Raw genomic sequence first — 57,671 nt, forward strand, 5'->3', positions numbered from 1 at the left:
TTTTCTATGCTATCAAGAAGTTGATGTTTTTCCAGAGCATCTTTTCCCATTAACTGATCTTTTTTCATAAAAAATGTCAAATAATTATTTGAATGTATTTTTTTAGTTGGATCAATCGGCTTATTCATTGCAATCAACGTTGAATAATAATCCCTCATTGCAAACCATGCATATTCTTTATCCGCTAGATGCCCGTCCTTGCTGTTATAGACCTTGACTATCTGTATATTTCCCTCATCATCCAATCGTACATATGCTCCGCTTTTCAAAACATAATTATCCGTAATTAAACGAACACCTTTTTGTTCATATGCCTGGCTAAACTGCTGAACTAATTGGTCAATCATGATCGCTTCCCCTCCTTATAATAATTAGCCACTACGTACCCCATACCAAGTGACGTCTTCTCCCCAATTCCCGTAGCAAGTGCCAAATTGGCAAGCTTTTGTGCTTCTGGATTATCTGCAATCTGTATCTTCACCTTATGTGCCAGAAAATGTATGGATTTATAGGGAATCTTAATTGGAATACGATTGGTCTTGATTAAACCCTTGCAAAATTGAGACACTTGAATCTTTTCCTCATAATAGTTATGGTATTTTTTCTCTAGCAGCCCTACGATACGTTTTTCAATAAATTCCAAAGGATTGTGTTCAGGAAGAACATAGCCTTCATCCGATGTTAAGACAATCGGAGTGATGGATACCAACTCTCGTATATGACCTTCGTCTTTCTTTTTCAAATCCGTTGCTATCAAATCCATCACTTCAAAGCTTGACGCTTTCATGCATTGTATTATCTGGTGGGCAAATGATTCTTCCAAACATCGGACACGAAAAACATAGATTCTACCTTTTTGATACGCCCTATTTTTCTCTACAGGATATAAGCCTGAGAAATTATAGTACTTAGGCATTAAATCTTTATGTGCTTTTTTAAGTTCTCTACTATTTAACATGGAATAATTAAGCGCTTCACTTAGAACTGTAAAGCTATTAAGATAAGGTATGTCCTTTTTAAGAACAACCGTAAACACAACCTCATAAATCAACATATCTTTCCCCTTCTATAGATAGTCTTATATCTATGCAATTATTTATTAACTCTTTATACAAATGCCTTTTTATTATATCTTCTATAATATAGCTAATCATATAAGCATTTTTTTGTCAATATCATTATGGTTTTTTCTGTTTTTTCTGTTTTTTACATTATTTTTATTCTGAAAACTAGCGCATATATTTGGGCAAAGGTACATTTGATGTTACGGTTCAACTAGATGGACCATCCTGTATATTTGTTATATACTGCCTATTTCAATACATCGTATGTTACTGTTCAACTCTAAAGCATTTTCTTGTCAAAATACCATTAACAAATTTCAATACAACGTTGTGGGTAAATTAGCCATATTTCAATACATCGTATGTTACTGTTCAACTAATGTAAGCGTCGAAAGTGGACCTTCCTTTGCATCATTTCAATACATCGTATGTTACTGTTCAACTAATGGTAACAGTATCAATCCAGCCTTTCTAACCGAATTTCAATACATCGTATGTTACTGTTCAACAGTCTTTACAGAATCAACCGTTTGAACAACATCATTATTTCAATACATCGTATGTTACTGTTCAACCAAGTTGAATCCGAAGGGAGAAAAAATGGATAGAATATTTCAATACATCGTATGTTACTGTTCAACCGGCACTATGTTTGACGGAATGTTTATTGTAGGCATATTTCAATACATCGTATGTTATTCAATACATCGTATGTTACTGTTCAACTGAAGAACCCCCTCAAATATCTTCACGATGAACAACATTTCAATACATCGTATGTTACTGTTCAACAGGCAATATGGAATTGGCTGAATATATTTTTGGTATATTTCAATACATCGTATGTTACTGTTCAACCAAGGATATGCCAATGGGTCATGGGAAAGAGATATAATTTCAATACATCGTATGTTACTGTTCAACTGCCCCAGTTATTAATAATTAGCATCGGAATTCCGAATTTCAATACATCGTATGTTACTGTTCAACAAAACATTGGTCGGAAAATGTTCTGTTAACTGTTATTTCAATACATCGTATGTTACTGTTCAACTGTTCTTGACCATGGCGATGTCCAAGATGTTCCTATATTTCAATACATCGTATGTTACTGTTCAACCAATGGAAAAAGGGCATCTCAAAAACAGAAAATTTCTTTCTGCCCCCAATTTTCAGGTTATCACACGTTTTTTTCCAAGTGTTTTCTCTTTTTAGTTAATCACAAGACTAATCACTTGTCAAGCCATGCTAGACTATGCTTTCCATAATTGTCAGAATTTTCATGCTTGGAACTTTTAATCACTCTCCATAGCTTCAGCCGTATTTTTTAACCAAATCGAATATTCTAATATTTCTTTCAGCACAAGCCTTTGATGCGTATGTGATGCATTAATTAACTCTACTATACATTCATTTTCATCAGTCGCCTGTATAAAAGGCAATCCTATAATGAATTCAATATACCAATTGTAAAGTGATGTTTCTTCTATATCCCCCTTACCTTTTTGCTGTTTTAAGTAGCACAACGTCGATATTATTCCATGTTCTTTAAATAGTATTGGAAGGCGCCGACATAAAGATTTCAACTCTGATTTTGACTCTTTATTGCATTTTTCTTCGATATGATAATATGCCCATAAAGCCCGTTTTCGATTCATCTGAATAGGTAAGCTATCAATATTCATGATTTACCTCCTCAATAACCTTAAGTCTACCTTTTCCAAGTGTCGTCCAACCTCCAACAAACATCTGAAAATTTTTGCTCGTCTGTTGATGCCACTTTTTCAAGAGGATTTGCTCACTAATCTCATTCTTATTATCTTTCTTCGAACTATTTTTATAAAACACCTCTTGTGAAAAACCATGAATATGTCCATAAAAAATCGTTCCTTCTGGCAATAACTCTACACTAAACAACCCTGAATCCTTAGCCGTACCTGTTGACTCGCTAACTCGAATTTGCGTTTTTTGCTCTGTAAAAAAGTTGGTAAAAACCTCCAAATTGTTGTGTGCCAAAATAACCAATCGTTCTTGAATATGTTTAAAAAAAGCTGATTTAAACGTGAGATCTTTTAGCAAGACACACTCAAAAGGATAATCCGCCAAATACATTCTATCTGGATATGTCGAGAAAACGAGGGCTTTATCTATACTATCTCTACTTTCACTTTCTGTAATCAGCATCTTTAGATCGTCCATAAGTTCAGTGTGAGTATCCTTGTCTATCAAATGCATATCTTGATATATTTGTTCCAATATAGGGCGCGAAGTTATAAAAGCATGAATTTTTTCAGAACATTCTACAGGAAAAGCCACCATGTTCAAATCGCTAAAAGCTAAAACACCTGGTTGTCTATCTCCTCCATAAAGTCGCTTCTGGGTATCTCCTATGCTTCCAAGGGTTTTATGGCGGTATGCACCTTTGATTGTTGTACTATCAATTTTAGGCATCCCATCTCTATGATTTCTTTGAATCGGCATATCTATCTGACTATTGCCCGAACTGGCTCCAACATGAATCGGTGTCAGTGCTTGATAGAATCGTGTTATTGTCATCGTCTATCCCTCCAATCCATATCTTCATAAAGTTCTAGAAGTTTTTCCTGAATCTCATCTATACCCCAAATCTGAATATTTGAACGATATGCTGCACGAACTGTGGTCATAATATATTCTATATCGTCTTCTTTTTTTGCCATATTACCGATTTCCTCATATCCTTTTTTTGACAAAGGCGTTATCAACACAGGTTTTCCATAGACTCCACCAGTCTCATACGCTGTATACATCCTAGCTTTTAATGTATCTGATGGCGCAATTCCTGCTTTGCATTCAATAATCACCAATTGCCCACTAACCGTCGTTATCACAATATCAAACTCACAAAGATCCGACCTATATTTTGACTTATCACCTCTTTTTTTGATGTTTACACTATGATATAAACCTGTAAAAAACTTCTCTTTCCCCCTATGAATGGATTGAATTGCATCTTTTGTCGCAACCAAAGCCATTTTTTCAAGCAAATATCCCCCCATATTTTTCTTATATTTTTTTATATCATCGTTAATGCTAGCAATGTATTCATCTTCCATACCCCTCTTTACTAACATATCATCCAGTACTTTTGGCTTTTTATTCAATTGTAATATATCTTCAACAAACTCAGTACCTTGTTTTTCAGTATCCTTCTGATGTACCTTTTGATTCAACTGTCGATAAGCCTTTTCCATGATACCCTTTTCATCCTCTGCCGATATAGGACTTTCTAAATAATTCACTGTTGAAGTTTGACTGGTCGTATACCCTGCAAGTTCAAGGATGCCATCCAGCATTATATCACTTCTTGAATAATCTATCGAAAACGCTTCAAATTCCCAACCTTTATTAGAATTTGTATAATATATCTGTTGTGTGTTCCCTTCCATATACATAATAACATCTTGACCATGGCGCTTCTGTTGCTTTTGCACCCAAGTCATAATATCTAAAAGCAGATTACGCTGACCTCCCGTTACATTCCATAACGTTTTCCTAGGCAATAATTTTTTAGGATTTTTTAAATCGGCTGTTAGCGTATCTTGTTGATAAAAGGTGTCATCCAATTCTTTTGTTAGATTACTTAGATTATTTTCCAATTCCACATTTTTTATTGTACACTTCATATTATTACTTTTTTTCTGAATATATTTGCTAAAGTTTTCGTCCCATTTGGGATTATCAAACCGCTTCATCTTGCTACTTGCTTCGCTTTTCATCTTTTTGGTCAAATTAATGATAGATAATTGACTGGAAGGATTTCTCCAATTATCTATCATCGTCAATGGCAAGTAGTTAACCACTTGATTTAAGGTAGAACAGATAACATAATTCTCCACATCTTTAAATACCTCATCATGTTTATTCATACGCATTCTTCTCCTCCCTCAAAAGGTGCTATCAAAAATTGATTATAGCCCTTATATGTTCCTTCGAGTTGATTGACAATAGCCGTAAGCTTTTCAGTCCATTCTTTTGTGTTATTTTTATTGCCTCCTGTATTTTTAAGAATAAGGATACTTCCTGGGGCCAAAATCTTTTGCAAATTATTTGCCTTGTTTTCAGCCATACTATAGCTACCCATATGCTTGGGGCGTTCTGATGCCCCGCCACACACTTCTATGTTATCTTTACACAGCTTTTCTCTAAGCGCTTCATGTACGGCATAGGTCATGGGTGTTGTAAGAATAAGCTTTACATAACTTCTTTTAGTTTCAAACATTGGCTGTTCAAATACAGGATGTGCCTGTTTTTGCCAATATATATAAGCCATTTTTCTTTCTCCACCTAATTGAAGTACTCGATTGTTTTTTTGAGGTAAGTACTCCATTCGTCCACTCATAACATATCTTGCCTGACTATCTCTAAAAGCAACTTGTTCGATTCGATAAAGGTGGTTATCCTTTGCCTGTCGATTATTTTGCTCTATTTCAATACCTATTTTTTCTTCTATACAAAAAAGCCTCTCCCATGAGACCAGATTTTCACTATCAATCTTTTCATTATTACAATACTGTTTAAACCCTTGTTGGGAAAGATACATTTGAGATGCTCGTGTATATGTATCATAGATATCATCTTTGGGTGTCAATGGTCGATATATCCATTTCTCCGCACTGATTTCAATTTTTTTATACTCAGCTTTTTTAATCGCTTTTGAATTATAAAATAAATCTATAGGTGCCGGAATCCAAAATGTACGATGACTAAAAAGTCCACTTTTTTCAATTTGAAGGTATGTGTCCATCGGTGGTGTCTTTTTATTGCGTATTGAATCTAAGGCTGTCTCAAAAAGTCCCTCTCTTAAAAAGCACGAAAATAAGCTTCCATACAGTGTCGATGGATAGGGTGTAATCATAGTAGGCACTTCATTGCTACGCTTTTTCTCGAATCGCGTCATATCTCGAAAAAACAGAACATCCATAGGAATGATCATACCGCTAAACGCTTCCAACTTTTTATTCTTCATTACTCTTGACCTCCTCTCTATGAATGCATTCTATCACTTTAAATAGGGAGAAAAAACCATCCCAATCAATGTATAAATGTGAGTACTCATATTCTTTAAAAAAATCTAACATTGTCTTTAGATTCGTATATGATATAACAGATATTGAACTTGTTCTCTCTTGTGATATACGTTTTATCTCATTATTAATAATGTTCTTAAAAGCAACTTCTTGTGTATGGATTTCAAATGTATTCCCCAACAATCGTAATTGATATTCTAGTTGTGGTATTTTACTAAGAGAAATTGCTTCTTTATCTTTTCTTGCACTCAAAGCATCAAGTGTGCTTAATGCTGCCAATGTATAAGGTAAATACGAAGTATATAGGGCACCTGAACGCTGTTTTAAGGTTAAACTCAAGCCATTTTTTCCTTTGTACCTATATTTGTGTTTGGTTGCTTCCAACTGATGACGCGAGAGTTTAATTGCACTTCTAAAGTCAGTCTCATGATGTGTCATAACTACAGCGACAGATAGCGTCACTAGTTTTTTATACCCTTCTTTTTGTAATAAATTATTGAGTTTATCCTGTTCTTCTCTTATCTCTGTTAAGACTTTTTCAATATACTGAACCGGACAAAAGAATAAGGCATCATCGCCTCCAATATATATGCGCAACTTGTTACATAAGCTTATCGCATCAAATCTTTTTTTAACTTCCTCTTCCCGTTTTTTTACTATGGATTCTATACTCTTATTCATTTCTTGAACTTGCTTTGTTAGCATGATTTGATGCTGCTTCAAGTCCGAGCCCTCTTCTAAATATGCTCCTGCCATATGTTTTCCAAAATCATCCACATCAAGCTGTATAATTCCATAGTAAGGCGTCGTAATAATTCCCTTTTTATACAGCTCGTTAGTAATGCGTTCTTGTGATTTTTCTTTTGATGCACTAACTTCTTGGAAATTAGCTTCGCTCATATTCCGCAGTGTGTTCCACGCAGCTATATCTGTTGTCGAAGGGAAGGGATGATTGTCATTTGACGCATGTTCACAATAAGAACATAGGGTCTCTTGTCCATCTACTGGTCGTTTTTTGCATTTCATACAAATCTTTTTGCCTGTAACTATAGTTATATTAGCTTCTTGATGTGCATCGTGCATTAGTGAATAGGCTCGATCAGCCTTTAACAACTCTAAGCGTTCATAGACTGCTTCATACGCCCGGTCATAGGTTACCTCTATATCTGTCCAGGGATAGATACTAATATATGTTTCTAAGTCCACATTATCATTTTTGGGTTTTTTTTCAAAAAAAAGCGCTAGTTCAAATTGATTCTTGTCAGAATAATATTCAAAAAGACAATAATTAGGTATCTGTGTACCTTTATTTTGAGGAATAATAATCGACTTTGTATTTGACTGGGCTTCTATAAAATCAATATAGCTCTTCATCTGTCTAGTAACCGCCTGACTATTCTTGAATAAATCAGCTGTTTTTATAGACTGCATAATATATTCTTGTATACCAGACACGGATATAAGAATCAAATACTTATTCATGTTAATCCCTCCCTTGTTCAAAAGTATTCACCATTGAAAACACACCATAGCCAACACTTTTCTTCGCCCCTAAAGAAATGTCACTGATGCACTGTGAAAAGTATTCTATAACAGTCTTGTTGTCAATCAAATCATTTGCTTTTTCAGTCGCTGACTTATCAATGCTAATATGAACTTTAAATTTAGCACCTTTTTTTACACTAATCATCTTGATTGGATTGGCTTTACTTTGTACGTCCTCTTCCTCTTCACTCATTGGTGTAAATCCATCAAGAGTAAGTTCAAGGGAATTGTTATGCTCTAAGCTTGGATATGCATCCCAAAAAATAAGTCTGCCTTGTTGTCCCCCCTCTGCTTCCACCTTTCCAAAGAGTTCATTAATTACATCCAAAGTTATGCCTTCAACTTCATGAGTCAGATAGGCTCTAAACGCTCCTTTTAAAGTGCTTGCAGGTATAAAAGGTATTCCTAAAATATGATCTAATTTCATCGAACTTTCTCGAACACTCGGTTCACCTAAACCTATGATAAGGTTTGTCAATAAAGTCATCGTTTGAGAACATATCTCTATATCATATGTAGCGGCATATGTTTTTATCATATTTTCCTTATCTTTGATTGCATTAGCCACTTGCTCCAACGTTTCTTCTTTTGAGTCCTTCCATACATGTTCCAGATCAATCGTAATCTTATGAGCATCTTTGCTGTTATTTGTTTGATAACGAAAACCTTTGTCAAATTTCAATTTATAATTTTTACTATAACAAAGACTTTTATGTCTATTTTTTATTTTCTCATACTGTTGGCTTGATTTAGCCTTTTCTTCATCCCTCACATCTTTATCTAGCAAAGTCAATGCTTCTATCACTTTAATCATATAATCATAGGCTAATTTAGTTGTAATTGGAGACATTAACTCCTTATCATCTAAGTATTGTACGAGTAAACTAGAAAAAAAAGGACTTGGTGATTTTTTATATGCCAAAAACTCCAATGTTGGATATAAGCCATTGGTTCGAATAAGGGTTGGAATATCCCGCGCTACAGATATAAGTTCTTGATTGTTAAGCTTATATTCTTGGCTCTTTTTATCATCAATAAACTTCAGTTGTTGTAAAATGTCCTTATGCATTTTTAGGTCCCCCTTCAATGACACGAATCAAACCTTTGCCTAAAGTTTTATTGCCGCCCATTTGAATAATTTTAATTTTTTGAACGATATTTTGCAATAATACATCTGGATCAATGTTTTGATTCTTGACTCGTTCTATCTCCTGGACATCCATAAATGTATAGAAAATAGTTTCACTTGGTACATATTCTTCTGTAAAAAGATGCCCTTCTTTAGCTATTCCACATTCATCATCAATTTCTATTCGTGTGTTCACTTCAGTGCACATTTCCACAAAATACTTAAAATCATTATCACTAATAATCACCGGATCCTTCATATGAGCTTCCAATGTTCCTAGCTGCTTTTTTATTTCCCGAAAAGTTTTATCCATTCCTGCTTTCATTTTTTCCATACAAAATTCATGCTCTTCTAAAAAAATGTTTTTATCAGAGTCCGTCTCATAAAAAGGGATATATTGCCCCTCTTTTAATAGATTGGTCATTTCTTCCAAGTGGTTGATATTCATTTTCTCTTGCATCAGGTTTTCTATATCTGTTATAAAACGTTGTAAGACATAGGGACATGTTATCCATCGAAATATACCTTCTCTTGTCTTTACAGGAAAAAAGAGAATTCTTGCATCAAAAAAAAGTAAGCTCCCTGCATGAGCCTCGTTACTATTTTCATCTTCACCAAATATGGCTTTATCATTATTTTGAGAAGCACCTTTTTCACTTCGAGCATAATGACTTCTATAAGCTCCTTTGATACCGGAGGCTTCGATAATTGGAAAACTTGTATGCCTCTCTCGTTGTATAGGCATCTTAATGTAGCCAAGGTCTTGACCACTACCAATATGTAAAGGTGTTGCACATTTATAGAATAATATGTTCATACTCTTCCTCCTGTTTTTTTAATTTTTGTAATAATTTTTGAGCATTATCGTTATTTCCTATAAAGCTACTGATTGTAAGAAACAACTCAGTTTTATATTTATACCCTTCTTTCACCCCTCTAAAACTTCCAATATATATATTTTCTTCCTTTGCTTCTTCATATGAAAAAATTGACGCATTCATGACTTCACACTCTTTATATATTGAATCATTTTCTTTTTTAAAACGAAACACATAAGTCAACTTCTCTTCCCCTAATATATTTTTCAATAGACTTTTATAACGGTCTCCTGACAAAAAAACAACTTCCTCTGCATATCTTTTATCAACCTCTCCTTTGACTTCAATAATCCTATAAACACCATTCAATTTTCTTTTTCCTTTTCCAAGTCCTCCTAACATAGATGCTCTTTGTAATGCATCTACATACTTCATAAGATATTGTGCATCGGAATTCTTTGCACGAAAAATAAGACTAAATTTCCCGCCTTTTTCTTGAGAGGTGTTCTCTTCGTCAAACATTAAAATATCTACTTTTGCCTTATGGGATTGTTCATCATTAGCTACTGCACTTCCGAAAAGTTCATTCGCTTCTTCTTTTCCAAAAAGCTGTGTATGCCAAAATCGCATTGCTCCTTTGATTGTGGTTGCAGTAATTCTGAGATTATTGTTCCCATCATGCACTTCTCCTTTTGTAATAAATTCACAGGTTACATTGACTTTTTTCATTGCCCCTCCTTATTGTCATCTCTGAATATATATACATAATAATCATGGTTATAAAATATTTAGTTTTCATTTTTTGGAAATTTTTTTGTTTTAATTTTCCCTTTCCCCTCAATGTAATATATTACTTTTTATTGTAACAAAGTAAACATTTAAATACAAGAAGAAAGCCTATCTCCATAAATAAAAGAAATAGACTTTTGTATTAATTTTAGATTCTTCAAAGTCACATAAAAAACAATACATTTTTTATGTATTTTTACTATTCAACAGAGTTGATGGCGGTGCATGGACAACGATTTTCACGATTTCAATACATCCTATGTTACTGTTCAACTTGCTTTAGCCAAACATAAAAAAGACAGATAAGGAATTTCAATACATCGTATGTTACTGTTCAACTCTTTGATTTTTTCAAAGGTTTCTTGCAAGAACGCTATTTCAATACATCCTATGTTACTGTTCAACTTAGACGATTACCTAAGGCTATAGAGACATAAGGGGATTTCAATACCTCCTATGTTACTGTTCAACATTTCTGTCTAACAGATTCTCAGTAGCCAACACTTATTTCAATACATCCTATGTTACTGTTCAACACTAGTAATGGAAGATGGTAAGCTTGCATCTGTCCAATTTCAATACATCCTATGTTACTGTTCAACAGAGTTGTAAAACTAGGAAAAGCAAAAGATTATCAAATTTCAATACATCCTATGTTACTGTTCAACTTCTCAAATGCAGATTGAATCTCATTATTTTCATCAATTTCAATACATCCTATGTTACTGTTCAACCAAAATACATAAATGAAGATTATCCAGATTGGTGGATTTCAATACATCCTATGTTACTGTTCAACACTACATTCTAATATTCAAATAGACGTTAAACTTGAATTTCAATACATCCTATGTTACTGTTCAACCAAGAGAAAAACAGGCTTTTGAAAAACGAAATTCTTTCCTAGCCCTTTTATTCTAAGGTTCTTCATGTTTTTTTCCAAGTAATTTACTCTTATATTGAAGCACATATAAAAACTCCTGTCAAGGCATACTGGTGGAGCTTTAGTGAAGTTGTCTGAAAATTCATACTTGGAACTTTTCGTAAAAAACCCGACCTCTAATCCACTATGATTTGGAGGTCGGGTTGAAGGTATCTTATTGTTGTTTTATCGTTCTAAATCATTGAATAGTACAATTATGGACAAATTCTATCGGCATCATTGTTTTTTCTGATACTTCTTGTTCCGTCATTCCTTGATGTAAAAATTTTAAAACAACTTCTTCCATCGGCTCTGCTACTTCAATGACGTGATTGTCAGGGTCAAGAAATCGCACTGTCCTTTGTCCCCAAGGGGCTTGGGTAAGGGGTTGAAAACTTTTTATGGATTCGTGCTGATTCAACAAATTGATAAACGTATCAAACTGACTTTCTTCAAAATACAGTTCAAAACCGTGTCCACATTGTTCATCATACACTAATGTATCCTGGGTATCACTTTTCCAGGCTTCACGTGTCATCATAGAAAACCCTTCCAAGATAACATATGTTCCCAAGTCCACACTGATGGTTTGATGTAAAATATCCGTATAGAATTTTTTGCTTTTTTCAATGTCTGATACAATAATCATAGGGCTATGAAATTTCATGCAATCACTCCTTTTTTTAATCATAAACTTCATGTTGATGCCTTTATTATATCAAAGTCGCTTCGTTGTCTCACTGTAAAAATCGGACATATTCTCCCGATACATTGTCGGTGTTTTATTCATGATCTTTGTAAAGTCGTGAATAAAATGTGCACTGTCATAATACCCTAGCTCAAAAGCCACTTCTTCAATCGAACATTGCCTTTGTTTAAGCATCTGTACCGCAAGATTGATACGCTTTACTCTCAGATAATTTTTACTGGATACGCCAACAACTGTATTCAAATATCTATTCATCTGTCGCTGAGAATAATGCACTTCTTTTTCTATAGCTGTAATCGTATCTTCTTTGCTCACACATTGCAGTATCTTTAAGATATGGCGTCCACGAATAAGTGTATCTGTTCTTACGACTAAAAGGTCTAAAAAATACATATCGAACTGACTAATAAGTTGATTCTGGCAAAGGGCATGTTGCTCTACTAATGCGATCAGCGAATGCTTTATAGCTATATTCACATCCTCCATATATAACTTCTGATTTAAAAGTTCTTGGCTATTGTTATATATCAATCGTGATAATCCACCTGGGTGAAATTCAATAAAGTACTTTTTTTGTGCTACCGGCGCCCCTGGCTCGATGTGCGATATTCGATTAAACGGTCCCCATATACGTACGTCAAATCGGTCATGATATTGGCTTATAATAATTGCCCCACCTAAATCCGGGATAAACACAGGTGATATATGTGCAATATCTGCTGAAGATGTTGTTATTGAGTAATAAGCAATATAAGGTCGTAGTGCTACGTGTGGTTGAAAATACATAAAATTATTATCATTTTTAGGCAGTATGTTACTCATGCGCATGCACTTCCTTCGACTTTTTTCTGTACTACTTTCTATATATAGTATACTTGATAACATCAAAAAAGGCTACTTACGCTATATGTAAGCAACCTTCATTATCAATCGTTTGTAACTAATTTTCTTCCCTGTTTTATATGCTTAATCTCACCAACCGCTTGCATCTGCATCAAAATATTACCCATCACCGAAGCCTCAACAGGACCTTTTACCACGTTAATCCCTAGTGTATTTGTTACATGTTCACATAAAAATGCGTCTTGGATACCACCACCAACCATGCATAATGTATGCACTTTCTTGTCTGTAATGGTTTCCAGTTCGTCCAATGTCCGCTGATATTCCTTCACAAGACCGTTGTAAGCAACGCGAGCGATGTCTCCTATGGATGTAAGTTCGACACCATAGTTTTGCATGACACTTTTTTTAATCTCTTTTTTCATACTTAACGGATTCATAAAGCGTTGGTCACGAACATCTATCATGTATTGATGCTTGGATTGGCTGGCAAGTCGACTGATTTTGGGATATCCAATTTGTGGATCTGTTTGTTCAAAATCTTTTTTTAACTTCTGAATAAAAAATAAGCCATTAATATTTTTTAAAAAGCGAACCGTACCATTGACTCCGCCTTCATTGGTAAACCCAGCAAGACGCGCATGTTCTGTTGTAATACTCTCTGTTAGTTCCATACCCATCAGAGACCACGTACCACAAATCAAAAATGCAGTATTGTCATCTCTTATCGGTGCTGCTGCGACGGCACACGCGGTATCATGACCTGCTACAGCAATTACAGGAATCGCACCAAGCCCCGTCTCTTCTTGAATCTCTTGTGTCAATTCTCCAACAATTGTCCCGGGAAGCACGATTTTGGGAAGACAGTGTTGATGCATGTTTAGTTGCTCAAAAAAACCTTGTTCATATGTTTTTGTGTGTGCATTTAATAGTCCACTGGTTGAGGCAATCGTGTACTCATTATACTTTTTACCACACAGATAATAGCCAAATAGATCAGGCATATAAAGCATCGAATCTGCATATTCTTGAATACATGGTTTTTTATGCAGGTCATAATAGAGTTGATAGATTGTATTAAAAGGCATCTTCCCTATGCCGGTTATCTTGTACATACTTTCTTCTGATATTTTTTCTTCAACTTCATCGATAATCTTTGTTGTTCGCTGGTCTCGATAGTGAATTGGATTTCCAATGAGTTGCCCTTGTTTATCAATCCATCCAATATCAACGCCCCAAGTATCTATAGCAATTCCTTTTATGGTTATGGCTTTTGTTGCAGCTATTTTTAAGCCTTGCTTCATCTCGTGAAACAGCTTTAAAAAGTCCCAATACAAGGTTTTCCCCAAAAGCACAGGTACATTTTCAAACCGATGCAATTCTTCGAGATGGATTTTATTATCTTGCATCCAGCCAAACATCATCCGTCCACTTGACGCACCAAAATCAAAAGCTATATATCCTTCTCTATACATAAACTAACCTCTTCCTATAATTCCAATTCAAGGGGATAATCTCCTAGACGCTCTACCTCAAACCCATTGGCTTTGAACTTTTCATAATCAAAAGCTTCCAACTCATCATAAGCAAGTTTATGAAATTCATAAAAGTTTTTCCAATATTCCCATCCACTACCTAAGTCATTCTCCAAAAATGCACGGGCGCAGTCAATTCCCATTTGCGGTGCCACATAAAATGCACCCATGGCAAGAATATTGACATTATTGCCAGTAATTGCCCGTTTTGCCGCTGCAACGCTTTCAACTACCGTTGCATGTACATGTGGGCATTTGCTTGCAGCAATATGTATTCCTGTACCTGTTCCGCAAAAAAGTAGTGCGCGTTCAAACTCACGTTCCGAAATTTTGGCTCCGACTTTTAAGCCTATACGATGAAACATCTCCGGGTCAGACTCGTCAGCTGATTTTACGCCTATATCTGTCACCTTCCATCCCCGTTCTTTTAAATCTGCAACAACGGCTTCTTTTAAAGGAAATCCTGCAAAATCTGCTCCTACTAATACATGTTTTTCTTTTACTGTTTTCATGACGTTTTCTTCCTCCATTTTCTTTTGTACATTCCAAGTCATTGATTGTATTTTACTTAATCACGCCTTTTCGAATAAGAACACAAGCATAAGTTGCTTCTTCACCTGTTTGAACAACGACTGAAGCCTTTTTCGTGCTTTCATAAAAATCAAATCGATTCATATATCCAATGGCTTGTTCTCCACGTGAATCATGCTCTTTCACAAGGTCTTTAATCTCACGCCATATTGGAATATCTAGAGTTTCATCACAGAGTTCTTTTTCCATAAGTACTACAGGCGTTTTTACATAGCTGTCTAAAGGAATCATCTCTAATATGGCTTTCATAATCTCTAGGGTTCCTGTTGCATCATACCTTACTAAGTTCCCATTATTCGCTTTTGCAAGAGATACTCCCGGAAAGTTACCATCACCAATGACTAGCACATCATTATGTCCCATTTCATCAAGATACTTTAATAAGTCTGGTGTAAGTATTTTAGGTACATTCTTTAGCATCCTATCTCCTCCTTACTCTACTGTTTTCTGTAAAATAGTTCATAACCATTACTGCAATCAATACACCACCCCAGATCAGCGGAATATAAAAGCTACTGATCTGCGGAAAACGATTTAACCCGGATGCTAGCATCTGAAGTACCAAAATAGCAAGAACAATGCCACTGATTTTTCCTTTTCCACCGTCTGGATTAACCCCACCTAACACGACAATAAGCACACATTGAAGTGTATATACTTTTCCATAGTCTGCTCGGGCAGAGTTGTAGTTTGCCATCATTATAAGCCCCGATAACGCCGCTGAAATTCCTGAGATCATATAAGTTTTGATAAGTACACGTGTTGTTTTAATTCCAGAAAATTTTGCTGCCGTTATATTAGTTCCCGTCAGATACAGTTTTTTTCCATACGTTGTGTTGTTTACTAAAAAAGCTACGAGAATGACCATTACAACAAAAATGATAAGCTGATTGGGAATAATGCCAAAAAGCTTATTGGTAATCAACTCAGAAAACTCCAAGGGAATGCCGCTAATAGCCTTGCCTTTTGTCAAAATAATTGCAATACCGCTAAACAGTTCAAAGGAGCCTAACGTAGCTAAAATCGGCGGTATACGAATAACTGAAACCAAAAACCCATTAAATGCTCCTGCTAATGCACCCAATAAAATTGCAAGCATAAAAATCAATGGAATAGCTACTGACATTAAACTACCGTCTGAATTAACGAGTTGCTTTAACACGATTGCAGAAAAAATAGCCGTGAAGTTGGCTACCCCAACAACAGACAAATCAATTCCTCCAAGAATCATACATAGCATAACGCCCAAGGCCATAAGACCAAATTCAGGAAATTGTGATGCCATGGTTTGAAAATTTATTAATGAATAAAATTTGTCAAACTTAAATATAGCCATAAACAACATCCAAACGATCATCAATGTCACAAGACGTGTGATGTAGACATCATTCTTATAGATAGATCTTAGATAATTTTTATACTGTTTCATTGCCTATCCTCCGTCCATTTTTGCTTTGTTTTTTTATCTTTCTTTTCTTTTGTATCTTTAGAGCACTGATTCCCGTTCCTACAATAATTAATACACCTAAGAATAACCCTTGCCAAAATGTTGGAATGCCTAATAAAATCAAGGAGTTTTGTACGAGAACGATTAACATGGTCCCTAAAATACATCCTAATAGCGTACCGGCTCCGCCTGTAATAGCAACGCCACCTAGGACAACGCCAGCAATAATCATCATCTCCATGCCAAGCATGTTCGTCGGATGCAATTGTCCCATCATACAGACACGAATAAGTCCTGCAAGACTTGAAATCATTCCAACCGCAATATATAAGGTGAGCTTAATTCTTTTTACATTAAATCCTGCACGTTCTGCGCTGATTTCATTGCCTCCGATTGCATAAATTCCTCGCCCATACATTGTATGATTTAATATGAAATATACAATAATCAAGACTACCACTAGGACAAGAATTGCACTTGGCATTCTTGAAGTCAATCCAGACTCGGGATTTTTTGCAACAAAAAGAGACGCTTCGCCAAATGCTTCCATACCTTTTGGTAAGACAGAAATCTGTACACTTTCAAGAACCCCTTGCATAATCCCTTTAAATAAACTTGCTGCACCTAATGTTACAATTAAAGGCTGTAGTTTAAACCGAGATATCAATATGCCATTTACCGCACCAAAGGCTCCACCAAAAATCAAGCAAAGAATTACAGGCAAAGCCATCCCACCTTGATAATCCATATTGATTAATATCTGTGTCGTTGCATATACACTTAATGACGCCAATGCAGGAAAAGACACATCAATCCCGCCTGAGAGTAAAATCATAAATGCCCCAATTGCAAATAATCCCGGAACAATGAGTGCTGAAGTTAAGTCCACCAAGTTGTTCGGTGTAAAAAATTGACCTGATTGTATTTGTATTAATATACTTATTAAAAGAATAACCAGAAAAATATAAAATTCATTATGCTGTACTATTTTTTTTATTTTATTCTGCATCTCCTTTCTCCTTTCACATCATCTTTGCTGTCAGTTCTTCTACATTCGTTTCTGAAGTTTTCATTGTTGCCATAATCTGACCGTCTCTCATGATTAATACATCTGAGGACAATGAAAGAACTTCCGGAATATCATCCGAAATAATAATGATAGCTAGTCCTTGATTGGCAAGTTTTTTAAGCACTTGATGAATATCATACTTTGACCCAATATCTACACCCACTGAAGGTCCATTCAAAATTAATATATCCAAATCTCTTGCTAACCATTTTGCTAAAACAATACGCTGCTGATTCCCCCCTGACAATGTATTGCATGCGTTATCAGGATTTGGCGTTGCAATCGATAATTCTTCGACCCACTTTGCAATCTCATCATCGACCTTCTTTTTATCCAAAATCTTAAATTGGTTAACCATATTATCGATTTCTGATATAACGATATTATCACCAATACTTCGTTGGAGAAATAGCCCTTCTGTAAGTCGATCTTCGGGTACATATCCAATCTTATTGGCCATGGCTACAGACGGGCTGTCAAGTACTACTTTTTTTCCATTTATGATAACCGTCCCTGAATCCGCTTTTTTCATTCCAAATAAAGATAAGGCAAGCTCTGTTCTTCCTGAGCCTAAAATCCCTGTTATACCCAAGATTTGCCCTTTTGCAAGTGCAAACGAGACATCCTCATAACATTCGCTTAATGTAAGATTTTTCACTTCAAGTATGGGCTTGTCTTCGATTTTTTTAGGGACAAATGCTTTTTCTACAAAATTTCTACCTGTCATATAATACGAGAATTTTTCATTATCTAATTCTTTTGTTTTTCCGGTAAAAACCAACTCTCCATTGCGAAGAATTGAAAATTTTTCACATATTTCAAACATCTCATCTAATTTATGACTTACAAATAAAATTGCAATGCCTTGTTTTTTTAAATCAAAAATTATTTTGAATAAGGCATTGACTTCTTTTCTTGTCAACGCTGTTGTCGGCTCATCCATGATGATTAACTTCGCATTAAACATAAGGGCTCGACATATAGCAATCAATTGCTTACTTGCAACAGGTAAGTCGCCTACTTTTGCATCAAGGTCAACACTAAAGTTGATTTTTGCTATCGCTTCTTGTGCAATCTTTCGCATGTTCTTTTTATTTGCTATTTTACGATTATTCGCAAGTTCAGTGTTAAAGGCTAGATTTTCCATAACTGACAGGTTAGGGAAGATTGAAAAATCTTGATATATGACCTGTACCCCATTGCGAATCGCATCAATCGGCGTGATTTTCTTAAATGTTTTTCCGCTAAATTCTATCTGACCACCATCGGCTGTATGTACACCGGCTATCACTTTAATTAAGGTCGATTTTCCGCTCCCATTTTCACCTGCTAAACAATGTATTTCACCTGGCGCAATTTCTAGTGAAACCCCTTTAAGTGCTTGAACCCCGGTAAAAGATTTCTCTATTTCTGAAACTTTTAATACACTCTTTGTCATCGTTTCATTTCCTTCCAAAATCAACTGTTTATGATCACATTATTAGTTATTGGCATTCTATGCTATGTCTGCTAAACAATCAGACATAGCATAGACCCTATATCATGTTGAATTTAAAATCCAAAGCTATCTACATTATCTTTATTGATTACAATCCAGCCTTGACCTTCAAGAACCTTATCGCTACCTTCTTTAAATACAACATCTTCATATCCTTCAACCCCTAGGTCCATATGATTTGTTATCTCTTCTCCTCGCAACATTTTTACCGCGATAGAAGCCATTGCTTTTCCTGCTAGCGCCGGGTCCCAAAGAGTTAAGGCATCTACTGAACCTCCCTTTAGGATTTGTGCATTTGCTGCCGGTAATCCTGTTCCTGCAGTAAAGACTTTTCCAGTAAGCCCTAACTCTTCTATTGCTCTGGCTATACCTGGCGAATCAAAAGATGAGGTTCCCATAATCCCTTTTAAATCCGGATATTTTTTTAGAAGTTCTTTTGCTTTTTGGTATGCTACATCTCCATTATCTTCTGATTCAACACGCGGTTCAGCTTCAAGTAATGTCATATTCGGATAAGCTTCTTGTTGATGCAATACGCCTCCATCTGCCCATTCATTGTGAGACGCATTAGTAACATGTCCCACCATAGTTGTGTATATTCCCTCTTCTCCCATTGCTTTTGCAAGGTTATCCATAATAAACGCTCCGTATTTGTCATTTGAAAATGCTTCAATGTTATAATCGGTATTTTCGATTGAAGCCCCTTCATGGGATACCACAATTATTCCAGCTTCTCTTGCTTGCTTTAATACAGGTTCTAAACTTTGTGGATCAACCGGAACAACACAAATTGCATCAACATCAGCGGCAATCAAGTCAGCGATAAGTTGTGACTGAAGTGTTGCATCAATTTCAGGTGTTCCTCTTTGATAGATATTTAACCCTGTTTCACTTTGAAATTCTTTTACACCTTCTTCCATCCGCACAAACCATGGGTTTGTAGCATCCTTGGGTACCACTACGATTTCCCATTCAGATTCATCCGAATCGCTTGCTGTAACATCGCTACTTCCCTCTGAGGATGATGCTTGAGACTCTCCTGACTTTGCCTGTTGATTCGTTTGGTCACCTTTTGGTGAACATGCCCCCAGTGATAAAACCATCACCATTACTAAAAACATTGCAACTAATTTTTTCATATCTTCCTCCTATTTTTTTATTTATTTAATTAGGTGAAACCCCCTAAAAAAATCAAACGCATTAAATTCAAAATCATTAAATCGATTTAATGATTTTTCAAAAAAAATAATTCCTTCTTTTGTGTTATCGAATGTTAATCCCTTTTGTCATAAGCATTTGTCACTTCATTCTTTTATAAACTTACTTTGCCATATATTCTCTTGACTAAACTGCTTCACAATCGTTAAATCGATTTAATGATTGCGTAAAAAAATTATATCGATTTACGTATAACAAATTCTTGCTGTAACAAAAGATGTGGCATATATACATTTTTTTTCGTCAACAGCTGTGTAACGATGTCCCATGCTGCGCTTCCTATTTGATTTGCATCTTGTGCAATGGTTGTAAGTGCCGGTTCTAAAAAAGCAGAAATCGACAAATTATCATATCCTACTACACCAAAATCATCCGGTACTGAATATCCTTCATCTTTTATCGCACCAATCATGCCGATAGCAACTAAATCTGATGTTGTGATAAACACCTCTGGTAGTTCCTCAATTGTTTTGGTTGCTAATAATTGTTTCATCAAATCGTAACCTGCCGTTGTTTTGTTTAACTGAAGGTTTTTTTCAACAAAAATGTAGTCTTTTTTTATCTCAAGGTGATGCTCACGCATTCCTTCCATATAACCATCGTATCGATCTTTTAAGTTTGTCATTGTTAAGGTTTCTGTTACAAAGCCAATACGTGTATAATTTTTTTTCGTCAAATAATTAATCACTTGCTTAACCATAGAACGATTATCAAACTCTACCGATGGGAAAATATTTTTTCCATTTTCGTAGCTTCTATCACCTAATATTATCGGAATACCCATTTTTTTCACGTTAGATAGGAGTGCTTTGTCATCATTACTTCCACCTATGATAACAATGGCATCCACACTTTTATTAACTAATACGTCTAATTCAATACGTTCACGTTCCAAGTCATATTGAAAACTGCATAGCATAACTGTATACCCATCTTCATAGGCCATATCAATAAAACTACGTGCAATTTGAGAGTAGTATTCATTGGTGATATCTGGAACAAGCAAACCTATCATTTTAGATTCACTTCGTCTAAGCCCTCTAGCCATTGCATTCGGGGTATAATTTAATTCCTTTATTGCCTTAAAAACTTTATTCTTTGTTTTCTCTGAAATTGGCGCAGTATCGTTAATCACATGTGACACTGTTCCTTTTGTGACTCCAGCTTTTTTGGCAACATCTGCCATTGTCGATTTTTTCGCTATATTTTTATTGTTCATAATTCACCTTTGTTAAAACGTTTTAATGATTTATATGTGCATTATATACATTTTATTCCTATTTGTCAACCGTTAAATCGGTTTAATGATTTTCTCCATTGGTTTTCCTTTGGCTAATTCATCAATCAACTTATCTAGATAGCGTATTCTTCGCATGATTGGTTCTTGCACTTCTTCAACTCGAATCCCACATATTACACCTTTAATTTGTGATGAAGCTGGGTTAAAGTTTAGCGCCTCTTCAAAAAACACCTCAACAGATACGTTTTGTCTGACCAATTTTTCTACCTCTTCTTGACGATATCCCGTCAACCAGCATATGATTTGATCTACTTCTTCTTTCGTACGCCCCTTTTTTTCCGCTTTAGCTATATATAATGGATATACTTTCGAAAAGGGCATCGTATAAATTTTGTGTTTTCCCATACAAATCTCTCCTTTATTCATTAGTGATGTTGCCCTGTTTGGTAACACCACCGAGTAATTTTTTCGATTAAGTCTATCGGTATCGGTTCTGTATAAGGGAATTGAATCGCACCTTTGCTTGTCTTATAAGCTTTTAGTGCCTCTGAAAAGTGAATAATCGCCTCTGGTCCAGGATAAAGACCAATATGTTTTTTAAATGCTGCAAAATGAATGATATTATGGTGTTGCCAAAAAGTCGGCATCCCCCATGCAATCCGTTCTTGTGCCTCTGGAATCACTTGTATAATAGCATCCCTCACTTGATACAACAAAGGACGTATCTGATTATCTTGTTTTTCAATATAGTCAACGATGCAGTTCTTATCATTTACCATCTTATCATCCCTTTCGCAGTATTAATACTATGTAATTACTGTATCGACGATCCGCAATATTCACATTCGCCTGCTTCGCCAACAATCGTATTGTTCGCTCCACAGCTCTTACAAGCAATAACTTTTGTCGTTGGGTTTGTTGTAGGAGAAGCTTTAACCGATTTGTCATAACTCTTTACCTGAACATTAATATGTGTCTCAGTGTATTCTTCTTGGACAAGGATTTTTCCTTCTCTAAAGTTTTTGGATGCTTTCTGTAATAGCAGGCCTCCGCCCAAAGTATATCCAAAAAGTACTATTATTGACCCATCAAATCCTGTCTCATTGATAAGGAGGAATCCAGTTAATGACATAAGATAAAACAAAATCGCCAAAATAAAGAGAAGTACACTTACAACTTGTCTAAGTTTTTCCCATCGAGTCGCTCTTTCACTAAGCAAAAAAAATCCAAGGGGAAAAAAGAAAATAAATGATGCAATAATAGCCCCCCAATGATGTTGTTTTGCTATGCGCTTATTTTTTTTCATGTTATTTTCCTTTCTACATATTTATGCAATTGGCGATCCACAGTATTCACATTCGCCTGTCGCTTCAGTTATTGTATTGTTTGCCCCACAACTTGTACAAACCACCACTCTTTTCTCAGGCGTTTTTTTCGTAGCATCGACACTTTTTAGCGCACTGTTAAGTATTCCATCCATAAATTCGTCATCAAAAAAATTAGTGGTCATCGTTTCCCATTCAATTTGTTCTTCCTTGCTGTTTATCTGCACATTTCGTTGTGTTTCTTTAATCGATTGAGTGTTTTGATGCACATTTTGTTGCGTTTCCTTAATCGATTGAGCGTTTTGATGCACATGTACACTTTGCGATTGTCTTCGAAGTTTCTTTGAAAATCTATGTGTCAAAAAGCCTGCAACTATAAAAATCAATGCCCAAAAACCACCCGCGAAACCACCTTCAAGAGATATGGATAAGGAAAATAAACTCACGCCAAAAACATATAGAAGTATTGAAACTACAAACATCACATCAATCAAAATCCTATTTGACTTTTTTATAATCATCTCCCGTTTTATGAGAAGAGCAATACCAATTGGGAAAAAAACTATCATTGTAAATATTATGAATGGCCAAGAATATGGCCATGCTATTTTTTGATCATACATATTAATTTTCCTTTCTGTTAAAAACTTCCACTTTTTTTCATTTGTCTTGAACGAAGCTCTATCAGATTTTGGACTTCATTTATTTTTTGTTTTATTATAGCTTCCTCACTTGACTCCAACAAAGTCATCAATTCTTCTAGTCCCGATAAAATCTCATCCTCGGTACCGTTTAACCTACTTCGATTACTATACTCAAGACCTTCCATTAACCGATTTAATTCAGATGCATATTCTGAGTTTTCATATTTTACCATTATTTCTTGCGCCTTATGAAGACTCTTTTTTATTGATAAAGAACTATCCATATAATCCTGATTGCTTTTTTTAGCTCTCGTATCAAAGTACAACAACCACACATCAATAATTGCAACGATTGCTATCATAAGTAGATTAATTAAGATATATTGCTTAATGAATACAGGTCCAATATTTACAAAAAGAATAGATAAAATAAGCACCACTGCCAAGTGTATTGCTGACAGGGTAATATGTGCTGCACCGAGAATACTTTCCCCAAACTTCAATACTTTGACTGTACCCATTACTTCCACTACTAATAAAAACAGTAAGGATAACCATCGCATAGGTAAAGTAAAGATATGATCAAAAGTTAACAGGTAAAAAATAATTGTAACCCCTATAATAATGCCACCACAAATTAACGTAATTACTCCACGGTTATTTTTCATTGTCTCCCCCTTATCTTGTCGATGTTCCGCATTCTGGACAGAACTTAGCATTCGCATCAAGTGTTGCTTGGCAGTTCGGGCATTGATTCACTACACTTTGTCCACATTCTGGGCAAAACTTGCTGTTTTTGGGTAGCGTCACTCCACAATTTTCACATTGTTTGCCTACAGGTGTCCCACACTCAATACAAAACTTTGAGTTTTCATTTATCTTCGCACCACATTCCACACATTTCATCATATCTTTTGCTTGTTCTACAAGTGTTGTATCATGTCCACAATGCTTACAAAAACGCACATCTTGTTCAATAGAAGCATGGCACTTTGGGCATTGTTTTTGTCTGGACGTATTAATCGTATTGCTCAGTCCACCAAACTGTTGTCCAACCATGCTTCCAACACCTGCGCCTACGCCTAAACCGATACCCGCGCCCATCAAACCACTTTGCATAGAGCCGGGATTGGTTGCTGCACCTTCAAGTGTATCAAAAGAGCGTTCTTGTTGATAGTTATATCCCACAATATCCATCTCAGCTTTTTTTGCCAACGCTTGCTTAAGTTTCTTGACTGCTTGATCTTCTTCTGGAACGTTGATGTCATTTACATAAAATGAAACAAGACGTATTCCATATTCCTCAAATGTTGGACGGATACGTTCCAATAAAAAGCTTGATATTTCATCCAGATATGCATTTATTTCAAGTATACTAATATTTTCATGAATTAAATAAGAAGAAATTGCATCCTTAGCCCGTGTTAAATACACACCTCTAAAATATTTTACTAGGTGGCTTTTATCCAGTTGCGGAAGATTCCCCATTAATTTAACCAAAAACTTATGTGAATCTTCTATGCGAATACCAAATTGCCCAAATGCCCTAACCGGAATAAAAATATTATATTTTGGATCTTGTAATTGAATAGGTGTAGATGTCCCCCACTTAACATCCAAAGAAAAAACTTTGTTAACAAACCATACTTCTGCACTAAAAGGAGACCGTTTACCAAATGGAAGATTAACCAATTTATTCAATACCGGAATATTTTCTGTGCTTAGCGTATGCCTCCCCGCTTGAAAGACATCACACACCTTACCACCTTTAAATAAAATAGCTTCCTGTGATTCATGTACAATTAATTGCGACCACGTTCCCAATTCACTATTTGGATATTTCCATGCAAACACATCTGGATTCCCATCATACTTAATAACATCAACAATTGCCATATTATATTCACCTCATTTAAATCACTTTGTGATTTTATATTTTTTGCTCATGAATTTTATAAATTCATATGCTTTTTTCTATCATACTCTGCGTATAATTCTACTACGTAATGTGCTTTTTTTCAATAGCTTCCCCGTTTTTTCGGCATTTGCTATAAAATCACTTCAGCTTTTTAAGTTTAGCTCTTCTATATTATTGACAAACCTCTATACATTATGTAAACTAAGCACATATTAAATTAGAAAAAGGTGATGGATCCGACATATCCGATGACATCAAATCATTGCCATGGGTATGCTTGGAAAAGAGTAGATAAAATCAATTAAACAGGTCAAAAGTCAGCTGTTATACAGCTTTGTTTTTGTTCGTTATTTTGATTTTATTTTACTCTTTTTTGCCTCTCACGTTAAGAGAAAAAGCCGTAGAGTAGAATCTACGACTTTTTTTGTTTATTTTTTTACTTTGAAAGGAGCATAATAAATGCAAGAAAAATTAAAGATACTTTTAACCCCACCAGCTTTGTATGAAAAAACAACCACCGCTTTTTGGAATGACACACATATTTCTAAGCAGATGCTCAAAGCACATTTGAACCCTAATATTGAAGGTGCAAGTAGAACAAAAAAGTTCATAGATGAATCTGTCGCATGGATACATCAGATGATTCCACCAACAAGCAATCCCTTGCTACTAGATGTTGGTTGTGGTCCCGGAATATATGCCGAAAAATTTGCTCACTTAGGTTATCAGGTAACCGGTATTGATTTTTCAAAGCGTTCTATTGAATACGGCCGTTCATCTGCAAAAAAACAGAATCTTACCATCAATTATCTATACGAAGACTACTTACAGATACACCTGCAAAAAGAATACGACCTCATCACAATGATCTATTGCGATTATGGCGCATTAACCAAAAATGAGCGAAGTATACTTTTAAAAAAACTATATCATCATCTAAAGCCAACAAAAAAAATGTTACTTGATGTATTCTCCACTAAAAAATTCATTGACTTCAAAGAAATACAAACTTGGCAAAGCTATCCACAGGGCGGCTTTTGGAATAGAGCACCGCATATCGCCTTACATCGCTACTGTAAATACCATGACAATGTAACTCTCGAACAGACGACTATTTTTACCGAACAAACAATGGCAACATATAATCTATGGACAACATATTTTACCATGCACTCATTAATCAAAGAGGTAACCGATGCCGGTTTTAAAGTATGCAATGTCTATGGTGATGTTAAAGGAACTCCATACGAAGACAACCAAACGACTTTAGCTATTTTAGTAGAAAAATAATGCGCTACCGTTATTTATGGTATAGCGTAGCACTACTGGTCTTTGCCGTTTCACTTTCTGCATTGAACACTAATAGATTATCCTCAATCGTATACGATATATAATACTCGCCATTTTCCTCATCAACTCCTGATGATTGTGGTGTACCCATAGCCGAAATCACTTCTTCTATTGTCATACCAACAGTTACCTCGCCAACCACAGCTCCCTCACCAAGGAAAATGGCATTGACTTGCTCTGTCTCCAGATCAAACGAAAATGCAATTAAGTGATCTTCATATCGCCAAAATTCACTTCCTTGGAAATCACCTGAAACATATGCATCGCCAAAGAATTCTAGGATTTGATCCTTCGAGCTTGCGATATACTCTAGCACGCTATCTGTCTGAGGCTCAATCGCAGCTTCATCCACATCTTCTGTTGCCATTGGTTCGCTATTACCATCTAATGCATTGATCTGCATTTGGATCTGATTTTTTATGTAATCTAAGTTTACATGACGTTCTTCAAGCTGAATCGCATAAGAATCACGTTCGTTGACTAATACATCAAGTTTGGCAATATTTTCGATGGCTGTCTCAGGGATTTCTCTAAACACCTTGATTGTCTGTGTAAAGCCGCCTTGCTCTGGTGCAAGGGTTACTTCTTGCTCTCCAGCTTCAATAACATATGCTGAAAACAAACCTTGTTGGCTAAATTGCGTTACTGTCGTCTCAAGTATCGCTCTTTGGTCACTTGGTATATCCCCAAGAAAAGGTACATATTCCGTGAATGCTATTTCATAATAGTTTGTATCTGCATCTTTGACTTCAAGTATTTCTAATAAACCATCATAACTTGTTCTCAAATCCTGTACCACATAAGCATTTAATACAAACACTTCTTTTGAAGGCACTTGAGATTTAATCTCGTCAATCTCCGTTTCCTTAGCCTTTATCAAATCATTAAACTCTTGAATCTCTTCTTTTTTTCCTTCTAGAGAATCTAATTGCACAGTCAATTCCTTAAGCTTCTCTTGATCCGCTTGTTCAAGTAGACTGTATTCCGATATGATCTCATATACTGTTGTCAACTCTTGTGCTTCTGCAGCTTGTCTTATTTTATCAATATAATACGCATTAATTTCCTGCTCATCAAAAACAGATAAATACGTTGCGAGCGATTTTTTAATTGAGCTTTTTTCCGGGGACTTAGCAAATAATTCTAAGACTTTTTCAACAGAGATATTTTTAGTCTTAGACTCCTCAAGATTGTGAAGGATCGTCGTCTTGATAAATTCAGACCCTTCTGTGTCTGGATTAAAAACATATTCTTCTAAGGCATGCACTTCATCTTGACTTGTCTGATTCATTATAATCTTAACAGCTGTGGTTACTAACTCTTTTTTTTCATTCTCTTGTGTATCTTCATAGTAATCAATAAATTTAATAATCTTTTCGTACTCCCCATTTTCAGCGAGCACCTGTAAATCTTGTGACGTAATCGTATCCATCTTTTCTTGATAATCTGTTCCAGCAACACTTGAAATACTTACGATTAAGACAATCGAAGCAAGAATAACTAATCCCGATACTTTTTTTGGCATGCCTTTTTTAAAAATCAGCTTAATAATTAGAGAAATAACCCCTCCTAATAATCCTAGTAAACCTAATAAAAATAACGCTGTGTCCATAAAATCCTCCTTGTAGTATATCGTTTTATGTTATTTATAAACACCCCGGATATAGTTTATCAGCATTATTTAAAGTTGGCAATTTTTTTATTTCATCTTAAGCATATTTTTTTGAAGCTATTATATTCCTCAAATCCGCTTATGTTATATTTACCTCTAGATGATCGTTAACATGTAAAAAGCTCTACTCCTGTCAACTCCATATATATTTCATTAAGCTCTTTGGGTGTCTCTTGCATCCCTGTCTTTACCCAGCGTTTAATCACACTAACTAAAGCCGATGCATAGAATGTGCCAAGATAGCTATATGCCTTATCTGAAACCGGACAAGACGCATTCAGCTTTTCAGTTAACCCAAGTGCGTCCAACTGATTTTCAAAATCATTAAGTACACTTAGCATATCGTTTTGTTCCAAAAGTTTCAAAAAAGACATATTCTCAGACCATACATCAAAATAAAATGCTCCCATTGTTTTGTAATCAAAACTCCTGTCTTCATCATAGGCCTTTAATCCATTCTCAAAAACTGAAAATATATAATACGTCAACACATCTGTCTTCGTATTAAAATGCGCATAAAAGGTGTTGCGTACAACGCCTGCACTTCGTGTAAGTTCTGATATTGTAATACTTTGAAAAGGTTTTTCTTCCATTAATTTGAACATCGCTTCAACAAGTAAATCAATCGACCTTTTTCCGTTCATATTAACCGGTTTTTGTTTTAACATAAGCACTCCTTATTAGACAAATCTGTTAAAATGTGCGTATTTACACATTCTTGTGAATCTGTGTAAATACTTCTAATTGTATTGACGCATTTATTTTTCCATATTATACTACGTCTATCTTAATTGAGCAAATGCTTAAATTTAAGCAAACGTATATTTTAAATTGATTGCAGAAAGGAGCCTCAAATGAAAACAACTATAATATTATCCCATCCATGGCATGGCAGTTTTAACAAGGCTATTATGGATAGTGTTGTCAACCAATTAGAACAAGCAAAAAAAGCCTATCAAGTTATTGACCTAAATAAAGTAGCCTTTAATCCAGTGCTTGAAGAAAAGGACCTAGCATTATTCTCAAAAGGTGAAACAACAGACCCTATGGTTCAAAAATACCAACATATGCTTATGGAAACTGATGAACTTGTCTTTATCTTTCCAGTCTGGTGGTTTGGCATTCCAGCCATCTTGAAAGGCTTTTTCGATAAAGTTATGTTAAAAGACTTCGCTTATATAGAAGGAAAAACAGGACTAAAAGGTTTACTGACCCATATTAAGCGAACTACTGTCATCACCACATCTGAACTACCTACATGGTACCTCATCTTATTCTCAGGCAACCCAATTAAAGGTACCTTTATACGATCCACTTTACGTGGCATTGGTCTTAAGAAAGTTAAATGGCTCAATAGTGGGATGACAAGTTCAGGTAAAAAAATCACACGTACTAATTTTCTTCATAAAGTCAAGATGCGATTTTCCAGGTATCAATTAGTTTAAAATACAAAATACATAAGACTCACTCCTTTATATAATTGGTCAATAAACTTGACTTTAACTCTAAATTATAATACCATATATTAGTACGATTTAGGACTATTTTATATTGGGAGGGTAACTACGATGAGTAAACAAATTAAACATCAAATAAAAGCTGTTACAACCGCAATGAGCAGGACTAATGAACTTTATGGTTATTGGGCAAAAAAAGAAGGTCTTAATTATAACTCACTTGCGATTTTAGATGCAATAAATACTAGTGAAATTTGCACTCAAAAAAAAATCTGTGATGAGTGGCTAATTCCAAAGCAAACTGTAAACACAATTTGTAAAGAATTATTAGAAAATAGGTATATTTATTTTGAAGAAAACTCAGCCGACAAAAGAAGCAAAATCATCAAACTGACTACTGATGGACAAAATTATGTCGATGGTCTTCTAGGTGGCTTATATCAAATTGAAGAAAAAGTAATGGAAAAGATGGGCAAAGAAATGTGTGAATGGTTTGTTAAATGCACTGAAACATATTACACACTGTTTGAAAGAGAAGTGAAAAAATGAATAGCTCTCTTGCAAAAAAACATTCTTTTTTTTCTTTAATACTATTTACTTTACCAAATATTATAATGATGTTTTTTCTTTCTCTCTATATAATAGTTGATGGAATTTTTATTGCTAGATTTGTTGGTACAACAGCATTATCTGCAGTAAATATGATTTATCCACTTATTAGTCTCCAAATGGCAATTGGCATTATGGTTTCTTCAGGCGGAAGTGCAATCATTGCAAAGAAATTGGGAGAAAAGAAAGCGCACGAAAGTCGGCAGAACTTTTCACTTATAATTGCTGTTATTACATTTGTAGGTATTATTATTGCACTATTAGGTAATTTATTTATTAATCAAATAATTATACTCTTAGGTGCTAATGAAATACAATTTGACCTCTGTAGAACTTATGGACGCATTCTACTAATGTTTTCTCCATTTTTCTTTTTGCAAACAGCATTTCAAGCTTTTTTTGTAACAGCAGGAAAACCAACGATCGGATTAATAGTGACCGTCATTGCAGGTTTCGTTAATATTATACTTGATTATATTTTAATAGTAATATTCCAAATGGGTATAGCTGGGGCTGCCATTGGGACAGGTATTGGGTACTGTATCCCTGCTATCATTGGTCTGTTTTACTTTGGAGTTCTACGTACAAATACACTACATTTTACAAAGCCTACCTTCGATTTAAACGTTTTGTATAAGGCTTGTTCAAATGGAACCTCAGAAATGATTTCAAATTTATCGAACGCCGTAACTACCTTTCTTTTCAATTATGCTTTTATGAAATATTATGACGTAGATGGTGTGGCCGCTATTACGATAGTTTTATATTTTCAATTTGTTTTTACTTCAATCTATTTTGGTTATTCAATGGGTGTAGCTCCTATTATCAGCTTCAAATATGGTTCTGGTGATACTTTACAATTAAAGAAAATATTCAAATTTAGCATTATATTTTTATCTTTTTCTTCTATTTTTGCCTATACAGTATCAACATCCATTCTTGATTCTATTTTAATTATATTCACCCAAAAAGAATCCAACGTATTTGATATAATAACAAATGGATTCCCTATATTTTCAATAACATTTCTATTTATGAGCTTTAATATTTTTACCTCTGCTCTTTTTACTGCCTTTTCTGACGGAAGAATTTCTGGTATTATCTCTTTCTGCAGAACATTTGTTTTTCTAGTAGGTGCTATTCTACTATTGCCTATGTTTTTATCAGAAAAAGGTATATGGTTATCCGTGCCTATTGCAGAAGCATTAGGAATTATTGTTTCCATATTCTTTTTAATAGTAAATAAGAAAAAATACAAATTCTTATAAATCTATAGCTTATTTTATTACAAAAAAGGCTCAAGTGATTTCTCACTTGAGCCTAAAGGGCTAATTGTTCTTTGGTGGCTTATCCTCGACATTTGAATGTATTTAATAAAAATTTTTCATCTTCTCCTCATAATCTTTTAACTGGTTTTTCCATTTTTTCTTGTCTTTTTTTGTTATCTCACGAATTATTCTACACGGATTTCCTGCTGCAATTACATTGCAAGGAATATCTTTTATCACTACTGAACCCGAACCAATTACCACATTATCTCCGATAGTTACTCCTGGATTAATAATAACGTTCCCTCCTATCCAGACATCCGAACCAATTGTAACTGGTTTGGCATATTCAAGCTCCATGTTTCTTACTTCGGCATCAATTGGATGCCCTGCTGTATATATGCTTACATGTGGGGCAAGAAAAACATTATCTCCAAAGATAACATAGTTTTCATCAAGTATTGTTAGGTCTGTATTTGCATAAAAATGTTTTCCAAATTTCACCCTATCACCATGATCAAAGTAAACCGGCGGCGTAAGTATCATATCGTCAGGAGCACTATGGAAACATTTTTTTAATTCTTCAAAGGCAGTTTTGTCATGCCAAAATTCTGATTCATTGAATTTTTTCTGTGCCAAATGTACTCTATCAAAACTGTCACCTCCAACACGATATGGATTATAAAGTTGTTCCGAAATCATTCTTTCCCATTCTTTTTTATTGATGTCCATCTTTCCCTCCAATTTTTTTCTGTAATTTATCTCAAGTTACTTTCTTCATCCAGATCATTTTTTGAAATCTCTCTGCCTTTATAGTAATATTTCATATCACTTTCATTAATCTCGCGGATTACCTTGCAAGGATTCCCTACTGCCACTGAATTTGCAGGAATATCATCAATCACTACACTTCCAGCTCCAATTACAGAATTTTCTCCAATTGTCACCCCCGGACATATTGTAACTCCAGCACCAATCCAGCAATTATCTTTAATTGTAACCTCATCTGCATACATATATTCTCTCATATCTGGATTGATGGGATGTCCAACTGTTGCAATCGTTACTGCAGGTCCAAACATTACTTTCTTTCCTATAAGTATCTTTTCATCATCTACAAAATTACAATTAAAATTGACATAGGACCCCTCTCCAATTTCTATATTATTTCCATAACAACAATAAAATGGCGGTTCAATCCAAGCTTTAATTTCTTTTCCAAACAGATTATTCATATGCTGTTGTCTACTTGGTATATCATCAGGTGTACTTGCATTGAATTTCATCATATTCTTTTTGCATTTAACTCTCTCTTCTGGCAGTCCCTCACAATAATCTGTAAAAAGTTTTCCAGATGTAATTCGCTCTCTCATTGTCATAATCAACATTCCTCCATAACTTGTTTTCTCTTGTTAAATCATTTACCCATTTATATTGTTTATAATACCTATACACGGCTGATAATTTAATCATTTCATCTAGATTTATTATAAAATATAAAACGATTATCGGAACTCTAAATAAAGCACCCCATAATTACGGAAAACATGGCGAAACAACACCCCCATACAATCTTATTTTCTTGCACAGTTGCAATAGTCTACCATTGGAATATCTTCCTTTGTATCTATGAATATAATAGTATCTTTTCTTTATAAACTTATATTCCCTATTTCTATCATGTAATAAGTATGTTATAATTTTAATGCATTAATTTATTTTTTTCAGCCAAAATCATACCACTTTATATAACAATCATGCGCAAACATAATAATTGAGGAGGACTATAACTTATGAATTTGAATGTGCTAAAAGATTCATCTGAAATTATTTATTATAATAATCCATCTATTCCCATTTATGTAAAAAAAAGTAACTTGAGCTCATTCACTCATAAAGAAGCTCTCTGTCACTGGCATGAAGATGTAGAATTTCTAATACCTGTCAAAGGGCACATTTCATATAATATTAATGGTCAAAATATTATTGTAAATAAAGATGAAGCCATCTGGGTCAATTCCAGACAAATGCATTATGGATTTTCCAATGATTACACAGATTGTGATTATATATGTCTTGTGTTTAACCCAAAAACACTATTCACTCTTCTAAGTGTCCAACAACAGTACGTCACTCCAGTTTTAGAATGTAGTATAACTGAGCTGATAATAAAAGCTGACAATGAATTAAGTAGAAATCTTCTTAACTCTATTCGTCAGCTATATCACCTTTATGAATTTGAACCCACTAATATTGAATTAAAAGCAATGAGTCTCCTTTATCAAATCTGGGAATATCTTTTTTTACTATTGAAACCTTATTTCCCTCAGGATCTTTCTAAATATGATTCTAATTTAACCACAATGAAACAAATGTTATCATTTATCTATAATAATTACGATTCCAAAATTTCACTTTCTGATATAGCCATGGCAGCTAATATTGGCAAAAGTAAATGCTGTAAACTATTCAAACAATATTTAAATCACTCTCCAAATCAATATTTAAATTCTTATCGGCTTGATAAAAGCATTCTACTTTTAAGGGATTCCACTTTAACTATTACCGATGTTGCATTTGCATGCGGTTATTCCAATCCAAGCTATTTCTCAGAGATATTTATTAAATTTAAAGGATGTACACCGTCTGAGTACAGGTCAAAGTATAACTCATTGAATATAACTTAAATCATGTAACTCAAGTATTTTATTGGTATTTACTTCCATAAATATTGTGCACCTTCTAACACAATAATCTTTTTCAAAAGTCCACTTGCTTTAACTCTCTTTCCTATTATTAATCTTTCATACTCCTGACCTGCTCCCCAAAATCTAATCCAATATAAATGTTAGTCACTTTATGATTGAGTAGCACCCTTTTTTTGGTCCATATTTAAAGTTAAAATGTTCATTATGAAATCGATTTTTCGTTATGATTTTGGGCAAATTCGGATGGTGTCATGTGTGTTAGTCCAGAGTGAGGTCTGAATTCATTGTAGTCCAATCTCCATGCCTCGATTTTTCCTTTTGCGTCATCTAATGATATGAACCAACTTACATTTAGACATTCGTCTCTAAGGCTCCCGTTAAAGGATTCGATGACTGCATTATCTGTTGGTGTCCCTGGCCTTGAGAATTCGAGTTTGACTTTGTTGAAGTAAGCCCAAGAATCTAATGATCTAGAAATAAACTCCGGGCCATTATCCACTTTGATTTTTTTCGGGAATCCCCTTTCAAGGCATATCTCACTTAACTTAAGTGCAACATGTTCACCCTTGATGGATTTATCAACATGTATTCCCACACATTCTCTGATGAAAGTATCAATGATAGTTAATGCTCTGAACCTTTTTCCGTTAAAAGTCTGATCTGAGACGAAGTCCATTGCCCAGCATTCGTTTATTGCTACAGGTTTATTTTTATCTGGTACCCTAGGAGAACTAATTCTTTTTCGCCCACTTTTGTTTCGAAGATTTAAGCCCTCTTGTTTATAAATACGGTACACTCGCTTATGATTTACTTGCCAGCCTTCACGTTGAAGCAAGACATGGATCCTACGATACCCATACCTAATCCTTGTTGTTGCAATTTCTTTGATTCTCATTCTGAGGAAGGCCTGCTCATCCTTAATGCTACTGTATCTCAGTGTTGAACGATTATGCTTTAAAACTTTACATGCCCTACGCTCACTAACCTGAAAACATACCTGTAGGTAGTGAACTAATTCATTTTTTTCCGCAGGCTTTACAGCTTTTTTGATATGACATCTTGTAGCATTGACTTATCTAGACTTAAATCGGCAACCAATTGTTTGAGCTTTCTATTTTCCTCTTCGAGTTGCTTGAGCCTTTTCATATCACTGGGCAACATACCTTCATATTTTTTCTTCCAACGATAAAAAGTTTGTTGGGTGACTCCAAGTTTTCTGCATACTTCTTCAACTGGAGTACCTAATTCTGCTTGCTTTAGAGCAAAGGCAATTTGTTCTTCTGTGTATCTTGTTTTTTTCATAGATTGGACCACTCCTTTTGTATAATTTTATCACTTTTTTAACATTTAAAGTGGACTAATTTATTGGGGCGAGTTCAAAAAATTTGATTTGGTGATTGAAAAAAATGAGGAGAACTAGGAAGATCGTTAAATAATAAAAAAAGGCTTGCTTCTTATTATAGAGAAACAAGCCTTTTTAAAGTAATATCTACTCTCATAATGAATCTCATTATGTTCAAATAAAATTATAGAGATAACTCCTGTGTTTTCTCGGTTTATCTTAATCAAAAGTTACTTTTAAAAATGAAAAATTATTAGTCGCTATAGATTTAGGTTTAAGATTTAATCTTTCGATAATCAATTTGTCGAAATCAAATATAGAAATACTTAGAATATATCGAGTACCGAAAGAAAAGTATCAAATAATTTTACTAGTTCGGATATTTTGTAAGATAGTTGAAACTATTTTAATACTTTTTTAAAAATCCGTCTCATTAAATTTTTTGAATCCGAATATCAGTGGTACTAATAACCAAAATAAAAGAACCAAAATGCTAAATAAAATAGTATTATCTAAATTAAACATCCCTATTTTGATTAATGTACTTAATGATTTTTCAGGAAGGAACGATAAAAACAAATCTGAAAACCCTTCAGGAAATAGCTTAACCAGAGCAGGAATAAACATTATTCCTAATGAAAAAGTAATTCCGCCAGAAACTGATTGGAAATAAAACGACCCAGTTGCACTAAGAATACTATAGAATATAACCATAAATAGTGTTCCTATTAGTTTACTAAGTACAGTTTGATGAAATAAAGGTATTGTTTGCATTTCGTACATAGATAAAACTAATTGGTCTAGTCCTAAAATAGTCAAAATCAATATAACGCCTACTCCTATACTTAATAGTAATACAAATAAAATTTTAGACAAATAAAACTTATGGCGAAGTGGGGTTATTGCTAAAGACGTGTAAACTTGTTCAGTAGTAAATTCTTTAGCAATAAAGTTCGCAAAAAATATAACAAGCATAATTGTTACTACATCCATTCCTAATAAAGATACATCCAATAATTCTATTGATGATAAATCTATAATCTGTTTCTTTTGAGTAACATTTAAAGTAAATAAAAAAGTTAAACTAAAAAAAATACTTAATACTCCTAAAATTATTACGTAATTTCTATTTTTCTTTAAATTAAATGTTTTTTTAAAATCTGCTTTAATCAAATATCTCATTTTATATCTCCTTTTGTTCTGAAATGTAATCTACTTTACCTTCCGTAATATCAATAAAAAATTCTTCTAATGTTGGTTGTACATCCTTGAGTTGATAGAGTATTTGATGATTCTTACTTGCTAATGAACCAATAAGTCGTGAATCCAGTCCTCTAACCTCTAATCCTTCCAAACGTCTAATTGTATTTCCACCGTTTAATTTTAGAACTTTTTCCATCTCTTCTAAATTTTCAGCTTCAACATAGCTATAAGTAGTTAAAGTTTTTTCATTTAACTCGTCTATACTCATATTAGCAAGCAACTTTCCACGAGCAATAATAATTACTCTATCTGCTACTGCTTGGATTTCGCCCATAAGGTGGCTAGAAACAATCACCGTTTTCCCTTCAGATGATAACTTCTTGAGTAGTCTGCGAATCCAATGAATTCCATCAACATCCAAACCATTAAAAGGCTCATCAAGAATCACAACATCAGGATCATTAATCAATGCTGTGGCGATCCCTAATCTTTGCTTCATGCCTAACGAATAGGTTTTAACTTTATTGTCTTTAACACTTTCTAGTCCTGTCATTTTTAAAACCTCGTAAATTCTTTTTTGACTAATATTTGCAGCTATTGAAAAAAAATACAAATGCTGTTTAGCAGTTAAATCTACATCTATTGTTGCAGGATCTATCAAAGTTCCAATTTTTTTAGTCGGGTTTTTATATGATTTATAATCGTTATCATCAACCGAAATATCTCCTGAAGTAGGATGAACTAAAGAAATTATCATTTTCATTGTTGTAGATTTCCCAGATCCATTAGGTCCCAAAAAACCTGTTACTACTCCTGGTGTAAATGTTATATTTAAATTATTTACTGCAGTTTTATTTTTATATTTTTTAGTTAGATTATTTAATCGTATCATTTATTTTATTCCTCACTTTACTATAATATCCATAGGCCTCATCAATAAATTCGTTACAATAATTGTATAGAAGTAAATCTTCTTCTGGCCATTCATTACTTTTACTTAATCCATCAGCAAAAACATTTCCCATTGCATGCTCTTTACTGCTAGCTAATGAAATGAAATTAGACCATTTTTCACCTAATTCATAAATTTGTTGACTATCAATAGAAACATTACTACTCTTCAAAAATACTGCCTCTAAAATTAGTTTTTTCCACAGCCAGTAAATTTCGATCATTTCTTTTATTCTCGAATCGTTGTCCTTAAATGAATCTATTACTTCTTTACTATAATTTACTTCAGAGTGTTCAAGTATCGTTTGTTTGTTTAATTTCAATGTTAACTCAATCATTATATCTAAATCAAGGTCAACATTATTTGAAGCAATAATTGAAGTCACAGCTTCGATTATTGCTATATTCATTTTAATTTCCATTTCTTTTTGAAAAAGAATATCTGATTGCCTTTTTAATAGTTTTATAACATCTTCCTTATTGTCAATATCAGAAAGATGATTTTTTATAATATTTAAAGGAACACCTAACTTTTTGTAAAATAATATCTGCTGAAGTTTTATTAAGTCTTTTTTAGTATAGTATCTTTTTTTGCTACTTTCTTGTCTATTCGCCTTTAATAAACCTATTTTATCGTAATATTGAATTGCTCTAATGGTAGTGCCTGAAATTTCAGCTAATTCTCCTACAAAATAAATTTTTTCAGTCATAGTATAACCTCCTTATCATTATTAAAACATATTACGTCGCGTCATATGCAAGGGTTTATTGTTTTCTAAAATATGATTACCAATTAGAATGAATATTTCCCAAATATTCAATAATAAAACAAAAAAATTGAAAAAAGTGTTTCCACCATTTTTCAATTTTTTTATAATTTTTTTAATCTGTTATTTAAATAGTTTATAGTTAAATTTACATTTTCATTAGTCCATTCAATATTCTCTCCAAGATAACTACGAACTGCTAACAAAATTCTCTCCCTATGTTCTAATGGAGAAGATTCAGCCACTGCATTTCCCGCAATATCTTTTGGTATGATTTTACCCGTGTCCATAGTTAAAATCATACGGCATAAAGTTAATATAGAGTTGGTTTCATCATCCTGATAATTATCTATTAATTCCTCTGACGAATCCATAATGGCTCTTCTCACATCAGAAAATGGAATATCAGGTAGTAATTCCTCTAAGTCATAATTTCCGTATATTCTTGTATTTTTTCGTTTTGCTTGGTAAAGCATTATGGTTAAATCTGAATTTAATTCCTTCTGAGGAATGTATCCTTGTTCATAAAGCTCTTGTAACCATTCTCCATAAATAAATTCTTGTTTGGGAGGATGATTCCACGGTACCATTTCTTGCTGAATAATAATTGTTAATTCAATATATCGTAAGTTGCTTTTATCTCCTATTTTTTTGAAATAGGTCTAATTTTTTGTATAAGTATTTCTTTACTTTGATCTGTCAATGGTTCAGATACGACGACTAAAAAGTCAAGATCACTATTTGGTTTTAGTCCACTCTCAACTCCTGATCCAAACATGTAAGTACCAATAAGGTTATTTTTTAAATGTTTCCGAAGTATTTTTTTCACTTTATTAATTTGTTCGTATGTATTCAAATATATCCTCCTCACTATTTTGATTAGTACCTATTTTATATCCATAGTTGTTAATTAAATAAACTTAATTTAGTTTATTTATAGATTTCATTGGCTTCTAAATTTTTTATCTAGATAATAATTATTTTAGTTAATTTTATTCTAGATTATATATGATATGATCTTTCATTTCCATAAAACTAAAGTAAGTGTAAACCTATTCATTGTTTTAAAAATATCTCTTGCCAGTCACGTTACGTTATTAGTTATAGTTATTATAACATGTATTCACGAACGAAAATCGATGAAAAAATTAATTATTAAGGGTTCCAAAGAAATCAAAAGAATAAAAAATATCCATATTATTATTAAATCTCAAATTTTTGCTAACAGATCATTATAAAAGTACTACCACTGGTAATAAAAAATGTAATTCAGTAGGCCTTTTTATGAAAAAAAGTATTAATTACTTTAAAATGGCGGTTTAAAAGTCATCATTTTTATGTTATCTAACTTTTGATAGAAAAGTAATTTCTTTAAGATATTAGTATTTAAATGGCGACTATTGGAGGTTAAGTTGCCATGAAATATACTAATTATTTTCAATTCTTTCTTAGTGTTATTATTAAAAACAATTATCTATCATTTATAGATAAATATAACTATCAACGTGAATTCTCGTGTCAAATTGATAAAGTCCGTATAATGGTGTAAAAAGAAAATTCAAAAATAATGAGCCAAGTGCTCATCCTCGGTTATAATAAAATCACCACAATAATACAAAATCGAGGAGAAAACAAATGGCTCAATTAAATATTACACTGGACACAGAACTTTTGCACGGACTTTTTAAAAAAGATACCAAAGATGAAGCTTTTTCTAAACTCTTAGAAGCAATCCTTAACCAGGTGCTTCTTGCACAGTCCTCTGAACAACTGGGCGCCGAACCTTACGAACGGTCTGATGACCGTATCGCTTATCGTAATGGCTTCAGAGATAGGGATTTAACTACCCGTATTGGAACGATTACTTTACGAGTTCCGCGTCATAGAAACGGAAATTTTAGCACTACTATGTTTCAGCGTTACCAACGTAGTGAACAAGCTCTGGTTCTTGCGATGATTGAAATGGTCATCAATGGTGTATCAACAAGAAAGATTGAGAATATCACCGAAGAATTGTGTGGTAAGTCTTTCTCAAAATCAACAGTATCTAAACTTTGTGAACACTTGGATCCCATTGTTAATAAGTTTAAATCCAGACCGCTTGAAAAGCATTACCCTTTCGTTATCGTTAATGCTTTATACCTCAAGGTACGTGACGACGGAAGAGTTCGTTCGAAAGGCCTACTCATTGCAACAGCTGTAAACGAAACTGGTAACCGTGAAGTTATTGGCTTTCAAATGGCTGATACAGAATCAGAAAGCAGCTGGGGAGAATTCTTCTCTTCCCTTAAACAACGCGGATTATCCAATGTAGATCTTGTTGTTTCAGATAACCATAAAGGCCTTGTTAATGCAATAAAGAAACATTTTCAAGGTACGGCTTGGCAACGTTGTCAAACACACTTCGCAAGAAATGTACTTGATAAAGCTCCCAAGAAGCAACAGCCTCAGCTGAAGCAGCATTTGAAAAGTATTTACAATGCTATAAGCCTTCAAGAAGCAAGACGGCTAATGAAGGAAACACTTCAAACCTTTGAAGAAAAAGCACCTAAATCCATGATTGTTCTGGAAGAAGGCTTTGATGATATCATGGCGGTTATGGAACTTCCTGAAAAGTACCGTAAAAGACTCAGAACAAGTAATAGTATCGAACGTCTCAACGAAGAAATAAGACGGCGAGACCGTGTTATTCGTATTTATCCAAATGAAGCTTCTGCCATAAGATTAATTGGCGCTTTACTTATAGAGCAAGATGAAAAATGGTCATCCGGCAGAAAATACTTGGATATGGATGAATATTATGCACATATCAACGAACAAACAGAAACTAAGGAAGATGCTGCATAGTTCGCATTTATTCCACGGTATTGTTGACAGCGAGCCTCTAACTGCCATGGTAAAAAGCATCAGAAGCATCCCCTTTTGTGCTACGAGAGTGGACAGGTCAAGAGGAATGCTTGGCAAGATAGCCTACCATGTCAGCACTCACTGTAAACACCCTTTCGCGGCATAAACGCTGTTTTACATAAATTTCAACGTAACCCGAGGGAATTTACACACAAATATGGACTTGACTTGTCAAATTGAAAGAAATAATAAAGCATGTAAACAGATAAATCAATCTGCTTACGTGCTTTTTTTGTTGTTAAATCATTTATTTCAAAGATTTTCAACTATTTATGCAACAAATCCCTCTATCCTGTCGGGACTAAGTGTGAAGGGAGATAGAGATACAAGCTCACTTCCTTTTACGACAAGAAAGGGGGTGAGAAGCTATGAAGCCATCTAATTTCCAAACCACAATCGAGAATCAGTTTGATTATATTTGTAAACGAGCTATGGAAGATGAACGAAAAGATTATTATAAATATCTTTCCAGACTTTCAAAACATGAGATTTCATTTTCAGATGTAGGAGATCATATTGTCAGTCAATTTTTCACACTAGATAACAGAAACGAGACAACGGATTTTCAAATTTGTACACTCAATGGGATAATCGTAGGTATAGAACATGACTTATTGAGTGAAGCATTACGTGAGTTGCCAGAAAGGAAACGTGAAATTCTACTGATGTATTATTTTATGGACATGAGTGATTCTGAAATTGCTGAATTATTGAAATTAAATCGCTCCACAGTTTATAGACATAGGACAAGCGGACTAGATTACATTAAGAAATTTATGGAGGAAGAATAAAATGAGAAAAGCTTATCAGATGATTCCTTTTTCCTTAATTGTAAAGGCCACAGGTGGCGATACAGAAGCACTCAATCATATTCTAAAGTATTATAAGGGTTATATTGCTAAACGTTCCCTACGCCTAGTGAAAGACGAATACGGACATCAAAGTATGGTCGTTGATGAAGTCTTACGAGGAAGAATGGAAACAAGACTGATTACAAAGATTTTAGCATTTGAAATTAAATAATACCCATTCTCTTTTCGTGGAAGTGTGCTATTAAGTTCCACGCTTCCCGAGTAGAGAGGGTTTGTTACTCAATCAAAACATATTGCTTTTTCAGTATGTTTTGATAGGCTAACGAGCCATAGTTCTTTGACAACTTAATAAAGTAATCGAATACATTTCGATAAGAAAAAAGCCAACGGACTAATACGCCATGACCTATCAAGATAGCGAGCGGTTCATGTTAGTGATCCGTGAGCAATCTTTTGCAGGATTGTGGCCATGACTTTCTTATCGTGATAATGATACTCCCGTATAGCCACAGTCCGAGCGTTAAAAGCGTCGCAGGCAATGGGTGCGGCTACATGAGAACCATGCAGGGGTAAAATTCCCGTGAGCTTTGCTAAAGCTGTTCGATTACTCGGGTTATTTTTATAACTACATTATTATAAAATCTTTGATATAATTATAGGTGAATATTGGATTTTTCCTAGCCTATAATGGAAAGGAGTATTTATGGTAACAATCACTAAAAAAGACTTAATTGAGCTAGGATATGGAACTTCTTTTTCGGCTGATATTATAAAAAAAGCAAAAGAATTAATGATTACTAAAGGACATTCTTACTATGAATCCAGAAAATTGGATAGAGTCCCTCGTGAAGCTGTAGAAGAAATTCTTGGAATTAAGTTTTCAAATGAAAACATGTCTGATTAGTTTTTGCACGGTAAGGAGTAAAAACTATGGCTAAAGACCCAATTAAAAAAGCAAAGAATGGAACATATTATTTTCGTGCAAATTTAGGTTACGATTTCACGGGAAAAAAGATACAGAAATATCGTAGTGGTTTCACTACTAAAAAAGAAGCAAGAGAAGAGTACTCAAAGCTAATTCTAATGAAACCAGAAGAATTGAGCGAAACTAAAGATAAAATGATGTTTGAAGATTACATTTTAGAAATATTTCTTCCTTGGTATAAAACGCAAGTAAAACTAAGAACTTATGAGAATCGCTTACCAAGTGTTAATAAGCATTTTCCTTACTTTTACAAAATGGCCGTTTCTGATATTAAACCAATTCACGTACAGAATTGGCAATTGAAACTATCAAAGAATCTCAAATCTTCCTATGTAAGAGCGGTTCAAGGGCTATTTTCCATTGCTATGGATAGAGCAATTGTACTAGGTATTACAACAACCAACCCGTCTAAAATTATAGGTAATGTAAAAAAACAAAAACCCAAGATAGAATTTTGGACAAAAGAAGAATTTGAAAAGATAATTTCTTTGATTTATAAAGAAGATTACTACCAACATTTTCTTTTTATTTCTCTATGGTTCTTGTTTATGACAGGAATGAGAATTGGTGAAGCTACTGCCATCCAGTGGGAAGATATTGATTTTGATTCAGGAGTACTGACTATCAATAAAAATCTTTACTATAAAAATCAAACAAATTATCGTTTTGTTGAACCGAAAACAAAGTCAAGTGTCCACAGTATTGTATTAGATGAGGGTACTTTAAATTTCTTATCAGAATGGAAGAATATCCAGCAAAACTTAATCAAAACAAACTTTGTAATGACTTATAATGGTATTCCTACACAGAAACATACTCTCTCTCATGCAATTGACCGATATGCTAAATTGGCAGGTGTTCATAGAATCACAATTCACGGATTGCGTCACTCCCACGCTTCATTATTAATCAGTATGGGAGAAAATCCTCTTATCATTAAAGATCGTTTAGGACATGAAGATATTCAAACGACATTAGGAACTTATGAACATCTTTATCCTAACAGTAATTTTGAAGTAGCGAATAAGTTAAATGGAGTTATTACCTTTAAAGAAGCAAAGCAAAACTATGATTCTTCTCCTAAAAATCAATTTACTGTAGATTATATAAGGAATAAAAAAATTAAAATAGTGCAATGAGAGTGCAGTTTTTAAAAAGCAAAAGCTCCAAACCCTTGTTATATAAGGGTTTGAAGCTCTCCTGTAACTATTCCCACTCGATAGTAGCTGGTGGCTTACTCGTAATATCATAGCAGATTCGATTGACATGGTCGACTTCATTAACGATACGATTACTTACTTTCGCAAGGATGTCGTAAGGTATTCTGGACCAGTCTGCTGTCATAAAGTCTGAGGTATCAACGGAACGTAAGGCTACAGTATAGCTATATGTACGTTCATCCCCCATAACTCCAACGCTTCGAAGGTTGGTTAATACGGCAAAGTATTGGCCTAAACCGGATGCGATGCCTGCTTTTTTAACTTCTTCTCTAAAGATATAGTCCGCTTCACGAAGAATATCAAGCTTATCTTTACTCACAGGACCGATGACACGAATCGCAAGTCCCGGACCTGGGAACGGCTGACGTGCAACTAGGAATTCAGGAATACCAAGGGCACGACCGACATTACGGACTTCATCTTTGAAAAGGTCACGTAAAGGCTCAATGATTTCTTTAAAATCAACGTGCTCAGGTAGTCCACCTACATTGTGGTGGCTCTTGATAACGGCAGCGTCTTTGGTTCCGCTTTCGATTACGTCCGGATAGATAGTTCCTTGGACAAGGAAGTCTACTGTTCCTATTTTTTTCGCTTCCGCTTCAAAGACACGGATGAATTCTTCACCGATAATCTTACGTTTTTTCTCTGGGTCATCAACACCAGCTAACTTGCCTAAGAATTGGTCTTCGCAGTTAACACGGATGATGTTCATGTCAAATTCTTCGCCAAAGACACGTTCCACATCATCTCCTTCGTTTTTACGAAGTAATCCGTGGTCTACAAAGATACAGGTTAATTGTTTTCCAACGGCTCGATGAATAAGCACAGCTGCTACGGAGGAGTCTACACCGCCTGAAAGTGCCAATAAGACTTTTTTATCGCCGATTTTTTCACGTAGCTTTGCAACTTGTTCTTCTGCAAAATCGCTCATGATCCAGTCCTGGCTACATCCGCAGACATCTACCAAGAAGTTCACAAGCATCTTTTGCCCTTCTGGCGTGTGGTTAACTTCTGGATGGAATTGAACTCCATAAAGCTTTTTCTCTTCATTAGCCATCGCTGCTACCGGACATGTATCAGTCTTAGCAGTAACAACAAAGCCTTCTGGTGGGTTGCTTACAAAGTATGTATGGCTCATCCAAGATGTCGTTTCCTTAGATACGTTTTTGAAAAGTATATGGTTGGTATCCACTTCCATATCTGTTTTACCGTATTCACGTTGTGGAGCTTTGGCTACTTCCGCTCCCAATGTATATCCCATCAATTGAGATCCATAGCAGATACCAAGGATTGGAATTTCTAAGTCAAAAATCTTAGGGTCAATCTTAGGTGCGCTTTCTTCATATACCACGCTAGGTCCTCCGGTAAAAATAATCCCCTTCGGATTGCGCGCTACAATTTCTTCAATAGGTGTCTCATAATGCATAACTTCTGCATACACATTTGCTTCACGTACACGTCTAGCAATTAACTGATTATATTGTCCACCAAAGTCTAAAACAATGACTAACTCATGATTCATGGATCAACCTCCTAAATTATAAAACATTTGTACTCTACTATATCCTAGGCGAAATCAAAAGTCAAACTATTTTCTTCATTCTTAACAAAATGTTCGCATTAGGGGTTTTAACCCTTATACCTAGAACAAAAAGCGAATAAGAAAAATCATATAGGGTAAGGACACCCCAAGGAGTAATGTAGACACAAAAACCGCTTCTGATGATTCCATAACATGGGTGTCATACTCTTGGCAAAGAATCACTGCATTGGCTGCCATCGGCATTCCGCTTAGGATGATAACAACCGAGGCAATCATTGTATCCACACCTGCAAGCCATAAGATGATAGCTAATAAGGTCGGTATGACAATCAATTTGATAAAGCTAAATATAAAAATCATCCGCTTCTTAAAGATTGAACGAATATCCACCCCATAAAGAGATGCACCTATTACAAGAAGAGATAGTGGTGTTGTCATATCTCCAACATCTGCAAGAAGTTCGTTGACAAAAGTTGGTAACTGAATCGATGCAAAAAATAAAATCAGACCAATCACCGTGGCTATCAGACCAGGATTTAAAAATACCTTAAGTTCAAGTTTTTGGTGCTGGTCCGTTCCATGGGTGATAAATGTAATCCCCAAAGTAAAGACCAGGATATTAAATGGCAAGTTTAAAATAGCTGCAAAAAAGAGTGCGTCATTGCCAAGTACTGCACTTAATACAGGATATCCAACAAAGGCGACATTGCCAAATAAAATCATGAATCGATAGAGACCAACATCCTCATAAGGAACTCGTAGCAGTTTTGTCAATACGATGGCTGCTATGATTAAAAATCCGTATTGCACAATGGCAATCAGCATCACGCGTAGGACATCTTCGCGCGTAATCTCTACCGTGTTGACCATACTCGAGATCAACATCGCCGGTAATGTAAATGAAAAAATAAGGTTTGAAATATGTTTTGCTGCTTCTTGTTTGATTCCTTTAACTCCCACAAGGATATATCCTGCAAAAAGCAGAATAAATAGTTGTGCAAGTTTTAATAATACATTTTGAATATCCATTGTTACCCTTTCCAGTTATGTAAAAAACTAGTGATCAAACCCATTAAGTGCACTCATAATTGCCCGTATGGATGCGTTGTCAATATTGGAATCTTGGCCGATACCATAATGTAGCACACCATCTTGGTTTTTCAACTGGATATATGCAGCCGCATCTGCTGTTGCCGCCTCGCTTAAGGCATGCTCATTATAATTGACCAAGGAATATGTTCCTTCTAGCATTGGTGCAATGGCATTAAAGAAGGCTGATACAGGACCATTGCCCTCGCCTGACACTTCTTTTTTGATACCATTGATAATCACCGATGCTTTTACAGACATATGTCCATTTTCTTTGTTATCATACGCATATGAAAAATGTACTAATGCATTGGGTTCAACTACATTAATAAACGTCTTATTAAAAATATCAAATATTTCCTGATTCGTCAATTCCCTACTTAAGCGGTCTGCTTCTTTTTGTACATGATAGCTGATCTCAGGATGCATCGCCTTAGGACATTGATAACCATAATCTGCTTCAAGGATGTAAGCAACTCCGCCTTTTCCTGATTGGCTATTAATACGTATAATCGGTTCGTACATACGCCCGATATCTGCTGGATCAATGGGAAGATATGGTACATCCCATACTTTTTCTTCACGCTCTTTATACACTTGAAGCCCTTTTCGAATCGCATCTTGATGGGAGCCTGAAAACGCAGTATAGACGAGCTTACCTGCATATGGGTGACGTTCATGGACATGCATTCCTGTACAGGTTTCATAGGTATCAATCACTCGGTTAATATCTTCCATATATAATCCAGGTTCAATACCTTGAGAATACATATTCATAGCCATGGTCAATATATCAAGGTTTCCTGTTCGCTCCCCATTGCCAAACAATGTTCCTTCAACACGGTCTGCACCTGCTAATATCCCAAGCTCTGTTGCCGCTACGCCCGTTCCTCGATCATTATGGGTATGCAAACTAATAAGTACAGACTCACGGTTATTCAAGTTCTTGCAAAACCACTCAATCTCATCTGCAAATACATTAGGTGTTGTCATCTCAACTGTTGCAGGAAGATTGATAATTGCTTTATGATCCGGTGTCGGTTGCCATGTATCAATAACGGCTTGAACTACCTCTAGTGCATACTCCATTTCTGTACCTGTAAAACTTTCCGGTGAGTATTCAAAGGTAAAATCCGTATCTGGGTACTGCGCCGCGTATTTTTGCAACAACTGCGCGCCTTCCACAGCAATCGCTTTAATCTCTTCTTTGGTTTTCTTAAACACCATCTCGCGTTGAGCTGTTGACGTAGAATTATATACATGAACAACTGCTGCATGAACACCTTCTAAGGCTTCAAAAGTTTTGGCTATCAAGTGCTCTCTCGCCTGAACAAGAACCTGAACCTTAACATCTTCTGGGATACGGTTTTCTTCAATTAAGCGACGTAAAAATTTATATTCTGTATCTGAAGCTGAAGGAAATCCAATCTCAATCTCTTTGAATCCCATATCAACAAGCATTTGAAAAAACTTCATCTTCGCCTCAATGCCCATAGGGTTTGGCAGAGATTGATTTCCATCGCGAAGGTCAACACTACAAAACAGCGGCGCCTTGGTTAGCTCATTATTTGGCCATGTTCTGTCAACGTATTTAAATACTGGGTATTGCTTGTACTTTCCAATGTTCTTGTTCATTTTCATATCCTTATCCTCCTAATAAAATCAAAAAAACCTCTCATCTCTATAAACTATAGAGACGAAAGGTTAACTTCCGCGTTACCACTCAAATTCATTCCTCAGAATGCACTCACTAGATACCAACATATCTTCTTGATATAACGGTCAATCCCGGCTATGTCTACTCAGCTTCAACACGCAACTCCAAGGCTAGTTCATTATCTATCCAATGTTGTTTCACACCTACCAACAACTCTCTGAAAAATTCAAGAAAACTACTGCTCCTTTTCACAGTTTTTGTTCCATTCAGTTTTAAAGAATAATACACTATCTCTATACCTTTGTCAAGCTTTTTATAAAAATTGATGGATAACCATAAAAATAATAATGACAAGAAGAGACGGCAACATGTTCATCACCTTAATTGTCTTGATCTCAAGAATATTCAAAGCGAGGGCAATCAAAAGTAGACCTCCCACAGCACTCAGTTCTGTAATCATAGCATCTGTAAGGTAGTGTTGCAGATATCCGGCAAGTAATGTCAACCCTCCCTGAAAGATAAACAAAGGGATCACACTAAAAATCACACCGATACCAAGGGTTGAAGCAAGTGCTAATGCAGCAAATCCATCCATAGTCGCTTTTGTGAGTAATAAGTCCGGTGATTGGCTCACCCCTTCTTGAATGGCTCCCAATATGGTCATCGACCCCATACAAAAGAGCAAAAAAGATGTAATTAATCCTGTTGAAAAGTTAGAATCTTTTGAATTGATTCGCTCCTTAAACCGTTCACTTAGACGATTTAACTGTCGGTCCAAATCAAAGCCTTCGCCTATGATACTTCCAATAATAATACTAAAGACCATAAACAGCTGTTGATTTGATTGTATAGCCATTGAGACACCTAATATCAAGGTAAAAATACCTATGCCTGTAAATGCAATATCAATAAACCGTTTCGGTACCTTTGAATGAAATAATACACCAATCGTTCCACCAATGATAACTGTAGCCACATTGACCAATGTGCCTATCATAATTTTTCTGCGATATTCATAATCATCCTATATGTTTCATCATAGGATAGACAAGGGTCTGTAATCGATTTTCCATAACACCCGCCATCAACACTTTGACTTCCGCCTTCGATATAACTTTCAATCATAAGACCTTTGACAAAATTTTTGATACGTGGGTCATAATTACGATTACGAATAATCTCATTGGCGATACGCGGTTGTTCATCGTATTGTTTATTGGAATTGGCATGATTGGTATCAATAATAACTGCAGGAAATTGTAATTCACGTTCTTCATACTGATCAATTAAAAAACGAATATCTTCATAATGATAATTAGGAAAGTTACGTCCGTATTGGTCAACAAATCCACGTAAAATCGAATGTGTCAGCGGATTGCCTGACGTTTTGACTTCATATCCTCTAAAAATAAAATTATGCTCGATTTGTGCTGCTCGAATGGCATTAAGCATCACCGTGATATCGCCTCCTGTCGGATTTTTCATCCCTACGGGGATATCTAATCCACTCACGGTCAGACGATGCTGTTGGTTTTCAACACTTCTAGCCCCAATAGCTACATAACTTAGTATATCATCAAGATATGCATAGTTTTCCGGATACAGCATCTCATCTGCACTGGTCATGCCTGATATCTCAGCTGCTTTGATGTGGAGATGACGAATTGCTTTGATTCCGCCAACCATATCTGAACCTTTTAACGGATTTGGCTGATGTAGCATCCCTTTATAGCCTTCTCCTGTCGTTCTTGGCTTATTGGTATATATTCTCGGAATAATAATAACCTTATCCTCAACTTTTTCTTGAAGCGTCGTTAAACGTTCAATATAGTCAAGCACTGCACTTTCATTATCTGCAGAACAAGGTCCAACAATCAAGATAAACTTGTCACTATCTCCGACAAATACATCTTTAATTGCTTGATCTCGCTCAGCTTTTTTAGCCTTAATTGCATCAGATACTGGTAATTCTTCCATAATTTCTTTTGGACTTGGAAGTTCTATAATATAATCTAAACTCATTTCTTTTCCTCCATTTTATACTGTCTATACTTTATATGAGAAAAAAGAATTTGTCAACCCTTTGTTACTATACCACTTTAAACCAAGAAAGCCATCGTTTTTATCTAGAGTTTAAACGGTAACTTGACTTTCATTGTTGTGCCATGTCCCACTTGGCTCTTCACACTTATTTTACCATGGTAAAGTTCAACGATATGCTTAACAATCGATAGCCCAAGCCCGGTACCGCCTTGTTTTCTAGACCGTCCTTTGTCCACACGATAAAACCGCTCAAATAGACGCTCCAGATGTTCTTGTTCAATTCCTATACCTGTATCGGTGATCTCAATATTTAGATGTTGATAATCCCTTGAACTAGTGCATGCTATATGAACTGAACCTTCTTCCGTATATTTAATACTATTGTCTATAAGATTAATCAACAATTGCTTCATTCGATTTTTATTACACTCCAAGTTCGGCAAATCTTCTTGAACATTAACCTCTAACTTCAATCCTTTTTTTTGTGCTTTCATCGATAGAATGTCAACGACTTCGTCAATAATGGTTGCCACAGAATATGTGTCCACTTGTCGGTCAATTTTCATGCTTTCGATTTCAGATAATAAAAGAATGTCCTCGATAAGTAGGGCCAAACGTTCGGCCTCAATATCAATGATGTCTAAAAAGCGTTCAGCTACGTCCGGGTCTTGCATCGCACCATGTTTTAATGTATCTACAAATCCCTTAATGGATGTTAGAGGTGTCTTAAGTTCGTGGGTGACATTTGATACAAATTCCTGGCGGATAAGCTCCAGCTTACGTATTTTCGTCACATCTTCTATAATAATCAAAATTCCATGTAAGGTGTTTTGGCTTGTACGACTTTTAATAGGCGAAGCAGAGATTTTTAAAACAATCGTATCTGCCCCTTGACTAATTGTCGTTTCTTCTTCGATGTATTCACCCTCTTCAATAGACTGCTCTATGACTTTAAACATATGGGTATTACGAATGACTTCATAGAAAAGCTTGCCTTCAATTTCTGGATTAATCCCAAGTATTTCACTAAACGGTTGGTTGGAAAATACGATTTTGTAGGACTCATCAATAGCTGCTAATCCCAAGTCCATGCTGACTAAAATAGATTCTAGCTCGGCATTTTTTTGTTCAATCTGCCACATGTTTTTGCGCATGGTAAACGTCATCAGATTAAATGCATCTGCAAGTTTTCCCAATTGATGTCGATCATCTACATAGACTTTGTGGTCATAATCTCCGGATGTGATTTTTTCTGCAACTTGGGTCAATTCATTAATCGGCTGCATTAGACGTCGTATAAAAAAATAAGCTGCAATCGACGAGAGGATTAATCCTAAAAATAACCCAATGACCACAGATTGAAGTAAATCTTTGACAAGGTCTTGAATATTATCTGCCGGAACAGATATTCTAAGGACCCCCTCCATATCTTCATACTCAAATGTTTTGGTAAAATAATATAGATAGGCTCCCATGGTACTACTATAACGAAGCTCAGGCTCTAAAATCCCACGTAGCGCATTCTTAAACTCAGTACGGTTTCGATGGTTTTCCATCGTTTTTGGGTCGTTAAGTGAATCTGCCAATACCACACCATCATCATTAATCAATGTAATCCGTACATTGGTTTGTTCTCCGTAAGCTATGACAATCTCTTGCAGCGTTTGGTTCGACGTCATCAGTTCATACTTGATGAGACGGTCAATAAGAACTATTTTTTCTTGAGATTCTTGTGATGTTTGTTCAAAAAAATGACGGTTTACCTTTTGCCATGAAAACAAAACCGTCACGAGCATTGTAATTGCTACAATAGATATATATGTTATGACTAATTTTTTACCCATAATCCACCTCTACTTAAACTTATACCCCACACCGCGAACTGTTTTTATAAACTGGGGATTTTTATCATCCAATTCTATTTTTTTTCTAAGGTTACGAATATGTACATCTACCGTTCTGGTTTCTCCATAATACTCATAACCCCATATTTTCTCGAGCAAGTATTCTCGGTCAAACACACGCCCTTTATTCTTTGCCAACAAGTATAAAAGTTCAAACTCTTTAAGCGGAAGTTCAATGCGTTCTCCACGAACAATAATCTCATGGGTCGATCTGTTGATCTCGATGCCTTCCACACTGATGACTTCATCTGTAGAGTCTATCTTTTGTTGACGCATTTTATTCAGTTCGCTTGTTCTTCGAAAAACAGCTTTCATGCGTGCAATGAGCTCATGATTGCCAAAGGGCTTGCCAATATAGTCATCTGCCCCCATCTCCAAACCTAAAACTGTATCGATCTCTTCGCTTTTTGCCGTCAACATAATTACGGGTATTTGTTTAAAACGTTCATCCGTACGAATTTTGCGCAAAACTTCTAAGCCATCGATTCCAGGCAACATCAAATCCAGTAAAACCAAATCCACAGCATTTTTTTCAAGAAGCTCAAGTCCGGTTTCTCCATCAAGTGCCTGTAGTACATGGTATCCATTTTTTTCAAGATTATATCGGATGAGTTCAAGAATATGTTCTTCATCATCAATTGTCAAAATAGTATTTGTTGCCATGATATCCTCCGCTTGCTATTGCAATTTTCCGGTTCCGTAATAGATAATCCACTCTGCAATATTGGTCGCATGATCTGCCATGCGTTCAAGGTATTTATTAATTAATATATAATTTGTCGAATCTTGAATCAACTCGCTGTCTTCTTGCATCAGTTGAATCAGTTTTTCCATGAGTTGATTAAAATAATTATCAATCACATCATCACGTTGAATGATTTCCCTGGCCAAGTCAAGGTCTTTACGTATATATGCATTAATCGTATCAGAAATCATTAAACTTACAGCATCTGCCATTGCCGGTAATATTTCCAACTTTAAAAACGGTTGTTTTTCTGTGAGGCGAACAACATATTCACTAATGTCTTCACAATGGTCAGCAATACGCTCTAAATCCGTAACAATTTTTAATATGGATACGATATCACGTAAATCCGTAGCTATGGGCTGCTGTCTTGCTACAATAATCAAACATTCACGCTCAATCTTTCGTTCCATTTCATCAATCAAATCATCTTTTTTGATAACATGCATGGCAAGTTCTTTGTCACGCGTTTTTAGCGCTTTTATCATGTCTTGAATCGACTCTTCGATAAATGCGCCCATTTTTATAATATCTTTATGTAAACGGTTTAATTCCTTTTCAAATTCATACCTTACTGGCATAATATTTCCTCCACAACACTTTTTATTTTACGCTAAATACACCATCATTGCAATCGTATCATCCAAAACGACCGGTAATATAATCTTCTGTCTTCTTATTTTGAGGATCTCTAAAGATTTTTTCTGTTTTTCCAAATTCCAGCAGTTCACCTAGTAGGAAAAAAGCAGTTCGATCAGATATCCTTGCGGCTTGTTGCATATTATGGGTTACCATTATAATTGTATATTTTTCTTTAAGTTCTGACGCCAAATCTTCTATCTTCAATGTTGATATAGGGTCCAGTGCAGACGTTGGCTCATCCATTAATAAAACATCTGGTTCTACCGCCAATGCTCTTGCAATACATATTCTTTGTTGCTGACCACCTGAGACACCTAACGCACTTTTTTTTACGCGATCTTTGACTTCATCCCAAATAGCTGCTTGACGAAGGCTACGCTCTACAATGTCATCTAACTGAGACTTTCTTTTTATTCCGTGCATTCTGGGTCCATACGCTACATTGTCATAGATGCTCATAGGAAAAGGATTTGGCTTTTGAAAAACCATACCAACTCTTGAGCGCAAGCTAATAACGTCAATATTGCCATATATGTCCTGATTGTCTAAGAGTACCTTGCCATCAACTCTAACGCCTTCAATCAAATCGTTCATACGATTTAATGTCCGCAAAAAAGTTGATTTACCACAACCGGATGGTCCGATAAATGCTGTTATCTCATTGGCTTTAATTTCTAGATTCACTTTTTTTAGCGCTTGAAAATCACCGTAATATAAATCAAGATCTTCCACTTTAAACTTTGTCTGATTCGCCATTATTACACCTCTTAATTGTATTTTCTATGAAAACTATATCATTTTTTGGTTAAGTCCATATACGCCTCATGTTAAGTTTGTGTAAAGTCAGCTCACAAAAAGGCATTGCTCATTTGAGCAATGCCTTAGTATGTTAAGTTTAACTATGATTTTATTTATTCTGCTGCTTCCAGCGCAATTTCCATCATTTTTGTAAATGCGTTTTGTCGCTCTTCACTTGTCGTTATCTCTCCATTAACCAATGAATCCGATACTGTTAGTAAACACGCAGCTTTTTTTCCAAGGATTTTAGCATTTGCAAATAATGCAAAGGCTTCCATCTCAACGGCTGTACATCCTTCTTCATCACGAATGCGTTCAAATTCTTTGTGATTTTCTCGATAAAACACATCCGAAGAATGAATACGTGTACGTGTAAGTGGAATATTAAGTTCTTTGGCATACGTTTCCAATTGGCTATTTAACTCTTTATCCGCTTCTATCGTTGGTTCTAAATACCCACTTTGAACTTTTGCATATGTTGATTCTGACCATACGTCTTGAGCAAGCAATACATCATATACATGTAATTTGTCTGAATAAGCTCCGCATGAGCCAATACGAATGATTTTTTCCACATCATAAAACTTATACAGTTCATAAGAATAGATTCCTATACTTGGCATCCCCATCCCTGAACCAAAGACAGATATTCTCCGTCCTTTGTATGTTCCTGTAAAAGCCAATGCATTTCTAACGCTATTGACTTGTACAACATCTTCTAAAAAAGTCTCAGCAATAAACTTAGCGCGTAAAGGGTCACCTGGCATAAGTACTGTTTTGGCAAAGTCCTCTTTGTTCGTTACCTCAATATGTGGTGTTGGTATTCCCATAATCTTCTCCTTTTCTCCTGTGCTTATTGTCCGACTGAATAGTTCGGTGCTTCCTTTGTTATTTGAATATCATGAGGATGGCTTTCTTTTAAAGAAGCCGCAGTAATTTTAACAAACTGCCCTCTTGTTCTTAATTCTTCAATAGTACGTGTTCCGGCATATCCCATACCTGAACGTAATCCACCAATCATTTGATAGATTGTATCTTCAACAAGTCCTTTATATGGCACACGACCTTCAACACCTTCTGGAACAAGTTTTTTCGCATCTTCTTGGAAATAGCGATCTTTACTACCTTTTTCCATCGCTGCTAAAGAGCCCATACCACGATATACTTTGTATTTTCTTCCTTGATATAATTCAGTCTCACCAGGTGATTCTTCTGATCCGGCAAATAAGCTTCCCATCATACAGATATATCCACCTGCTGCAATTGCCTTGACAACATCCCCTGAATACTTGATTCCACCATCCGCAATGATTGGAACGCCATATTGAGCTGCCACTTCTGCACAGTCACTAATTGCTGTGATTTGTGGAACACCCACACCTGCTACAACACGTGTTGTACAGATAGATCCTGGACCGATTCCAACTTTTACTGCATCTGCTCCGGCTTCAATCAATGCTTTAGTTGCAGAGCCTGTTGCTACATTACCTGCAACAACTTGTAAGTCAGGATATGTTTCTTTGACTTTTCGAACGGCCTCAATAACGCCTTCTGAATGTCCGTGTGCCGTATCAAGAACAATGGCATCTACACGAGCATTTTTTAGCGCTTCGATGCGTTCCATCATATTGCCAGTAATTCCAACCGCAGCTGCAACACGAAGACGTCCTTGGTCATCTTTGGCTGAATCCGGATATAAAATAGCTTTTTCAATATCTTTAATTGTAATCAACCCTGAAAGGTTTCCTTCATCATCAACGATTGGTAGCTTTTCGATACGATACTTCGCAAGAATATCTTTTGCCGTCTCAAGATTTGTACCTATGGGGGCTGTAATTAAGTTTTTACTTGTCATAACTTCTTCAATTTTTTTATTGAAGTCCGTCTCAAAGCGTAAGTCCCTATTCGTTAAGATTCCTACGAGTTTTTTTGTTCCTTCTTTTACAATAGGAACCCCTGAAATTCTAAATTTTGCCATTAATTCATTTGCTTCGTAAACATAATGGCTTGGATTTAGGTAAAATGGGTCTGTGATAACACCATTTTCTGAACGTTTAACCTTATCAACTTCTTCTGCCTGTTCTTCAATCGACATATTTTTATGTACAACACCGATTCCACCTTGTCGTGCCATCGCTATCGCCATTCTCGCCTCAGTCACTGTATCCATCCCCGCACTCACTAATGGAATGTTAAGTTTAATTTTTTTTGTAAACCATGTGGAAATATCAACATCTTTGGGTAAAACTTTTGAATGTGCAGGAATTAATAAAACATCATCAAAGGTAATTCCTTCTTTTACTATTTTGTTCATGGGAATCCTCTCTTTCAAAACTGAAAACGTTATTTACTTTTAAGTTATATGAGAGTTTAGCAAAAATCCTCTTTGTTGTCAATATCTATCTCATCATCAATCATGACAGATAAGTCTTGAGATAAATCCACTTCTGCAAGAACCATCTGAATATTTTCAGCATCAACCACACGAATAACTGGTCGAGTCGGCATATTTTCATTGAGTTTTGCAACGACACCAATACGTCCATCACTTAAGCGCACACCTAGTCCAATAGGGTATGGCGATACGGAGCTTCTAAATATACGTACAATTTCCGGATCAAACCAT

Annotated in this window: 58 protein-coding genes, 2 CRISPR repeat arrays and 1 other annotated feature (2 of these 61 cut by a window edge); of the genes, 10 read left to right on the forward strand and 48 right to left on the reverse strand. The window is 35.1% G+C overall.

Annotation, left to right across the window (positions count from 1 at the left end; translation table 11 throughout):
- The 26 genes from QBE53_10860 to QBE53_10985 form a co-directional block, all read right to left on the reverse strand.
- On the reverse strand, positions 1-347 hold the beginning of the coding sequence (locus QBE53_10860) for a hypothetical protein (protein WZL80304.1). 1,387 nt of this gene lie to the left of the window's left edge; only the first 347 of its 1,734 coding nucleotides appear in the window; the start codon lies at positions 345-347; its stop codon lies beyond the left edge, outside the window.
- Positions 344-1,054, reverse strand: a complete 711-nt coding sequence (cas6, locus tag QBE53_10865; protein WZL80305.1) for a CRISPR-associated endoribonuclease Cas6 — start codon at positions 1,052-1,054, stop codon at positions 344-346. The genes QBE53_10860 and cas6 overlap by 4 nt, the downstream gene beginning before the upstream one ends.
- 357 nt (positions 1,055-1,411) lie before the next feature.
- Positions 1,412-2,184: a CRISPR direct-repeat array (repeat unit 30 nt; unit sequence ATTTCAATACATCGTATGTTACTGTTCAAC).
- A gap of 175 nt (positions 2,185-2,359) precedes the next feature.
- Positions 2,360-2,749 (reverse strand): type III-B CRISPR module-associated protein Cmr5, encoded by a 390-nt coding sequence (gene cmr5, locus QBE53_10870; protein ID WZL80306.1) that lies wholly within the window; start codon positions 2,747-2,749, stop codon positions 2,360-2,362.
- Positions 2,739-3,620, reverse strand: a complete 882-nt coding sequence (gene cmr4, locus QBE53_10875) for a type III-B CRISPR module RAMP protein Cmr4 (protein WZL80307.1) — start codon at positions 3,618-3,620, stop codon at positions 2,739-2,741. Before cmr4 (QBE53_10875) ends, cmr5 begins: the two co-directional genes overlap by 11 nt.
- Entirely contained in the window at positions 3,617-4,978 is a 1,362-nt protein-coding gene (locus QBE53_10880) for a hypothetical protein (protein ID WZL80308.1), read from the reverse strand. Before QBE53_10880 ends, cmr4 (QBE53_10875) begins: the two co-directional genes overlap by 4 nt.
- Complete coding sequence (locus QBE53_10885; protein WZL80309.1) at positions 4,969-6,072, reverse strand: type III-B CRISPR module-associated Cmr3 family protein; 1,104 nt, start codon at positions 6,070-6,072, stop codon at positions 4,969-4,971. The genes QBE53_10880 and QBE53_10885 overlap by 10 nt, the downstream gene beginning before the upstream one ends.
- The gene (locus tag QBE53_10890) at positions 6,062-7,615 is read right to left on the reverse strand and encodes a hypothetical protein (GenBank protein ID WZL80310.1); all 1,554 of its coding nucleotides are present in this window, start codon (positions 7,613-7,615) and stop codon (positions 6,062-6,064) included. Before QBE53_10890 ends, QBE53_10885 begins: the two co-directional genes overlap by 11 nt.
- Position 7,616: 1 nt before the next feature.
- Positions 7,617-8,747 carry a type III-B CRISPR module RAMP protein Cmr6 gene (gene cmr6, locus QBE53_10895; GenBank protein ID WZL80311.1) on the reverse strand — a complete coding sequence of 377 codons (1,131 nt, stop codon included), beginning with the start codon at positions 8,745-8,747 and terminating at the stop codon, positions 7,617-7,619.
- Positions 8,740-9,624 (reverse strand): type III-B CRISPR module RAMP protein Cmr4, encoded by an 885-nt coding sequence (gene cmr4, locus QBE53_10900; protein ID WZL80312.1) that lies wholly within the window; start codon positions 9,622-9,624, stop codon positions 8,740-8,742. The genes cmr6 and cmr4 (QBE53_10900) overlap by 8 nt, the downstream gene beginning before the upstream one ends.
- The gene (locus QBE53_10905; GenBank protein WZL80313.1) at positions 9,605-10,354 is read right to left on the reverse strand and encodes a hypothetical protein; all 750 of its coding nucleotides are present in this window, start codon (positions 10,352-10,354) and stop codon (positions 9,605-9,607) included. The genes cmr4 (QBE53_10900) and QBE53_10905 overlap by 20 nt, the downstream gene beginning before the upstream one ends.
- Positions 10,355-10,658: 304 nt before the next feature.
- A CRISPR array of direct repeats spans positions 10,659-11,279; the repeat unit is 30 nt; unit sequence ATTTCAATACATCCTATGTTACTGTTCAAC.
- A 256-nt stretch (positions 11,280-11,535) separates the two neighbouring features.
- Positions 11,536-12,003: a hypothetical protein gene (locus QBE53_10910; GenBank protein WZL80314.1), complete on the reverse strand. Its 468-nt coding sequence runs from the start codon at positions 12,001-12,003 to the stop codon at positions 11,536-11,538.
- A 51-nt stretch (positions 12,004-12,054) separates the two neighbouring features.
- Positions 12,055-12,867: a helix-turn-helix transcriptional regulator gene (locus QBE53_10915; protein ID WZL80315.1), complete on the reverse strand. Its 813-nt coding sequence runs from the start codon at positions 12,865-12,867 to the stop codon at positions 12,055-12,057.
- Between the two features lie 104 nt (positions 12,868-12,971).
- Positions 12,972-14,363: a rhamnulokinase gene (locus tag QBE53_10920; GenBank protein ID WZL80316.1), complete on the reverse strand. Its 1,392-nt coding sequence runs from the start codon at positions 14,361-14,363 to the stop codon at positions 12,972-12,974.
- A 14-nt stretch (positions 14,364-14,377) separates the two neighbouring features.
- Positions 14,378-14,935, reverse strand: coding sequence for an RpiB/LacA/LacB family sugar-phosphate isomerase (locus QBE53_10925; protein ID WZL80317.1), 558 nt, complete (start codon positions 14,933-14,935; stop codon positions 14,378-14,380).
- Between the two features lie 52 nt (positions 14,936-14,987).
- Complete coding sequence (locus tag QBE53_10930) at positions 14,988-15,434, reverse strand: RbsD/FucU domain-containing protein (protein WZL80318.1); 447 nt, start codon at positions 15,432-15,434, stop codon at positions 14,988-14,990.
- A gap of 1 nt (position 15,435) precedes the next feature.
- Positions 15,436-16,443: an ABC transporter permease gene (locus QBE53_10935; GenBank protein ID WZL80319.1), complete on the reverse strand. Its 1,008-nt coding sequence runs from the start codon at positions 16,441-16,443 to the stop codon at positions 15,436-15,438.
- Positions 16,430-17,470, reverse strand: coding sequence for an ABC transporter permease (locus QBE53_10940; GenBank protein ID WZL80320.1), 1,041 nt, complete (start codon positions 17,468-17,470; stop codon positions 16,430-16,432). The genes QBE53_10935 and QBE53_10940 overlap by 14 nt, the downstream gene beginning before the upstream one ends.
- 13 nt (positions 17,471-17,483) lie before the next feature.
- Positions 17,484-18,968 (reverse strand): sugar ABC transporter ATP-binding protein, encoded by a 1,485-nt coding sequence (locus tag QBE53_10945; GenBank protein WZL80321.1) that lies wholly within the window; start codon positions 18,966-18,968, stop codon positions 17,484-17,486.
- Positions 18,969-19,081: 113 nt separating this feature from the next.
- On the reverse strand, positions 19,082-20,167 hold the full coding sequence (locus QBE53_10950; protein ID WZL80322.1) for an autoinducer 2 ABC transporter substrate-binding protein: 1,086 nt from the start codon (positions 20,165-20,167) through the stop codon (positions 19,082-19,084).
- 254 nt (positions 20,168-20,421) lie between these two features.
- Positions 20,422-21,465, reverse strand: a complete 1,044-nt coding sequence (locus QBE53_10955; protein ID WZL80323.1) for a LacI family DNA-binding transcriptional regulator — start codon at positions 21,463-21,465, stop codon at positions 20,422-20,424.
- Between the two features lie 72 nt (positions 21,466-21,537).
- Positions 21,538-21,891: a DUF2200 domain-containing protein gene (locus tag QBE53_10960; protein WZL80324.1), complete on the reverse strand. Its 354-nt coding sequence runs from the start codon at positions 21,889-21,891 to the stop codon at positions 21,538-21,540.
- A 20-nt stretch (positions 21,892-21,911) separates the two neighbouring features.
- The gene (locus QBE53_10965; GenBank protein WZL80325.1) at positions 21,912-22,265 is read right to left on the reverse strand and encodes a DUF1801 domain-containing protein; all 354 of its coding nucleotides are present in this window, start codon (positions 22,263-22,265) and stop codon (positions 21,912-21,914) included.
- 35 nt (positions 22,266-22,300) lie between these two features.
- Complete coding sequence (locus QBE53_10970; protein WZL80326.1) at positions 22,301-22,792, reverse strand: hypothetical protein; 492 nt, start codon at positions 22,790-22,792, stop codon at positions 22,301-22,303.
- 21 nt (positions 22,793-22,813) lie between these two features.
- Positions 22,814-23,434 (reverse strand): hypothetical protein, encoded by a 621-nt coding sequence (locus QBE53_10975; protein WZL80327.1) that lies wholly within the window; start codon positions 23,432-23,434, stop codon positions 22,814-22,816.
- 17 nt (positions 23,435-23,451) lie between these two features.
- Positions 23,452-24,123 carry a hypothetical protein gene (locus QBE53_10980; protein WZL80328.1) on the reverse strand — a complete coding sequence of 224 codons (672 nt, stop codon included), beginning with the start codon at positions 24,121-24,123 and terminating at the stop codon, positions 23,452-23,454.
- Positions 24,124-24,133: 10 nt separating this feature from the next.
- Positions 24,134-25,351 (reverse strand): SPFH domain-containing protein, encoded by a 1,218-nt coding sequence (locus tag QBE53_10985; GenBank protein ID WZL80329.1) that lies wholly within the window; start codon positions 25,349-25,351, stop codon positions 24,134-24,136.
- Between the two features lie 481 nt (positions 25,352-25,832).
- Here QBE53_10985 and QBE53_10990 point away from each other — a divergent pair, with 481 nt between their 5' ends.
- Positions 25,833-26,663, forward strand: coding sequence for a class I SAM-dependent methyltransferase (locus QBE53_10990; protein ID WZL80330.1), 831 nt, complete (start codon positions 25,833-25,835; stop codon positions 26,661-26,663).
- A gap of 10 nt (positions 26,664-26,673) precedes the next feature.
- Here QBE53_10990 and QBE53_10995 read toward each other — a convergent pair whose 3' ends face one another.
- Both QBE53_10995 and QBE53_11000 read right to left on the reverse strand, forming a co-directional pair.
- Complete coding sequence (locus tag QBE53_10995; protein WZL80331.1) at positions 26,674-28,335, reverse strand: hypothetical protein; 1,662 nt, start codon at positions 28,333-28,335, stop codon at positions 26,674-26,676.
- 167 nt (positions 28,336-28,502) lie between these two features.
- On the reverse strand, positions 28,503-29,063 hold the full coding sequence (locus QBE53_11000) for a TetR/AcrR family transcriptional regulator (protein ID WZL80332.1): 561 nt from the start codon (positions 29,061-29,063) through the stop codon (positions 28,503-28,505).
- A gap of 186 nt (positions 29,064-29,249) precedes the next feature.
- Between QBE53_11000 and QBE53_11005 the strand changes: the two genes are divergently transcribed.
- The 3 genes from QBE53_11005 to QBE53_11015 all read left to right on the forward strand — a co-directional run bounded on the left by QBE53_11005 (position 29,250) and on the right by QBE53_11015 (position 31,729).
- Positions 29,250-29,840, forward strand: a complete 591-nt coding sequence (locus tag QBE53_11005) for an NAD(P)H-dependent oxidoreductase (GenBank protein ID WZL80333.1) — start codon at positions 29,250-29,252, stop codon at positions 29,838-29,840.
- Between the two features lie 123 nt (positions 29,841-29,963).
- Positions 29,964-30,401 carry a helix-turn-helix domain-containing protein gene (locus tag QBE53_11010; protein ID WZL80334.1) on the forward strand — a complete coding sequence of 146 codons (438 nt, stop codon included), beginning with the start codon at positions 29,964-29,966 and terminating at the stop codon, positions 30,399-30,401.
- A complete protein-coding gene (locus QBE53_11015) occupies positions 30,398-31,729 on the forward strand; it encodes an MATE family efflux transporter (GenBank protein WZL80335.1) in 1,332 nt (443 codons plus the stop codon). The genes QBE53_11010 and QBE53_11015 overlap by 4 nt, the downstream gene beginning before the upstream one ends.
- 102 nt (positions 31,730-31,831) lie before the next feature.
- Here QBE53_11015 and QBE53_11020 read toward each other — a convergent pair whose 3' ends face one another.
- On the reverse strand, positions 31,832-32,461 hold the full coding sequence (locus tag QBE53_11020) for a sugar O-acetyltransferase (GenBank protein WZL80336.1): 630 nt from the start codon (positions 32,459-32,461) through the stop codon (positions 31,832-31,834).
- 26 nt (positions 32,462-32,487) lie between these two features.
- Positions 32,488-33,108, reverse strand: a complete 621-nt coding sequence (locus QBE53_11025) for a sugar O-acetyltransferase (protein WZL80337.1) — start codon at positions 33,106-33,108, stop codon at positions 32,488-32,490.
- A 414-nt stretch (positions 33,109-33,522) separates the two neighbouring features.
- Between QBE53_11025 and QBE53_11030 the strand changes: the two genes are divergently transcribed.
- Positions 33,523-34,416 carry an AraC family transcriptional regulator gene (locus QBE53_11030; GenBank protein ID WZL80338.1) on the forward strand — a complete coding sequence of 298 codons (894 nt, stop codon included), beginning with the start codon at positions 33,523-33,525 and terminating at the stop codon, positions 34,414-34,416.
- Between the two features lie 223 nt (positions 34,417-34,639).
- On the opposite strand, the gene QBE53_11035 is transcribed toward QBE53_11030, so the two are convergent.
- The 6 genes from QBE53_11035 to QBE53_11060 form a co-directional block, all read right to left on the reverse strand.
- Positions 34,640-35,739 (reverse strand): IS3 family transposase gene (locus QBE53_11035; GenBank protein WZL80339.1). Its coding sequence is split into 2 segments (ribosomal slippage): positions 34,640-35,487 and positions 35,487-35,739, totalling 1,101 coding nucleotides; the frame shifts between segments, so codons are not numbered across the junction.
- A gap of 457 nt (positions 35,740-36,196) precedes the next feature.
- Positions 36,197-36,961 carry a hypothetical protein gene (locus tag QBE53_11040; GenBank protein WZL80340.1) on the reverse strand — a complete coding sequence of 255 codons (765 nt, stop codon included), beginning with the start codon at positions 36,959-36,961 and terminating at the stop codon, positions 36,197-36,199.
- A gap of 1 nt (position 36,962) precedes the next feature.
- Positions 36,963-37,874 (reverse strand): ATP-binding cassette domain-containing protein, encoded by a 912-nt coding sequence (locus QBE53_11045; protein WZL80341.1) that lies wholly within the window; start codon positions 37,872-37,874, stop codon positions 36,963-36,965.
- Complete coding sequence (locus QBE53_11050; GenBank protein WZL80342.1) at positions 37,858-38,643, reverse strand: MerR family transcriptional regulator; 786 nt, start codon at positions 38,641-38,643, stop codon at positions 37,858-37,860. The genes QBE53_11045 and QBE53_11050 overlap by 17 nt, the downstream gene beginning before the upstream one ends.
- A 161-nt stretch (positions 38,644-38,804) precedes the next feature.
- Positions 38,805-39,290 (reverse strand): DUF4111 domain-containing protein, encoded by a 486-nt coding sequence (locus tag QBE53_11055; protein ID WZL80343.1) that lies wholly within the window; start codon positions 39,288-39,290, stop codon positions 38,805-38,807.
- A gap of 53 nt (positions 39,291-39,343) precedes the next feature.
- Positions 39,344-39,556, reverse strand: coding sequence for a nucleotidyltransferase domain-containing protein (locus QBE53_11060; GenBank protein WZL80344.1), 213 nt, complete (start codon positions 39,554-39,556; stop codon positions 39,344-39,346).
- Positions 39,557-40,335: 779 nt separating this feature from the next.
- Here QBE53_11060 and QBE53_11065 point away from each other — a divergent pair.
- From QBE53_11065 to QBE53_11085, 5 genes are all read left to right on the forward strand, one after another.
- Positions 40,336-41,547, forward strand: coding sequence for an IS256 family transposase (locus QBE53_11065; GenBank protein ID WZL80345.1), 1,212 nt, complete (start codon positions 40,336-40,338; stop codon positions 41,545-41,547).
- 428 nt (positions 41,548-41,975) lie between these two features.
- On the forward strand, positions 41,976-42,398 hold the full coding sequence (locus QBE53_11070; GenBank protein WZL80346.1) for a sigma-70 family RNA polymerase sigma factor: 423 nt from the start codon (positions 41,976-41,978) through the stop codon (positions 42,396-42,398).
- Position 42,399: 1 nt separating this feature from the next.
- Positions 42,400-42,630 carry a helix-turn-helix domain-containing protein gene (locus QBE53_11075; GenBank protein ID WZL80347.1) on the forward strand — a complete coding sequence of 77 codons (231 nt, stop codon included), beginning with the start codon at positions 42,400-42,402 and terminating at the stop codon, positions 42,628-42,630.
- Positions 42,631-43,122: 492 nt separating this feature from the next.
- Complete coding sequence (locus QBE53_11080) at positions 43,123-43,323, forward strand: DUF3173 domain-containing protein (GenBank protein WZL80348.1); 201 nt, start codon at positions 43,123-43,125, stop codon at positions 43,321-43,323.
- 26 nt (positions 43,324-43,349) lie between these two features.
- The gene (locus QBE53_11085) at positions 43,350-44,543 is read left to right on the forward strand and encodes a tyrosine-type recombinase/integrase (protein WZL80349.1); all 1,194 of its coding nucleotides are present in this window, start codon (positions 43,350-43,352) and stop codon (positions 44,541-44,543) included.
- Positions 44,544-44,610: 67 nt separating this feature from the next.
- On the opposite strand, the gene guaA is transcribed toward QBE53_11085, so the two are convergent.
- The 12 genes from guaA to QBE53_11145 form a co-directional block, all read right to left on the reverse strand.
- Positions 44,611-46,146: a glutamine-hydrolyzing GMP synthase gene (gene guaA, locus QBE53_11090; protein ID WZL80350.1), complete on the reverse strand. Its 1,536-nt coding sequence runs from the start codon at positions 46,144-46,146 to the stop codon at positions 44,611-44,613.
- Between the two features lie 120 nt (positions 46,147-46,266).
- Positions 46,267-47,196, reverse strand: coding sequence for an AEC family transporter (locus QBE53_11095; GenBank protein WZL80351.1), 930 nt, complete (start codon positions 47,194-47,196; stop codon positions 46,267-46,269).
- Positions 47,197-47,223: 27 nt separating this feature from the next.
- On the reverse strand, positions 47,224-48,891 hold the full coding sequence (leuA, locus tag QBE53_11100) for a 2-isopropylmalate synthase (protein ID WZL83299.1): 1,668 nt from the start codon (positions 48,889-48,891) through the stop codon (positions 47,224-47,226).
- Positions 48,892-48,945: 54 nt separating this feature from the next.
- Positions 48,946-49,174: a binding site (T-box leader), on the reverse strand.
- Between the two features lie 52 nt (positions 49,175-49,226).
- A complete protein-coding gene (locus QBE53_11105; GenBank protein WZL80352.1) occupies positions 49,227-49,910 on the reverse strand; it encodes a DUF554 domain-containing protein in 684 nt (227 codons plus the stop codon).
- Positions 49,907-50,935: a 3-deoxy-7-phosphoheptulonate synthase gene (locus QBE53_11110; protein WZL80353.1), complete on the reverse strand. Its 1,029-nt coding sequence runs from the start codon at positions 50,933-50,935 to the stop codon at positions 49,907-49,909. Before QBE53_11110 ends, QBE53_11105 begins: the two co-directional genes overlap by 4 nt.
- 104 nt (positions 50,936-51,039) lie before the next feature.
- Positions 51,040-52,800 carry an ATP-binding protein gene (locus tag QBE53_11115; protein ID WZL80354.1) on the reverse strand — a complete coding sequence of 587 codons (1,761 nt, stop codon included), beginning with the start codon at positions 52,798-52,800 and terminating at the stop codon, positions 51,040-51,042.
- Between the two features lie 9 nt (positions 52,801-52,809).
- On the reverse strand, positions 52,810-53,523 hold the full coding sequence (locus QBE53_11120; GenBank protein ID WZL80355.1) for a response regulator transcription factor: 714 nt from the start codon (positions 53,521-53,523) through the stop codon (positions 52,810-52,812).
- A 15-nt stretch (positions 53,524-53,538) separates the two neighbouring features.
- Positions 53,539-54,186, reverse strand: coding sequence for a phosphate signaling complex protein PhoU (gene phoU, locus QBE53_11125; GenBank protein ID WZL80356.1), 648 nt, complete (start codon positions 54,184-54,186; stop codon positions 53,539-53,541).
- 58 nt (positions 54,187-54,244) lie between these two features.
- Complete coding sequence (gene pstB, locus QBE53_11130; GenBank protein ID WZL80357.1) at positions 54,245-55,003, reverse strand: phosphate ABC transporter ATP-binding protein PstB; 759 nt, start codon at positions 55,001-55,003, stop codon at positions 54,245-54,247.
- Between the two features lie 155 nt (positions 55,004-55,158).
- Positions 55,159-55,875 carry a purine-nucleoside phosphorylase gene (deoD, locus tag QBE53_11135; protein ID WZL80358.1) on the reverse strand — a complete coding sequence of 239 codons (717 nt, stop codon included), beginning with the start codon at positions 55,873-55,875 and terminating at the stop codon, positions 55,159-55,161.
- 23 nt (positions 55,876-55,898) lie between these two features.
- Positions 55,899-57,359 (reverse strand): IMP dehydrogenase, encoded by a 1,461-nt coding sequence (guaB, locus tag QBE53_11140; protein WZL80359.1) that lies wholly within the window; start codon positions 57,357-57,359, stop codon positions 55,899-55,901.
- Between the two features lie 56 nt (positions 57,360-57,415).
- On the reverse strand, positions 57,416-57,671 hold the 3' end of the coding sequence (locus QBE53_11145; protein ID WZL80360.1) for an HD-GYP domain-containing protein. Its footprint extends 827 nt past the window's final position; only the last 256 of its 1,083 coding nucleotides appear in the window; its start codon lies beyond the right edge, outside the window; it ends in the stop codon at positions 57,416-57,418.

This window comes from Vallitaleaceae bacterium 9-2, from assembly GCA_038396585.1.
Lineage (GTDB): Bacteria > Bacillota > Clostridia > Lachnospirales > Vallitaleaceae > UBA1351.

What these genes read in the sequence shown, in the direction of transcription:
- QBE53_11050 (WZL80342.1), bottom strand. Translation starts at nt 38,643, where the DNA reads ATGACTGAAAAAATTTATTTTGTAGGAGAATTAGCTGAAATTTCAGGC.
- QBE53_10945 (WZL80321.1), bottom strand. Translation starts at nt 18,968, where the DNA reads ATGACAAAGAGTGTATTAAAAGTTTCAGAAATAGAGAAATCTTTTACC.
- QBE53_10925 (WZL80317.1), bottom strand. Translation starts at nt 14,935, where the DNA reads ATGAAAACAGTAAAAGAAAAACATGTATTAGTAGGAGCAGATTTTGCA.
- cmr5 (WZL80306.1), bottom strand. Translation starts at nt 2,749, where the DNA reads ATGAATATTGATAGCTTACCTATTCAGATGAATCGAAAACGGGCTTTA.
- QBE53_10970 (WZL80326.1), bottom strand. Translation starts at nt 22,792, where the DNA reads ATGAAAAAAAATAAGCGCATAGCAAAACAACATCATTGGGGGGCTATT.
- QBE53_10935 (WZL80319.1), bottom strand. Translation starts at nt 16,443, where the DNA reads ATGAAACAGTATAAAAATTATCTAAGATCTATCTATAAGAATGATGTC.
- QBE53_10905 (WZL80313.1), bottom strand. Translation starts at nt 10,354, where the DNA reads ATGAAAAAAGTCAATGTAACCTGTGAATTTATTACAAAAGGAGAAGTG.
- QBE53_10880 (WZL80308.1), bottom strand. Translation starts at nt 4,978, where the DNA reads ATGCGTATGAATAAACATGATGAGGTATTTAAAGATGTGGAGAATTAT.
- QBE53_11065 (WZL80345.1), top strand. Translation starts at nt 40,336, where the DNA reads ATGGCTCAATTAAATATTACACTGGACACAGAACTTTTGCACGGACTT.
- QBE53_10910 (WZL80314.1), bottom strand. Translation starts at nt 12,003, where the DNA reads ATGAAATTTCATAGCCCTATGATTATTGTATCAGACATTGAAAAAAGC.
- pstB (WZL80357.1), bottom strand. Translation starts at nt 55,003, where the DNA reads ATGGCGAATCAGACAAAGTTTAAAGTGGAAGATCTTGATTTATATTAC.
- QBE53_11095 (WZL80351.1), bottom strand. Translation starts at nt 47,196, where the DNA reads ATGGATATTCAAAATGTATTATTAAAACTTGCACAACTATTTATTCTG.
- QBE53_11005 (WZL80333.1), top strand. Translation starts at nt 29,250, where the DNA reads ATGAAAACAACTATAATATTATCCCATCCATGGCATGGCAGTTTTAAC.
- QBE53_11110 (WZL80353.1), bottom strand. Translation starts at nt 50,935, where the DNA reads ATGAGTTTAGATTATATTATAGAACTTCCAAGTCCAAAAGAAATTATG.
- QBE53_11020 (WZL80336.1), bottom strand. Translation starts at nt 32,461, where the DNA reads ATGGACATCAATAAAAAAGAATGGGAAAGAATGATTTCGGAACAACTT.
- QBE53_11010 (WZL80334.1), top strand. Translation starts at nt 29,964, where the DNA reads ATGAGTAAACAAATTAAACATCAAATAAAAGCTGTTACAACCGCAATG.
- QBE53_10985 (WZL80329.1), bottom strand. Translation starts at nt 25,351, where the DNA reads ATGGCAATTGTTGATGTTATTAAGTATGATGGGAATCCAGATGTGTTT.
- QBE53_10990 (WZL80330.1), top strand. Translation starts at nt 25,833, where the DNA reads ATGCAAGAAAAATTAAAGATACTTTTAACCCCACCAGCTTTGTATGAA.
- phoU (WZL80356.1), bottom strand. Translation starts at nt 54,186, where the DNA reads ATGCCAGTAAGGTATGAATTTGAAAAGGAATTAAACCGTTTACATAAA.
- QBE53_10885 (WZL80309.1), bottom strand. Translation starts at nt 6,072, where the DNA reads ATGAAGAATAAAAAGTTGGAAGCGTTTAGCGGTATGATCATTCCTATG.
- QBE53_11045 (WZL80341.1), bottom strand. Translation starts at nt 37,874, where the DNA reads ATGATACGATTAAATAATCTAACTAAAAAATATAAAAATAAAACTGCA.
- guaA (WZL80350.1), bottom strand. Translation starts at nt 46,146, where the DNA reads ATGAATCATGAGTTAGTCATTGTTTTAGACTTTGGTGGACAATATAAT.
- QBE53_11070 (WZL80346.1), top strand. Translation starts at nt 41,976, where the DNA reads ATGAAGCCATCTAATTTCCAAACCACAATCGAGAATCAGTTTGATTAT.
- deoD (WZL80358.1), bottom strand. Translation starts at nt 55,875, where the DNA reads ATGGGAATACCAACACCACATATTGAGGTAACGAACAAAGAGGACTTT.
- QBE53_11080 (WZL80348.1), top strand. Translation starts at nt 43,123, where the DNA reads ATGGTAACAATCACTAAAAAAGACTTAATTGAGCTAGGATATGGAACT.
- QBE53_10965 (WZL80325.1), bottom strand. Translation starts at nt 22,265, where the DNA reads ATGGTAAATGATAAGAACTGCATCGTTGACTATATTGAAAAACAAGAT.
- QBE53_10940 (WZL80320.1), bottom strand. Translation starts at nt 17,470, where the DNA reads ATGCAGAATAAAATAAAAAAAATAGTACAGCATAATGAATTTTATATT.
- QBE53_10890 (WZL80310.1), bottom strand. Translation starts at nt 7,615, where the DNA reads ATGAATAAGTATTTGATTCTTATATCCGTGTCTGGTATACAAGAATAT.
- QBE53_11025 (WZL80337.1), bottom strand. Translation starts at nt 33,108, where the DNA reads ATGACAATGAGAGAGCGAATTACATCTGGAAAACTTTTTACAGATTAT.
- cas6 (WZL80305.1), bottom strand. Translation starts at nt 1,054, where the DNA reads ATGTTGATTTATGAGGTTGTGTTTACGGTTGTTCTTAAAAAGGACATA.
- QBE53_11120 (WZL80355.1), bottom strand. Translation starts at nt 53,523, where the DNA reads ATGGCAACAAATACTATTTTGACAATTGATGATGAAGAACATATTCTT.
- QBE53_10960 (WZL80324.1), bottom strand. Translation starts at nt 21,891, where the DNA reads ATGGGAAAACACAAAATTTATACGATGCCCTTTTCGAAAGTATATCCA.
- QBE53_11085 (WZL80349.1), top strand. Translation starts at nt 43,350, where the DNA reads ATGGCTAAAGACCCAATTAAAAAAGCAAAGAATGGAACATATTATTTT.
- QBE53_11040 (WZL80340.1), bottom strand. Translation starts at nt 36,961, where the DNA reads ATGAGATATTTGATTAAAGCAGATTTTAAAAAAACATTTAATTTAAAG.
- QBE53_10915 (WZL80315.1), bottom strand. Translation starts at nt 12,867, where the DNA reads ATGAGTAACATACTGCCTAAAAATGATAATAATTTTATGTATTTTCAA.
- QBE53_10995 (WZL80331.1), bottom strand. Translation starts at nt 28,335, where the DNA reads ATGGACACAGCGTTATTTTTATTAGGTTTACTAGGATTATTAGGAGGG.
- QBE53_11055 (WZL80343.1), bottom strand. Translation starts at nt 39,290, where the DNA reads ATGGTACCGTGGAATCATCCTCCCAAACAAGAATTTATTTATGGAGAA.
- QBE53_10920 (WZL80316.1), bottom strand. Translation starts at nt 14,363, where the DNA reads ATGTATAGAGAAGGATATATAGCTTTTGATTTTGGTGCGTCAAGTGGA.
- QBE53_10950 (WZL80322.1), bottom strand. Translation starts at nt 20,167, where the DNA reads ATGAAAAAATTAGTTGCAATGTTTTTAGTAATGGTGATGGTTTTATCA.
- guaB (WZL80359.1), bottom strand. Translation starts at nt 57,359, where the DNA reads ATGAACAAAATAGTAAAAGAAGGAATTACCTTTGATGATGTTTTATTA.
- QBE53_11015 (WZL80335.1), top strand. Translation starts at nt 30,398, where the DNA reads ATGAATAGCTCTCTTGCAAAAAAACATTCTTTTTTTTCTTTAATACTA.
- cmr6 (WZL80311.1), bottom strand. Translation starts at nt 8,747, where the DNA reads ATGCATAAGGACATTTTACAACAACTGAAGTTTATTGATGATAAAAAG.
- QBE53_10930 (WZL80318.1), bottom strand. Translation starts at nt 15,434, where the DNA reads ATGCTAAAGAATGTACCTAAAATACTTACACCAGACTTATTAAAGTAT.
- QBE53_11075 (WZL80347.1), top strand. Translation starts at nt 42,400, where the DNA reads ATGAGAAAAGCTTATCAGATGATTCCTTTTTCCTTAATTGTAAAGGCC.
- QBE53_10980 (WZL80328.1), bottom strand. Translation starts at nt 24,123, where the DNA reads ATGAAAAATAACCGTGGAGTAATTACGTTAATTTGTGGTGGCATTATT.
- QBE53_11105 (WZL80352.1), bottom strand. Translation starts at nt 49,910, where the DNA reads ATGATAGGCACATTGGTCAATGTGGCTACAGTTATCATTGGTGGAACG.
- cmr4 (WZL80312.1), bottom strand. Translation starts at nt 9,624, where the DNA reads ATGAACATATTATTCTATAAATGTGCAACACCTTTACATATTGGTAGT.
- leuA (WZL83299.1), bottom strand. Translation starts at nt 48,891, where the DNA reads ATGAACAAGAACATTGGAAAGTACAAGCAATACCCAGTATTTAAATAC.
- cmr4 (WZL80307.1), bottom strand. Translation starts at nt 3,620, where the DNA reads ATGACAATAACACGATTCTATCAAGCACTGACACCGATTCATGTTGGA.
- QBE53_10975 (WZL80327.1), bottom strand. Translation starts at nt 23,434, where the DNA reads ATGTATGATCAAAAAATAGCATGGCCATATTCTTGGCCATTCATAATA.
- QBE53_11115 (WZL80354.1), bottom strand. Translation starts at nt 52,800, where the DNA reads ATGGGTAAAAAATTAGTCATAACATATATATCTATTGTAGCAATTACA.
- QBE53_11030 (WZL80338.1), top strand. Translation starts at nt 33,523, where the DNA reads ATGAATTTGAATGTGCTAAAAGATTCATCTGAAATTATTTATTATAAT.
- QBE53_10955 (WZL80323.1), bottom strand. Translation starts at nt 21,465, where the DNA reads ATGAACAATAAAAATATAGCGAAAAAATCGACAATGGCAGATGTTGCC.
- QBE53_11000 (WZL80332.1), bottom strand. Translation starts at nt 29,063, where the DNA reads ATGTTAAAACAAAAACCGGTTAATATGAACGGAAAAAGGTCGATTGAT.